This is a genomic window from Sphingobium fluminis (assembly GCF_037723805.1).
Lineage (GTDB): Bacteria > Pseudomonadota > Alphaproteobacteria > Sphingomonadales > Sphingomonadaceae > Sphingobium.
Genome location: NZ_JBBJUK010000005.1, coordinates 1 through 56,183, shown reverse-complemented (window position 1 = coordinate 56,183; position 56,183 = coordinate 1). Strand labels below are relative to the sequence as shown.

The window sequence follows — 56,183 nt, the reverse complement described above, 5'->3', positions numbered from 1 at the left end:
GGCGGGCGGGTGGTCGTCATCGACCCGCGCCGCACCGAAACGGCGCAGATCGCCGACGACTATGTCGCGGTGCGCCCCGGCACCGACGCCTATCTGTTGTTCGCGATGGTCGATATATTGGCAAAGGAAGGCCTGATCGCGCTTCGTCATCTCGCCCCCCATGTCAAAAATCTCGATGCGCTGGTCGAGGCGGCGAGCCATTATCCGGCCGAGCGGGTGGCGAAGATCACCGGCGTCCCCGCGCAAACCATCCGCCGCATCGCGCGCGCGTTCGCGGCGGCCGATGGCGCGGCGATCTATGGCCGCACCGGCACCTGCACGCAGCGGTTCGGCACCCTGACCTCGTGGCTGATCGATGCACTCAATGCCATCACCGGCAATATCGACCGGGAAGGGGGCAATCTCTTTTCGGGCGGCGGCATCCCCATGGGGACATTGTGGGAGGATGATTGCACGCCCGAAGGCGTGTTCCCGGTGGGACGCTGGCATTCGCGCGTCAACCGGCTGCCCGAAGCGATCGGCATGCTGCCCTGCGCCGCGCTCGCCGACGAGATGCTCGAGCCGGGCGACGGGCAGGTGCGCGGGCTGGTAACGCAGGCGGGCAATATCATCCTGTCCAATCCCAATGCGGCCAAGCTGCAACGCGCGTTCGACGGGCTGGACTTCATGCTCTCGCTCGACATTTATGTGAACGAGACGACGCGCCATGCCGACATCATCATTCCCGGTCCCTCCTATGTCGAACATAGCGATTTTGCGGCAGTCACCGCCTATGAGACGATCCATAAATTCATCAAATGGGCGCCGCCCGTCTTCGCGCCGGAGGGCGATACGCCGCATGACTGGCAGATATTCGGCGGCATCGCCGCGCGCGTCCGTGGCATCAGCCTCGCCGACATAGAGGAGGAATATGTTCGCGAGACGCTGGCTACCGCGATCGCCCGAGGGCGGCCCGAATGCCGGGACGTGTCGATCGACGAAGCGCGCGCGATCATTGGTGACCAGCCGGGGCAGGACCGGCTGTTCGACATATTGATCCGCGGCGGGCCGATGGGCGACGCCTTTGGCCGGGTGCCCGATGGCCTTACCCTCGACAAGGTCCGCGCCCATCCGCACGGGCTGGACTTCGGACCGCTCGACGCCGGCATGGTGCCCGCCGTGCTGCGGACGCCCGACGCGAAGATCGATCTCGCACCGTCGCAGCTGCTCGCCGACCTGCCCCGGCTCGAAGCCTTCCTCATGGAAATGGAACAGCCCGACAGGATGTTGATGATCGGGCGGCGGGACATTCGTTCCAAAAATGCGTGGATGCATAATGTGGAATTGCTGGCGAAGGGCAAGAACCGTTGCACCCTGCTGGTCCATCCCGACGACGCCCAGCGGCTGGGGCTCGCTACCGGCGCGCAGGCGCGGGTCGCCACGCATATCGGCGAAGTCATCGCCCCCGTAGTCGTCAGCGACGAGATCATGCCGGGCGTCGTCAGCCTGCCGCATGGTTGGGGGCATAGCATGGGCGATACGCGGCAACGGGTCGCGAACCGGACGATCGGGGTCAATGCCAATTCCATCATCGATGAAAGCGATCTCGACATGCCGTCCGCGACGACGATCCTCAACGGTGTGCCGGTGGTTGTGACCGCCTTTGTCGACCAGCTGGCGGAGGCCTGACGATGGCTGACAACCGCGTCATCCATGTGCTGCTGATCGTCGGCGGCGGCTTTCACGACTTCGATCTGGTGCGGCTGGAACTGCTGACGCTGCTGCGCGAAAATCCGCGTATCCGCACGACCTGCACCAACGACTGGCGCGACATCGCCGCGCTGGAGCAGGCGGACATGGTCATCGCCTACACGACCAACATCTTTCCCGATGCGGACGGGCTGGCGGCGTTGCGGCGCTTTCTCGACCGGGGCGGGCGCTGGCTCGCGATCCATGGGGCCTCGGCCTATATCGAATTCAAGGGGCCACAGGTCGAGATTGGCGGCATCAAGCTGCCGGGGCTGACAGACACGCCCGACAGGCAGCCCGACTATATGGACCTGCTCGGCTGCCGCTTCGTCTCGCATCTCGCGCCGCAGGAAATCGTCGTCGAAAGCGTTTCGGACCATGAGATCGTGCGCGGGCTTGAACCCTTCGCGGTGGTCGACGAGCCCTATATCCTGGAAATCCGGGGCGATTGCGAAGTGCTTTTATCCTCCCGCTACACCGGCGAAGCGCCCGGCTATGTCAAAGGGCCGTGGCTGGAGGATCTGCCCCGCCCGCAAGCGCTGCTGCATCGGCAGGGCAAGGGCGAGGCGTTGTTCCTCGCGCCGGGCCACTGCATCGGACCCTATGATCTGCGGCCCTTCATCGACGAACTGCCCGCTCATCCGGGGCCCTGGGCCAATCCGACCTATCGCGAACTGCTGCGCCGTGCGATCCGCTGGGGCACGGGAGCGCCGGTCCTTGCCTGAGACGGACGAGGCCCCGATCCTTCGACTGGCGACCGAGCTGGACCAGTCGGTCGACCGGAAGGACTGGCCCACGCTCCGATCCTTTTTCGTCGACCGGCTGGCAGTGGAGGTCGGCATCGTCGCTGGCGACGGCGCGAGCATGATGGACGCCGACGCCTTCGTCGCCGAGGTCGCGGCCTTCAACCCGCCCCGGAAGATCGCGTGCCACAGTTTCCTCAACCCGCTGGTGCACGTCACGGGGGATCGGGCGCAATTCACCGCCAACCGCTATGGCTGGAACCTGTGCGATGGGTTCGACCCGCCGCTGTTCGAAACATGGGGCCGGATCGCTTATGGCCTGATCCGCACCGGCGACGGCTGGCTGATCGATCGCTTCCGGCTGGAGGTGCTGCGCGAGGCCGGCAATCGCGATGTGAGCCGGTTGCGCGAAGGCTAACCCCGGTCGGCATAGCCCAGTGACGCGACTTTCGCGGCGAGCCAGCCCGCCAGCGCCTCGATGCGGGCAAGCGAGCGGAGGTCGGCATGGGTGACGAGCCAGAAGCTGCGCGTGATCGCCACCTCGTCGGGCATCAGCGGGACCAGCCTTGGGTCGTTGGTCCCGATGAAATCGGGCAGCACGCCGATGCCCGCGCCCTCGCTCAGCATCCGGTGCTGTACATTGATGCTGGTGCTGCGCAGATGCGCCTTGAGGCCGGCTTCGACTTCGCCCAGATAATCCAGCTCGGGCGAGAATATGAACTCGGGCACATAGCCGACCAATATATGATTCCGCAGTTCGCCGGGATGGCGCGGGCGACCGGCGCGATCGAGATAGGTCTTCGCCGCATAGAGCCGCAGCCGATAATTGCCGAGCCGCTTGACCACCAGCCGCCCGCGCTGGGGCCGGGCCAGCATGACCGCCATGTCCGCCTCCCGCTTCGAGGGGTTGAGGAAGCCCGAGGCGGTGACCAGATCGAGCTGGATACCCGGATATTGCATGTTGAATTCCGCGACGGCAGGGGCCAGCACCCAGGTGCCAAAGCCCTCCGCGACCGACAGCCTCACCTGCCCGGTCGGGCCGCCGGGGCTGCCGCCGCCATCGTCCATCGCCGCCAGCGCCGCGCTTTCGATGGCTTCGGCATGCTGGAGCAGGCTCTGTCCGCGCTCGGTCAGCCGGCGTTCGCCGCCCGCGATTTCGAACAGGGTGGAATCCAGCGACTGGCTGAGCCGCGCCAGCCGCCGCCCGATCGTGGTGGCGTCGATCCCGAGCGCGCGCGCGGCAGGCGCGATTCTGCCCGCCCGCGCCACGGCAAGAAAGGTGCGAAGGTCGTCCCAGTCGAACATTAGCCGTCCTTATCCTGCAAAAATGCAGCATCGGTCTGCATTTTTGTCCGATTGCCTGCGCAATCACAATATATCACTAGGGCGGCAAGACTATTTTAGGAAGAGGATGCAGGTCCATGCGCGACATTGGTCATAAGCTCGCCACCGGCGTGACGGCCGCCGCCGCCCGCCGCTTCAGCGACGTGTTCGATCCCAACAATGGCGGTGTTCAGGCGCGCGTCGGGCTGGGCGATGCCGCTTTGCTCGATCTGGCCGTCGCCGCCGCCAAGAAGGCGCAGCCCGCCTGGGCCGCCACCAACCCCCAGCGCCGCGCCCGCGTCATGTTCAACTTCAAGGCGCTGGTCGAAAAGCATATGGACGAACTGGCGCATCTGCTCAGTTCCGAACATGGCAAGGTCATCGCCGACGCCAGGGGCGACATTCAGCGCGGTCTGGAAGTCATCGAATTCTGCTGCGGCATTCCCCATGTGCTCAAGGGCGAATATACGCAGGGCGCAGGGCCGGGCATCGACGTCTATTCCTTTCGTCAGCCGCTCGGCATCGGCGCTGGCATCACGCCGTTCAACTTCCCCGGCATGATTCCGCTGTGGATGTCGGGCGTGGCGATCGCGACCGGCAACGCCTTCATCCTCAAGCCGTCGGAGCGCGATCCTTCGGTGCCGGTGCGCCTGGCTGAACTGTTCAGCGAAGCGGGCCTGCCCGACGGCATTTTGCAGGTGGTGCAGGGCGACAAGGAAATGGTCGACGCGATCCTCGACCATCCCGATATCAAGGCGGTCAGCTTCGTCGGCTCCTCCGACATCGCCCATTATGTCTACAGGCGTGGCGTCGATGCCGGCAAGCGCGTGCAGGCGATGGGCGGGGCCAAGAATCACGGCATCGTCCTGCCCGACGCCGATCTCGATCAGGTGGTGAACGACCTGTCCGGCGCGGCCTTCGGCTCTGCCGGCGAACGCTGCATGGCGCTGCCCGTCGTGACGCCGGTGGGCGAAAAGACCGCGATCGCGCTGCGCGAAAAATTGATCCCGGCGATCAACGCGCTGCGCGTCGGCATTTCGACCGACAGCGAGGCGCATTATGGCCCGGTCGTGACCGCCGCGCACAAGGCGAAGGTCGAGGCATGGATCAGCAAGGGCGTCGAGGAAGGCGCGGAACTGGTGATCGACGGGCGCGGCTTCACGCTCCAGGGGCATGAGGAGGGCTTTTTCGTCGGCCCGACCCTGTTCGATCATGTGAAGCCGACAATGGAAGCCTATAAAGAGGAGATTTTCGGCCCGGTGCTCCAAATCGTCCGCGCCGACAGTTTTGAAGAGGCGCTCGCGCTGCCCAGTCAGCATCAATATGGCAATGGCGTCGCAATCTTCACGCGCAACGGCCATGCCGCGCGCGAATTCGCCTCGCGCGTCGATGTCGGCATGGTCGGCATCAACGTGCCGATCCCGGTGCCGGTCGCCTATCATACGTTCGGCGGCTGGAAACGGTCCGCCTTTGGCGACACCAACCAGCACGGCATGGAAGGCGTCAAATTCTGGACCAAGGTCAAGACCGTTACGCAGCGCTGGCCCGACGGCAGCGCCGATGGCAGTAATGCCTTCGTCATTCCGACCATGGGGTGATAGGTCACTATTATCCTGCCACCTCAACTCGGAACGGAAAAGCATAGATGAACGGCCAGTTCGACCTTAATGACGACCAGCGCGAAATCCAGGACCTTGCGCGACGCTTTACGGCCGACGCGATCACGCCGCATGCGGCGGAATGGGACGAAAAGCATATCTTCCCGCGCGACACGATCAAAGCGGCGGCAGAACTGGGTTTCGGGTCGATCTATGTGTCCGAAGAATCGGGCGGTATCGGCCTTGGACGGCTGGAATCGGCGCTGATCATGGAAGCCATGGCCTATGGCTGCCCCGCCACCAGCGCGTTCATCTCGATCCACAATATGGCCGCCTGGATGATCGACCGTTTCGGCGGGCAGGTGGTGAAGGACACATATCTGCCCTCGATGATCGCGATGGACAGGCTTGGCAGCTATTGTCTTACCGAAGCGGGATCGGGCTCGGATGCGGCCGCGCTCAAGACCAAAGCGGTGCGGGACGGCGACCATTATGTCGTGACCGGATCGAAGCAGTTCATCTCCGGCGGCGGCGAGAATGACATCTATGTCGTGATGGTCCGCACCGGCGAGGAAGGCCCCAAGGGCATTTCCTGTCTGGTGATCGAAAAGGATATGGCGGGCGTCAGCTTCGGCGCGCCCGAGCGCAAGCTGGGATGGCATGCGCAGCCGACCGCGCAGGTCAATTTCGATGGCGTCCGCGTGCCGGTCGAAAATCTGGTCGGCGGCGAGGGCGAGGGCTTTCGGATCGCGATGATGGGACTGGACGGCGGGCGGCTCAATATCGGGGCCTGCTCGCTGGGCGGGGCGCAGCGCTGCCTCGACGAGGCGATCGGCTATACCAAAGACCGCAAGCAATTCGGTCAGGCCATTGCCGATTTTCAGAATACGCAGTTCACGCTGGCCGATATGGAAACCGAGCTTCAGGCGGCGCGGACGCTGCTCTATGCCGCCGCCGTCAAGGTCACCGAAAACGCGCCCGACAAGACCCGCTTCGCCGCCATGGCCAAGCGGCTGGCGACCGACACCGGATCGTCGGTGGTCGACCGGGCGCTGCAATTGCATGGCGGCTACGGCTATCTGATGGACTATCCGATCGAACGCTTCTGGCGCGACCTGCGCGTCCATTCGATACTGGAGGGCACCAATCAGGTGATGCGGATGATCATCGGTCGCGAACTGGTGCGGCAATGAGCGACATGGAGGCCTCGCACGTCCTGATCTCCGTCGAAGGCGGGGTCGGACGGATCAGGCTGAACCGGCCCAGGGCGATCCATGCCCTGACCCCCGCCATGGTGGAGATCATCACGCAGGCTTTGCTGGCGTGGCGCAGCGACGATGCGGTCCTCGCGGTGATGATCGACCATGCGCCGGCGCCGGATGGCGACCCGAAACTGTCGCGCGGCTTTTGCGCGGGCGGCGACATCGCGCTGATCGCCAACAGCGCGAAGGCGGATTGCGTCGAGGCCGAGCGGTTTTTCTTCCACGAATATCGGATGAACCATCTGCTGTTCGTTTACGACAAACCGATCGTCGCCTTCATGGACGGCATCACGATGGGCGGCGGTGTGGGGATCGCCGCGCCCTCGCGCTACCGCGTCGCGACTGAACGGACGATGTTCGCCATGCCCGAAACCGGCATCGGCCTGTTCCCCGATGTGGGCGGCGGCTGGTTCCTGCCGAGGCTTCCGGGGCGCGTGGGCGCATGGCTCGCGGTGACGGGCGCGCGGATCGACGGGGCGGATGCGCTGTCTATCGGCATGGCGTCGCATTATATCGAAAGCGAGCGGCTGGAAGGCGTCAAGGCGCAGATCATCGCTGACCCGGTCCGTCTTCCGGCGATCCTCGACCCCGCGTCTACACAACCGCCGCCAGCCAAGCTGGATGCGCTGCGCGGGGACATCGACCGGTTGTTCGCATCCGATCGCTATGAGGATATTTTGGCGGCGCTGCGGGCGGACGGCTCGGACTGGGCGCAAAAGCAGCTCGATCTGCTCGCCACCAAATCGCCGCAGACGCTGAAGGTCGCCCTGCGCCAGCTCGCCGAGGGCGCGATCTTCACCGATTTCGCCGACAATATGCGCAACGAATATCGCATCGCCCATCACGTCATCCGCCGGCCCGATTTCGTCGAAGGCGTTCGCGCGGTGATCTTCGACAAGGACAATGCGCCGCAATGGAGCCCAGCCACGGCGGAAGCGGTGACGGACGATCTGGTCCAGTCGCTGTTCGCGCCCCTGCCGCCCGAGCAGGAATGGACCCCACTGCCCGCATTAGGAGAGAGACCATGACCGGATCAGTCGCCATCATCGGATTGGGCAATATGGGCGGCGGCATGGCCGCCAACCTCGTTAAAAATGGGTATGCGGTGCGCGCCTTCGACTTGTCGGACGAGGCGCTGGCCAGGGCGGAGGCAGCAGGCTGTACGCGAGCCGCCAGCGCGGCGGCGGCGGTGAGCGGGGCGCACGCGGTCGTAACGATGCTGCCGGCGGGCAAGCATGTCGAGGCGGTCTATACGGACGAAGTCTTTGCCGCGGCGGCGGCGGGCACCCTGTTCCTCGACTGTTCGACCATCGATGTCGCGACGGCGCGCCGCGTCAGCGAGGCCGCCACCGCGCAGGGCTTCGACATGGTCGATGCGCCGGTATCGGGCGGCATCGCGGCGGCGGCGGGCGGCACGCTCACCTTCATGGTGGGCGGCAGCGACGCCGCCTTCGAACGCGCGAGGCCCATCCTGTCGGCCATGGGCAAGGCGGTGATCCATGCCGGCGGCGCGGGCACCGGGCAGGGCGCGAAAATCTGCAACAATATGCTGCTCGGCGCGACGATGATCGCGACGTGCGAAGCCTTTGCCATGGCGCAGAAGCTCGGCCTCGATCCGCAGACCTTCTATGACATTTCCAGTGTCTCTTCGGGGCAGAGCTGGTCGATGACGAGCTACTGTCCGCTGCCCGGCGTCGGCCCGGCCACGCCCGCCGACAATGATTATCAGGGCGGCTTCGCGGTCGCACTGATGCTCAAGGATCTCAAGCTTGCGACACAGGCGGCGCAATCCGTCGACGCCAGCGTGCCGATGGGGAACGCCGCCGAGGCCCTGTATCAGGCGTTCGCCAGTTCGGGGCAGGGGAGCCGCGACTTCTCCGCCATCATCAAGATGTTGGGATAGGCAAACTGCGTTCGGCGAGTCGGGTCCTCCGCTTCCGCGAACGGCGATTTCATCAGCGCATCGTGCGTAAAATCGAGATCACATATCCTCCGTTCGGGCTGAGCGAAGTCGAAGCCTTCCACTGACCCCGGACTTGATCCGGGGGAAGTGCGCTTCGCCTCCGCTCAGGAGGGCCCCCTTCGACTGCCAGCCTGCGGCAGGCGCTCAGGACAGGCTTCGACCCCGCTCAGGGCGAACGGCTCACATTTCACGCACGATGCTCTAAAGCTATCGGTTTTCAGGAACAGGCGCGACCGCTGGCGATGGTCGCGCGGTGTCGACACACGTGCGTGCCCGAGGCGACGACTGAACGCACGATAAGTATCTTGCATAAGATACTATAGCGCACTATATCGGTCGCAGGGCGTGGACGCGCCCGGCGTGGCGTGGCGGGGCGGGTCCAGCATGCTCCCACGCGTTCAGAACGATGAAGTTTCGCGATATTGCTGGTTTTCCAGCCTCCATCAGGTGACGTACATGACGGATCTCGGTATTTCGCGCTTTGGCGCCTATGTTCCCCGGCTGCGACTGGACCGATCGGTCATCGCCGCCGCGCATGAGTGGATGGCGCCAGCGCTTCGCGGTCAGGCCAAGGGCAGTCGCGCCTTCACCAGCTGGGACGAGGACGCGATCACCATGGCGGTGGAGGCGGCGCGCGATGCCCTTGGCGGGTCCGCCGGCAACATCCGCTCGGTGCGCCTCGCCTCGACCAACCTGCCCTATGCCGATCTTCAGAATGCGGCGATCGTCGCGCGCGCCGTCGGGGCCGGTGGCGATGTGGCCACGTCAGATGCTGCGGGGTCCCAGCGCGCCGGCACCTCGGCCCTGCTTCAGGCACTCAGGGGCAATGAGGCCAGCCTCGTGATCGCCTCCGACAATCCATTCGCCAAGCCCGCCAGCGCGCAGGAAATGGGCTTTGGCGCGGGCGCGGCGGCGTTTGTCGTGTCGAGCGAGGATGTCGTGGCCCGGCTGGTCGGATCGGCCAGCGTTTCCAACGTGTTCGTCGATCACTTCCGGTCCGCCGATGCCGCCAGCGACTATGTCTGGGAAGAACGCTGGGTCCGCGACGAGGGCTATGCCAAGATCGTACCCGCCGCCGTCAATGCGGCGCTGGCGGATGCGCAGCTCGCCATCGGCGATATCGCGCATTTCGTCATGCCCTCCTACCTCAAGGGCGCTGCGGATGCGGTGGCCAGGAAACTCAAATTCGCAGGCGCGGTCGCGAGCGGGCTGGAGGACGGCGTCGGCTATGCCGGCGCTGCCCATGCGCTGTTGATGCTGGCGGCGACGCTGGAACAGGCGCAGCCGGGCGAGCGCATCCTGCTCATCGGCTTTGGCCAGGGTGCGGACGTGCTCGTCCTTCAGGTGACCGACGCGATCGCCGCCGCCCGGCCGGCGCGCGGTGTCGCCGGGTCGATCGCCGACGCCGTGCCGACCAATAATTATCTGCGCATGCTGTCCTTCTACAACAGGTTCGACGCCGAATGGGGCATGCGATCGGAAAAGAGCGCCAAGACCGCGCTCACCGAACAATATCGCTCCGCCGCGCAGCTCGAAGGTTTCAATGCCGGCAAGTGCAGCCAGTGCGGCACCGTGCAGTTCCCCCAGCTGCAATATTGCGTGAACTGCCAGGCATCGAGCGACGCGTTCGAGGATTTGCCGCTGCGCGACGAGCAGGCGCAGGTCCTGACCTCCACCGCCGACTGGCTGTCCTATTATCCCGCGCCGCCGCTGTGGGTCGGCTTCGTCCGGTTCGATTCGGGCGCCCGCGTGCTGATGGAGATGGTCGATATCGGCAAGGACGGCGTCGATACCGGCGCGAAGCTGCGCATGGTCTACCGCATCAAGGAAAAAGACCGGCAGCGCGGCTATAATCGCTATTTCTGGAAAGCAACGCCGCTTAGCCCGGCTTGAGGAGTCTGCACCATGGCATCGGGCATCAAGGATAAGGTCGCCATCATCGGCATGGGCTGTTCCAAATTCGGGGAGCGGTGGGACGCCGGCTCGCCCGAATTGATGAAGGAATCGTTCGAGGAGGCGCTGGCCGACGCGGGCATCGAGCGCGAACGGATCGAGGCGGCATGGTTCGGCTGCTGGGGCGACAGCATCAATGTCGGCAATTCCTCCATCCCGGCGGCGATGGCGCTGCGCCTGGAGGGAATCCCCGTCAGCCGCGTCGAAAATATGTGCGCGACCGGCACCGAGGCGCTGCGCAGCGCGGTCTATGCCGTCGCGTCGGGCGCGGTCGATATCGCGCTCGCGATCGGTTCGGAAAAGCTCAAGGATACGGGCTTTGGCGGGCTGCCGCCGCCCTTCAAGGGCACGTTCAACGATATGTGGATGCCGATGGGGTCCGCCCCGGCCGGCTTCGCGCAGCTCGCGCCTTATTATCGCGCCAAATATGGCACGACCAAAGAGGATCTGAAGCGCGCGATCAGCCATGTGTCGTGGAAGAGCCATCAAAATGGCGTCCACAGCCCGAAGGCGCATTTCCAGAAGGCCGTTTCGATGGAAACGATCATGAATGCGCCGATGATCTCGGATCCGCTCGGCCTGTTCGACTGTTCGGGCGTGTCCGACGGGTCCGCCTGCGCCATCGTCGCCACGCCGGACATCGCCCGCGCGCTGGGCAAGACCGATCTGGTCACCGTCAAGGCGTTGCAGCTGTCCACCAGTTCGGGGCGCGAAACGCAGATGAACGATTGGGACGGCAGCTATGTCGCGACCACGCGGAACGCGGCGGCGCGGGCGTATAAGGAAGCGGGCATCACCGATCCCAGGACACAGGTGAACCTGTCCGAAGTCCATGACTGTTTTTCGATCACCGAACTGGTGACGATGGAGGATCTGGGCTTTTCCGAAGATGGCCGCGCCGTGTTCGACGTGCTCGACGGGCGGTACGACCGCGATGGCGCGATGCCCTGCCAGATCGACGGCGGCCTCAAATGTTTCGGCCATCCTATCGGCGCGTCGGGCCTGCGCATGGCATATGAAGTCTACAGCCAGTTGCTGGGCCGAGCCGGGGAGCGTCAGTTGCCCAGCCCTTCCATTGGCCTGACGCACAATCTTGGCGGCGTGCCCTATCAGGGGGTCGCGGCCATCTCTATCCTGGGGCTTGTATAATGGCTGGACTTTGGTTTGACGAACTTGAGGTCGGGCAGGTGTTCAACCACCCGATCCGCCGGACTCTCACGGAAACCGACAATCTGCTGATGTCGACGCTGACGCATAATCCGGCGCAGCTTCACCTCGACGCGGAATATATGAAGGGCACGCCCTTTGGCCGTCCGCTCATGAATTCGGCCTTCACGCTGGGCCTGATGGTCGGCATTTCGGTCGGCGACACGACGCTCGGCACGGCGGTCGCCAATCTGGGCTGGGACGAGGTGCGCTTCCCCAATCCCCTGTTCGCGGGCGACACGATCCATGTCGTGACCGAAGTGATCGAACTGCGTGAATCGAAATCGCGGCCGGAAGCGGGCATCGTCACCTTCCTGCATACGGCCTATAATCAGAAGGATGAGCTTGTCGCGTCCTGCAAGCGCTCGGGCCTCCAGCTGCGAAAGCCAGCGGCATGAGCCTGCCGCTGCGCTCCTTCCTGTTCATTCCGGGCGACAGCGAAAAGAAGCTGGGCAAGGTGGACGGCGTCGATGCCGACGCCTTCATCTTCGACCTGGAGGATGCCGTCGCGCCCGCGCGCAAGCCGGTAGCGCGGCAGATGGTGCCCGCCTTCATCAAGGATCGCCCGCGCGGGACCCGCAAGTCGCAGCTGTGGGTGCGGGTCAATCCGCTCGACACGCCCTGGACGCTGGAGGATCTGGCCGCGATCGTGCCCGCCGCGCCCGACGGCATCATGCTGCCCAAGGTGAACGGGCCGCAGGATGTAGCGCAGGTAAGCCATTATCTGGACGCGCTGGAAACCGCATCGGGCATCGAGCGCGGGTCGATCAGGATCCTGCCCGTGGCGACCGAAACCGCAGTCTCCCCCTTTCGCCTGGGCGATTATGCCGGCGCTGGCCTCGATCGCCTCTATGGCCTCACCTGGGGCGCGGAGGATCTGAGCAGCGCGATCGGCGCGAGCGGCAACACCGATGCCTCGGGAGAATGGACGCACACCTACAAGATGGTGCGTTCGCTCTGCCTGCTCGGCGCGCATGCCGCCGGCGGCGAAGCGGTCGATACGCTGTTCGTGGACTTCCGCGATCCCGAGGGCTTGCGGGCATCGTGCAAGGCCGCGCGCGCGGAAGGTTTTTCAGGCCGCGTCGCGATCCACCCCGCGCAGGTCGACATCATCAACGAGAGCTTTTCGCCCTCGGAAGACGAAGTCGCCTTCGCCCGGCGCGTGGTGGCGCTGTTCGCCGCCAACCCGGATTCGGGCACATTGGGCCTCGACGGCAAGATGCTCGACATCCCCCATCTCAAGCAGGCGCAAAAGACGCTCGCCATGCATGAGGCGCGCAATGGCTGACGCCTATCTGCGAAACGATGGCGGGCGGGGCATATTCTCCGCCGAGCATGAACAGTTTCGGGACAGCGTCGCGCGTTTCGTCGACGATGAACTGGTCCCCCACCATCATCAGTGGGAAAAGGACGAGGTCGTCCCCCGCGCCATCTGGAAGCGCGCGGGCGAGGTCGGCATATTATGCCCGAATGTGCCGGAGGCCTATGGCGGCTTCGGCGCGGACTGGCTGTATAATGTCGTCGTGATCGAGGAACTGGCGAAGAAGGGCATCACCGGCCCCGGCTTCACCGTCCATTCCGAGATGGTCGCGCCCTATATTCTTCAGGCGGGCACCGAGGACCTCAAGCGGGACATCCTGCCCAAGATGGTGTCGGGCGAGGCCATCGGCGCGCTGGGGCTGACTGAGCCGGGCGCGGGATCGGACGTCAAGGAAATCCGCACCCGCGCGGTGAAGGACGGCGACGATTATGTGCTGAACGGCCAGAAAGTCTATATCTCCAACGGCCAGCTTGCCGATGTGATGGTCACGGCCTGCAAGACCGATCCCAATGCGGGGGCGAAGGGCGTCAGCCTGATCGCGGTCGACACCCATCAGGCGGGGTTCAAGCGCGGTCGCAATCTGGAAAAGATCGGCCTCAAGGCGCAGGACACATCCGAAATCTTTCTGGAGGACGTGCGCGCGCCCGCCCATCACCTGCTCGGGCGTGAAGGCGGGGGCTTTGGCATTATGATGGGCAAGCTGGCGCAGGAACGGCTGACCCAGGCCGTCCGCTCGATCTGCGTGGCGGAGGCCGCGATCCAGTGGACCGTCGATTACACGGCCGAACGCAAGATGTTCGGCGGCACGCTCGCCGATTTCCAGAATACCCAGTTCGTGCTGGCCGGCCTGTCCGCCGAAGTCCTGTCGGCGCGCGTCTTCACCGACTGGTGCATCAAGCGGTTCATGGCGGGGGAACTGACCGGGGTCGAAGCGGCCAAGGTCAAGCTGCTCGTCACCGACCTGCATGTGAAGACGGTCAACGAGTGCCTGCAATTTTTCGGCGGCTATGGCTATATGACCGAATATCCGATCGCCCGCGCCTATATCGACGCGCGCATCGTGCGGATCGCGGGCGGCGCGGCGGAAGTGATGAAACAGATTATCGGGCGCGACCTGTTCGGCAAATAAGCGCCTGCCCGATACGGACGGAGAGGGCATGATGGACGATCTGTTGCTGGTCCTGTCCAATCCGCGCGACGGGCGGCATGAAGATTTCAACGACTGGTACAGCCATGTCCATATTCGCGACGTGATGCGCCTGCCGGGGTCCTCGGCGGTGCAGCGGCTGCGGCTCGCGCCCGACCGGCAGTTCGCCTATCTCGCCGTTTATGAATGCCACGACATCGAACGCGTCAGCGCAGGACATGGCGCGGTGTTCACGCCGATGATGCTGATCAGCGACAGTTTCGACTTCACCATGCGCGAGGCCTATTATAGCCCCCATGTCCACCGTCAGACACATGGAGTCGCGCGCCATGACGGCGACTATATCCTCGAACGCATCGATCGTTCGGCCGGACCGGACTTCGTCGCATGGTATGATCGCGAACGCATGCCGGCGCTGATGGCGTTGCCGGGCGTCACGGCCGGCACATTCGCCTCGGTTGCGGCGCATCAGATGCTGGAGCCGCATGCCGACAGCGTCTTTGTCGGCCTGTATCGGACGCAGGATCGTGCCGCATCTTTAGCTGGCTGGGGCTGAGCGCCTTGCTGCCCCGGCGGGCAGGTCGTGCGGGTCGCCTGTTACAGCCCGCTGATGGCGCGCCTCACCGCGCGGGAAGTCGTGCATCCCATGCGCGAGGGGCGCTTGGTCGAGGCGCAGGCGCGTGTGGCGCTGGGCGACAGGGTTTATGCGGGCTTCCCGGAGGGCGTGACGGACTGAAAGGATCGCTCGCCCGCCATAGGCGGGATAATCGGTATAGCCCTTATGCTCGCCATAGCCATCCTGCCGGCGGTTGGTCTTCGATTGCAGGAACTGGTCGATGATATAGCCGTTCGCGCCATGGATTTCCCCGCCTTCGAAACCCACAGCCTTCGCATTGGCCGCGCCCCTTCAACAGATTATCGGCGCTGGGTGCCGATCATGGATCGAGCCATTCGCCCGGATTGATGCCGGCATTGCTGCGCGCGAACTTCAGGATCTTCCTGACGCGTTCGCCCAGTTCGGTCGGGTCCTTGGATGCTTCGCATGTCGGCCCATGCTGCCAGCTTTCGGAAACGGTGATGCCATAGCCCCATACTTCGAACACGCGGCCGCTGACGTCCTTGGCTTCCGGGCTTGCCAGCCAGGCGACGAATCCGGCGATCCATTCGGGATCGCGGCGTTCGAGCTGTTCGGGCGTCCATTCGCGAAGGCCAGCGGTCATGCGGGTTTCGGCGCGGGGAGCGATGGCGTTCACGGTGACCCCGATGCGCTGGAGTTCGCGCGCCGCCACCTGGCTGAAGCTGGCGATGCCGCCCTTGGCGGCGGCATAATTGGCCTGGCCGATATTGGCGTAGAGCGCCGAATGCGAGGTCGTGTTGATGACCCGCGCGTCGGGCTGGCGACCGGCCTTGCTTTCCATGCGCCAGAAATTGGCGGCGTGATGCGTCGGCGCGAACGTGCCCTTCAAATGGACCTTGATGACGATGTCCCATTCGTCCTCGGTCATGTTGACCAGCATGCGGTCGCGCAGGATGCCCGCATTGTTGATCAATATGTCGAGGCCGCCGAACGTATCGATCGCCTGTTGCACCATCTCCTTTGCGCTGTTCCAGTCGGACACGTCGCCGCCGTTGACGATGGCTTCGCCGCCCCTGGACTTGATCTCGTTGACCACTTCCTGCGCGGGCGTCAGGTCGGTGCCGCCGCCTGCCGTATCGCCGCCCAGATCGTTCACGACGACCTTGGCGCCATATTCGGCGAGCTTCAGGGCGTAGGTACGGCCGACGCCGCGACCGCTGCCGGTCACGATCGCCACCTTGCCTTCAAGCAGACTCATATGTTTCTTCCTTGCTATTGCGGATGGGTAAAGGGTTTGGACGCGTCAAAACGTCACGCGTTGGCCGGTCGCCGCCGACCGCTCGATCGCGTCGATCAGGCGGTGGCGGCGAACCGCGTCGTCGAAGTTGCGGCATTTATGGGTGCCGTCGCGCAGATCGTCGGCGAGCCAGGCATAGGCCTGCGCGACATTTTCGGCCGGTGGCGACACGTCCGGGACCCAATGATAGGAATCGGGAACGGGCAGGGGGGCGAGCGCCTGTTCTTCGCCGCGCGCACCGGTCAGCGTCAGGGGATAGATCTGGCCATGGCCGCCATCGGCGGTGGCGACGATGTCGCCCTGCGTCCCGTTGATTTCCCAGCGGAAATTGGTGCCGCGCGACACGCCGCCGCGATAATGGACGGTGGCGACCGCGCCACCCTCCAGCAAACCGGTCACCGCCAGCTGATCATGCGCGGTCATCGGTTTTTCGATGCCGTCCGGGATCAGGGTGAAGCTGGTGCGGCGGTTGGCGAGCAGCGCGTTCAGGCTGGTGAATTCGCCCAGGCACGCCACCACCGCGTCGATGGTGTGGCCGAACGGGATGGTCAGCAAGGTTGCGCCATTGGCATTGTCGGCGGTGTAGGCATTGGGCTGGTCGATGACCGCGCCCCAGTTCATGCCCGACCCGACCAGCGTGGTCGAAAGAACCTCGCCGACATAGCCATCGGCGATCAGATCACGGACATAGTTGAAGGCGGGTGCGGCCCCCGCCTGCATGCCGACCGCGCCGATCACGCCCTTGTCCTTCGCCAGCGCCGCCATCTGCTCGGCCTGCGCGAGGTTATTGCCCAGCGGCCATTCGCAATAGACATGCTTGCCGGCGTTCAGCGCCGCGGTGACGAGTTCGAGATGATGGGGAACCTTTACCGTCACCACCACCAGATCGACGGCCGGATCGTTCACCAGCGCCTGATGATTGTCATAGGCCGCAGGAACGCCGAACTCGGCTGCTGCCGCGGTCGCGCTTTCCTGCCGGGTCGTGCTGAGCGCGACGATGTCATAGGCGGGCAAGGCGCGCAGGGCCGGGATATGTGCTATCGCCGCCCAGCTACGTCCCGGCGCGACGCCGATAATGCCTACCCCTGTCGTCATTCATTCGACTCCGATTAGTCCGCTATCGTTTGATCCGTAAGCGTACTATAATCTTTGTCGATGTTCCGCAATGCTCCTGATGCCATTGCGACGCTGCCAACGCCGCTCTGAAGTGCGCGCGCCGGGCGACGGCGCGCCTTACGCGCTTATGCGACCGCCGCCATCGCCGTCTGAACCTGCGCCGAATCGAAATAATCGCGCCAGTGGGTGATCAGTCCGTCTTTCAGTTCGAAAATGCCCATGACGGGGAATTCCATCCACTGGCCCTTGATCAGGAACCGGTCCAGCCGTTCGGTCATGACCGCGCCATCGCCCCCTTGCGCAATATGGTAGACCCGCCAGTCGATCTCGGCCGCGTCGCCGACGAACATCGCCAGCCCCTGCCGGATCGCGTCATGGCCGACCAGCGGCTCCCAGGGCATGTTATGATAGACGCAATCGGGCGCCATCGCCGCCAGTATCGCCTCCAGATCGCGCGCATTCCACAGCGCGATAAAGTCGCGGACGGTATCGATATTCGTGGGCATCTGAGGCTCTCCTGCTCTTATGTTCCGGTCCAGCGGGGCGCGCGCCGTTCGACGAAGGCGCGCTTGCCTTCCACGGCGTCGCTGCTCTCCATGACCGTCCGGGAAACGGGAAAATTGTCCATGTCGAGCGCGGACGCGAGGTCGGGTAGGTCGAAGGCGGCATAGGCCACTTGCTTGGACGCGCGGATCGCGATCGGCGCGCAGGCGACGATCTCGTCCGCCCAGCGCCTTGCGACCGCCATCAGCTCCGCGCCGGGGACGACCTCGCTCACCAGCCCGATCGCCAGGGCTTCGCTGGCCGGCACCGTCCGTCCGGTCAGGATGATGTCCATCGCCCGCTTCATGCCCACCGCGCGCGGCAGGCGCTGGATGCCGCCGCCCAGCGCCGCCCAGCCGACCCTGGGTTCGGGCAGCGCGAACGTCGCCGTGTCGGCCGCGATGATGAAGTCGCAGGCGAGCGCCAGTTCGAAGCCGCCGCCCAGCGCCATGCCGTTCACCGCCGCGATAACGGGAAGCGGGTATGCGGTTCGCGCATTGAACCCGGCAAACCCCGTGAGCGCGATCTCCATCACGCCGGTTTCCAGATTGTCCTTGAGGTCATAGCCGGCGCAAAAGGCGCGGTGGCCGCTGCCGGTGACGATGACCACCCGCACATCCGCCCGGGTCGGCAGATCGTCGAACAGGTCCGATAATGCATGATGCGCGGCCGGATGAAGCGCGTTCATCCGGTCGGGGCGATCGATGATCACCGTTGCGACGCCGCGATCGATGTCCAATCGGTAATATCGGCCTTGAGGCACGGATTTCCTTTCGATCGGCGCGGCCAGCGCCGGTTTATTCCTCCAGCAACAACTGCCGGATATTGGCCTTGACCGTCGCCAATGCATTTTCGGTGATGCGCATATGTTCGGCCGACACGCCCTTGAGGATCGACTTGTTGAGCTTGGTCCCTGCCTTCTGCATTTCGGCGATCACCTCATACCCCTTGTCGGTGATGAACACGCGGCGCGCGCGGCGATCATTGGCGTCGAGTCGCCTTTCCACCAGGCCGGCGCTTTCGAGCCGGTCGATCAGGCCGCCGATCGTCACCTTGCCGACATCCATGATGCGGGACAGGTCGACCTGCATCATGCCGTCATTACGTTCGGCGCGCGTCAGGTTCGCCAGCACGGACCATTGCGACCGCGTGACGCCGCGCGATTTCATCACTTCATCGAACAGGGTTCGCCGCATTCTCGATACGTCATGGACCAGAAATCCAAAGCGAAAAGGCTTCACGACCGGCCGGTTTACCTGCTCGTCACTATCTTCACTCTTCTTGCGCGCCATGTTCGTTCCTACCATTTTGGCGCATCTTAAGGGATTTCGATACTGGACGGCAAGCCGCCATGAAGGTTGCATTCGCATCGTATGCTAGTATACCTAAATGCTATAACGACGACAGGTCAGGAGAGCAAGCCAATGCTGCTGCACGAGGATTATCCCCATACCGTCCCGACGCGCGCCTGGCTGCGCTGGAAGGAAAATTATTTCTGGGTTTTCATGGACCCGGATCGGGATATCTGCTGCCTCGCCCATTGCACCGCCGAGCCGACCTACGACCGCGCGTTCATGTCGTTCGTCGTGCTGCACAAGGGGCAAAAACTGATCGCGGGCAAGGAAGTGCCGCTGCCATCGCCGTTCGAACATCAAAAGGTTCTGAACTATGGCGGCCTGACGCTCAACTTCCTCAAACCCCAGGCGGAATTCCGCATCGAATATGAGGATGAGCATGTCTCGGCGGTGCTCAACTTCAGCCGCCGTATGCATTTGTTCGACTTTCAGGCATGCGCCGACGTCAATCCCGACTGGTTTTCGGTGTCGGAAAACACCGCGTTCGAACGCAACAGCTTTCGTCATCAGGGCCAGTGCATGAACGCGACCGGCAATGTCAGCTTCAAGTCCGGCGACTGGGCCGGCACATCCATCGATGTCGACGGTTCGGGTTATCGCGACCATAGTTGGGGCATGCGCAACGATCATATGACGCTGGACCATAATTGGTCCTTCTTCAACTTCCCGACCAAGGGCTTTCACCTGTTCCGCGTGCGCAATATATTACGGCCCGGCAGCATGACGGCGGAAGGCTATATCGCGCTGCCCGAGGGTAATGAGGCGATTCGCACGCTGGAGATCGAAAATGTCGGGGAGGGGCCGGAGGGCATGCCCGACAAGGTCATCTTCCGCACCACGACCTTCAGCAACGAGCGTTTCACGCTGGTCGCCGATGTCGGCAACGCCTTTGCCCGCCTGCCGTTGCAATCGCAAAAGCCCGGCGCGCAAACCTATCTCAATGTCGAAAATATGTGCCATGTGCGCTGCGAGGAGACGGGCGAGGAGGGCCTCGCCAATGTCGAGATCGGCAAGCTGCTGGACGCCTGAAACATGACCGACGCAGCCGACGGCTTTCGCTATGAGATCGATGGCGCGGCCGCGGTCATCACCTTCGACCGTCCCGACAGGCTGAACGCCTTTTCGCGTCCCATGGCGGCCGATCTCGTCGCTTTGCTCGATGCGGCGGACCCGGATGACGCCGTGCGGGCGATCATCCTGACGGGGGCCGGGCGCGCTTTCTGCGCCGGTGCGGATCTGTCGCCGGGACAATCGTCTCTGTCGGGCGGCGCACCACGCGGTGCGGAGGAAGGCCCGGTCGACTGGTCCGACCCGCAGACGCGCGACTTCGGCGGGCTGATCACCTTGCGCCTGTTCGAAAGCCGCAAGCCGGTGATCGTCGCGTTCAACGGCCCGGCGGCGGGGATGGGGGTCACCATGGCGCTGGCGGCGGATTTCCGGCTGGCCTCGACCGCCGCGAAATTCGTCCTGCCGTTCACGCGGCGCGGCATCGTCCCCGAATCGGCGTCGAGCTGGTTCCTACCGCGCCTCGTCGGCATCGCCCGTGCGCTCGAATGGACGATCACCGGCGCGACCGTGTCCGCGCAGGAGGCGCTGGAGGCGGGGCTGGTGCGCAGCCTGCACGCACCCGATGACCTGTTGCCCGCCGCGCATGAACTGGTGCGCGGGATCGCCCTCAATACGGCGCCCGTGTCCGTGGCGATGACGCGCCAGATGCTCTGGCGCGGGCTTGGCATGGCGCATCCTGTGGACGCGCATCGCGTCGAAAGCCGGGGCATTTACACGCGCAGCCGCGCGGCGGACATGGGCGAAGGGGTCAGCAGTTTCCTCGAAAAGCGCGCGCCCGACTTCCCCGACTCGATCAGCAGGGACCTGCCGGATCTGCCCGGCTGGTGGCTGGACATATTGGGCAGGGCGTGACGCCGCCATCATGTGCGGCATTTCAGCCACTCTACCGAAATTTTATCTCATTTCAGCTATGATTCCGATGACACCATTGACCGACTAAACCATCGGATATAAGTGTGCATGCATACGGTAACGTGCACGCCTATATTCATGCATATGGTAGGCATAGTTTCTGTCGTCACGACAGGCGAACGCGGCCAGTCCGGTCACCGGCCCGGCCTTATTCGCCCGATAATAAAAGCGCCCTCAAGTGCGTGTCCTGTTTACCCGATCACAGGGGAGGAAAAATGTCTCATATGTTCCAGCTTCAGCATCGTCGCGGATTCCGCGCAGCTCTTTTGTCATGCGCCGCGCTGGCGGGCGTGACCAGCGTCGCCCCGGCGCTCGCCCAGAATGTCGGCCTCGAAGACATCGTCGTCACTGCGCAGAAGCGCGCTGAAAATGTTCAGGATACCCCGCTCAGCGTGACCGCCATCTCCGGCGAGAAACTGGCGGCCCAGGGCATCGGGACGGTTCAAGAGCTCAACCGCGTCGATCCCGCGCTTCAGATCGGTCAGTCGACCGGCACGGTCACGACCTTCATCCGGGGCATCGGCAACCCGGTGACCACCGCAGGCAACGAAGCCAGCGTTCCCGTCTATATCGACGACGTCTATTTCGTCCGCGCGGCTTTCCCTTTCTTCGATCTGGCAAGCATTTCGCGCGTCGAGGTTCTCAAAGGCCCGCAAGGCACGCTGTTCGGCCGTAACGCGAGCGGCGGCGTTATTTCGATCTACACCAGGGATCCCGAATTCACGCCCGCGATGGAAGCGCGCCTCGGCTACGGCAATTTCCAGACCATGGATGGCAAATTCTATGGCAACCTGCCGATCAGCGACACATTGGCCGCCAATATATCGGTCAGCTATCATAACCAGGATCAGGGATGGGGCCGCAACAAGCGCCTCGTCGACCCACTCGACACGTCGAAGGGCTATAAGCCGGGGGGCGAGGATTATTGGAAAGGCCGCAGCTTCAGCACGCGTGGCAAGATCCTGTGGGAGCCGACCGACACGCTGTCGCTCAAGCTGATAGGCTATTATGAAAAGAGCCATAGCGAGATCGGCATCTACAGCCGGCCCTTCCCCGGCACCGTCGGCGGCACGCCCGATGGCGCGCATAATGGTTTCGCCAATCTGCCCGGCGTCTTCCCGATCCCGTCGCAGGTTCTGCCGCCGCTCGGCTTTTACGACGTCCCGCTGGGCGATACGCAGAAAATGTATGACGCTTCGGAAGGCTATGGCTTCTCGGGTCGCGTCGATTATGAAATGGGCTTCGCCGACATCGTCAGCATCACGGCCTATCGCAAAGCCGACGAGCTTTATGCATCCGCCGGCAATTATTCGCCCTATAATTGGGCGCGCTACGACCTGAACGTCATCGACAAGCAGATCTCGCAGGAGTTCCAGCTGAAATCGAAGGCCAGTTCCAAGGTGAACTGGATTGCCGGTCTCTATTATCTGAATGCCGATGGCGGCTTCAACCCGACGACGATCTACGGACCGGCCGTCGAGGGCCTCGGCATTCGGCAGATCGACATCATCGGCAAGCAGAAGGTCATTTCGCACGCCGCCTTCGGTCAGTTGACTTATCCCGTGACCGAAACGACCAACATCACCCTTGGCGCGCGCTATACGATCGACAAGGTGCGGGGCGATGGCCAGACCAACGTCACCTTCCTGCCGGGGGTATTCGGTCCCGGCGCGGTTACGCTGAACACCCAGAAGTTCGATGCGACCAATGATTTTGGCGGAGCGCGGGGCCTGACCATCGTCAACGGCGTCAATCCCGACCATGAGAAGAAGTTCAAGAAATTCACCTTCAAGGGCACCATCGACCAGAAGCTCGGCGAAGACGCGATGGTCTATGCGAACATCAGCCGTGGTTACAAGGCGGGTACGTTCAACACGCTGCCGCTGGACAATGCGGCGCTTCAGCCCGAAGTCATCGATGCCTATGAAGTCGGCATCAAGTCGGAACTGTTCGATCGCCTCGTTCGCCTGAACGTCGCCCTGTTCTGGAACGATATTTCCAACCCTCAGGTGCAGGCGCAACGCAACGGCCTCGTCTTCCTGACGAACGCGGGTTCGGCACGGACGAGGGGCGCGGAATTCGACCTGACCGTGGCACCGGCGCAGGGCCTGACCCTTCGGCTCGCGGGCAGCTATCTCGACGCGCGCTTCCGCGATTTCCAGGGATGCCCGACCTATGCCTATTCCACGACCGCGCCGGGCAATCTCGACCAGCTCGTCACCAACTGCTCGGGCAACCGCATGCCTTACGCATCGAAGTGGAAAGGCACCGCTGCGGTCAACTATACGCATGAGGTCGACGGCACGGGAACCTTCGATTTCGACGCGTCCGTCAACTATTCGAGCAAATTCAACTGGGATGCCGACAATCTGATCAAGGAACCGGTCCGTATTCTCGTCGACGGCGCGATCGGCTTCACGCCTGCCTCGCTTGAGCATGTGACGCTGCGCGCCTGGGTCAAGAACCTGACGAACCGCAAATATAACCTCAACTATTATGCCCAGGCTTCGGGTTCGGCCTTCTCCTCCGCTCCGGGCGCGCCTCGCACCTATGGCGGCGAACTGGTCTTCAAATTCTGAAAGCTCAAATCCGTATGAAACGCGATGGGGGCGGTCAGTTGCTGGCCGCCCCCTTTTTTATGGAAAGACGGGCATGAACTATTGGCTGCACATTCATAATACGCCGCCCGAACAGGGGCTGGAACTGGCCGTCATGGCCGAACGGCTCGGGTTCGAGGGCGTGTTGGGCGACGACCACTGGTTCATGCCGGCGGGTTCGGGCCATCAGGACCCCAATGAGCGCGCGCCGCTACCGATGGACTATGTCTTCCCGGATCTCTTCGCATTCGGCGGCGCGGTGCTGGCGCGCACCGGCCGGTTGCGCTTTGGCAGCTGCATCATGGTCCTCGCCAACCGCACCAACCCCTTTCTGGTCGCGAAAGCGGCGGGCACGCTGGCGCGGATCAGCGGCGACCGCTTCGTCATGGGGGTGGGCAGCGGCTGGATGCGCGATGAATATGACATGGCGGGCGTGCCATGGGAAACGCGGGTCCCGCGCACCGTCGAGATGATCGATATATTGCGCAAGCTCTGGGGGCCGGGGCCGGTCGACTATCATGGCCGCTTCTTCGACTTCCCCGCCACCTTTGCCGAGCCGCGGCCCGCAAAACCGATCCCGGTCTATATGGGGTCGGTCGCCCCGGCGGCGCTGCGGCGCACGGGTGAGATCGCTGACGGCTGGATGGGCATGACGTCGAAGCTCGCCGACCTGCCCGGCCAGATCGCGCTCATCGACGAAGGACGGGCCGAAGCGGGGCGCCAGGCCATGCCGTTCGACTATATGGTCGGCCTCGCGCGCAACGAGGACGGCTCGCTACCCTCGCTCGACGATTACCGGCGCGCCGCTGATCTTGGCGTGACGCAGCATCATGTCGGGCCGATCGATCACGCGCTGGGCGTGCTGCGCTCGTCCTTCGACGACAAGAAAAAATATGTCGAGGATTTCGCCCGCCGCATCATGCGCTGACACAGAAAGGGGCGCGGGAGGATATCCCGCGCCCCATTTGCTCGTACCCGCGCGATCAGCGCGCGATGTCGCGATCGATCAGTTCATGCCAGGTCTGGATCAGCCCTTCCTGATAGGCGCCGAGCCGTGAATGCGGCGCTGCCGGGTCGGCGGCCTTCAGGCCGCGCTGCACCAGCGGCAGGTTGCTCATATCCTGATCGAAGATCATCCCCAGGAAACTATAAGCGGGCGCCATCTGCGCGATGCTTTCATGCTCGCCGATCTCGATCGCTTCGGCCGCCGGGGGCCGGGGCTGCCCTTCGGCATAGGGCATCAGCAGGCGAACGTCGAAATAGCAATAATCGGGGTCCGTCTCGTGCGGCAGGAACTGGTAGACGAACGGCACCGCTTCCGACAACCACAGGGTGAAGTGCGGATAGAGGAAGTAGAGCGAGCTGTCGACCATCACCGCATCGGGCTGGCGGGTGGGCCGGCCATAGGTGTTTTCATAAACATCGCGCGCCCACTGGCCCGCCTGTGCCCGGACATCGCCTTGGGGATCGATCTGCGGCAATGTGGCGTCGGGATAATGCCACATCTGTTGCACCTGCGCGAAGGCGAGGCCGGCGGCGACCGCAGTGGCGGAGGCATCCGCATGCATGCTCGGCACCGCGGATGGCACCGCCTCGCGGCCCACCGCGCCCATCGGCGTCGTGAAAATATCATATTGCGACTGGCTGTCGCCGGTGAACGGCACGCCTTCGGGATGGGTGGCGTAAAGATGGTAGGATTCCTGAAAGGCCTCCTGCGTCGTTTTCCAGTTGGCGTGCACCAGCTTGCGGAACCGCGCCTTGGTATAGCGCTGCTCGGGCGCGAACGCCTTGAAATGCTCCGGCATCGGGCCAAGCGCGTCAGCCAGCGGGCGCGCGTCTTTGTCCGCATTGATGAAGATGAACCCGCCCCAGCACTCCAGCTTCACCTCCGGCAGCGATCCGTTCAGGCGCGTAATGTCGGGAAAGTCCCAATGGCTCGGGATGCGCTTCAGGCGCCCGTCGATATTCCATTCCCATGCATGATAGGGACAGCGGATCGTTTCGGCCGACTCCTTCTTCGCGCACAGCATCGTGCCGCGATGCAGGCAGCTGTTATGGAAAGCGCGAAACGCGTCCGGCGCGGACCGCACGATGAAATAGCCGTGCGGCCCGACCTGAAGCGGCACGCGATCGCCGACCTGCGGAATATCCTCCTCGCGGCAGGCGAACAGCCATTGTTTCGACCAGATCTTGTCCAGCTCCAGCTTGAAGAAAGCAGGATCATGATAGCGGCTATAGTCGATCTGCCGGTTGTCGGGCTCATAATCGCCACGCTCGCCCATCGCGGTGTTGGCGCCGACCGAATCGCGTTCCCATAATTCGCTCAGCAGCGGCCGCTCAGCGCTGCCATATCCGCGCAATCTGTCCCGCGATCCGGTTGCCATGATGCTCTCCTCGACGCCTATTCGTATGCTAGGATACGTTACGCCTGTCGGCTGGCGGTTTCAAGAGGGTCAGTTTGAGAAGGGCCAGTCCGAAAACTGTGTCGTGCCGATCGGACGGACGGTGGCTATCATCACAATCTGCTAGCATATCATGTGCGAGCATCCTATAATCGCATCCAGAAAAATACGATATGCAGGATGGAGAAGCGGATGTCGGATACCGACTGGAACAGCAATCTGGGCTTGGGTTTTGGCCAGCACCAGCCGGGCGACGAGTTTTTCCACGGCACCGGCGAGCCGGTCGATTCGCTCACCGAAACCTGGTTCTGGAACTTCCACGTCGCCGAGGCCGCGATCAACTGCTTCGCCTATTGCTGGGTCCACCCGACGCTCAAGGTCGTGTCGTCGGGGCTGTTCATCTATCAGGGGCTCAAGGCCAGCCATCTGGAATGCGAGCTGTTCGAATATCGCGACTATATGTCGATGGGCGTCGTCGGCGATGGCAGCGACATCCGGTTGCCCAACGGTTTCCGCGCACAGGCCATCGACCCGCTCAATCATGTCCGCCTGACCTTCGACGATCCGCAGCGCGAAACCAGCGTGCATGTCGATCTGCGCGCGGTCGGCGTGCCGATCATGCGCGCGAACAACAAGCATTTCGAACAGGTGATGCACGCCACCGGCGAACTGACCCTGCGCGGCAAGAGCTACAAGGTCGACAGCCTGCCCGTCCGCGACCGCAGCTGGGCCGAACCGCGCCCGGAAAATCATAATCCCGCGCCCCCCTATACCTGGGTCACCGGCACGTTCGGGGAAGATTTCGCGTTCAACGTCGGGTCGCATGACGACCCCGATCGCAACCCCGACTGGATCGACATGATGCCGGTCCCGGCGCGCATCTTCAACGATGGCTGGGTCGTGGTGAACGGCGAGCAGCGGCGCGTGGTCAAATCGTCGAAGCTCACGACCCGGCGCGGCGAACGGAACAGCCCGGTCACCCACGACTATAGGTTCGAGGACGACAGGGGCGACGCCTATCGTATCACCGGCGAACTGATCGCACAGACGGAATGGGGCGGCTGGTCGAACACCAGCTGTCACCTGGGCCTTGTGAAATGGGACTGGAATGGCCGGGCCGGCTTTGGCGAAAGCCAGGAAGTCCATTGGAACGACTATGTCTGGCGGATGGGACAAGCCCGCAAATAGGCGCGCACAGTATCGGAAGGGGGTGAGACATGACGGCACCGCGTCTATTGGGCTGGCTCGTGATCGCGATCATGAGCGTGCTGATGGCCAATATCCTTATCCATGACGGCATGGATCATGGCGTCGGCTTTGACACGTTCGCCGCCGGGGCCTCGAACCCGTGGCAGTTGTTCATCAACAATGACCTCGTCACCGGCCTGCTTTTCATGTGCGGGTGGATCATCCTGCGCGAACGGGGCGGACGGGTGATCGACACCATCGCCTGGGTGTGGATGGTGATGTGGTGGGGAAATATCATCGTCGGCGTCTATGTGCTGCGCGCCGCCTGGCAGGCTGGAGCAGGGCAGGCGGGTACAGGGCAGTCGGGTGGCGACTGGCACCGCTTCTTCCTCGGCCGGCATGCAGGCAGCCTGCCGCCGGTGACGATCGCCGCACCGCTGCGGATGCTGGCGGCCCTCGCCGCACTGGCGGTAGCGATATGGACCATATGGACGATCAGGGCGACGGGTTTCGCCCCGATCCCCACGATGGGCCTCACATTGGGCTTTGCACCGATCGTCCTGACCTTCGCGCTGCTCGCGCTTCCCGCGCGGCCCGCTCCAGCCCGATAACTTCTAGCAACAGGATCAGCCAGACCCATGTCCGTACCCACATTCAACGACATTCCGACCGACATCAACCGGATCATCGCCGCGCATATCAAATTGCACCTGACCGATCCGGCGGCGGCCCATATGTGGGACGCGACACCGGTCGGCACGCCCAGGCTCGTTCCCACGCTGCTGCTGACGACCATCGGCCGCAAGAGCGGCGAGCCGCGTCATGTGCCGTTGCGCTATCTGGACGATGGCGACGGCTATCTGGTGATCGCGTCCAAGGGTGGCCATGCCGAACATCCGGTCTGGTTCCTGAACCTGATTGAGGACCCCGACTGCGAAATTCGTGTGGGCGCGCCGCCGGTACGGGCGTTCGCCCGCATCCTCGATGGCGACGACTATGCCGGTGCGTGGGCCAAAGTCGTCGCCGAGGATATCGTTTATGCCAAATATCAGAAGCGTGCCGAGCGGCGCATTCCGGTCGTCCGCCTCGAACCGGTCAGGGGTTGAGATATCGTGCCCGCTTATCTGGTCGTCGACGTCCGCTATGACGATAAGGGCTGGACGCAGGCCTATCGCCGCGACGTGCCCGCGATGATAACCGCCTGGGGCGGGCGCTATCTGGCGAAGTCGCTTTCGCCCGAGCGGCTGGAGGGCGAGGGCGAGGGCCCCGACACGCTGGCCATACTCGAATTCCCGTCCGCCGACATCGTGCGGCAGTTCCTGGCCAGCCCCGAATATGCGCCTTATGCGAAGGCGCGGCAGGCAGGCGCGCGCACGACCACCTATCTGCTCGAAGGCTGAAGCGCTCTTCGCCGGCCCGATCAGCGCGTCGAGGGAAAGTCGGGCGCGCGCTTTTCCATGAAAGCGGTGACGCCCTCGGCAAAATCATCGTCACCGACACAGGCGACGATGCCGTCCGTCTCGCTGTCGAGAATTTCGCTCAAGGTGAGGGCGGGCGAGGCGTTGACCATCATCTTGGCCCGGCGGATCGCGGTCTGCGGCGCGCGGGCGAGCCGCTTGGCCATCTTCAGCGCCTCATCCTCCAGCGCGTCGGCCGCGACGATGCGGTGCAATATGCCAAGGCGCAAGGCTTCGCTCGCATCGACCCTGGCCGCCGTCATCAGCAACATGCGCGCCATGCGGACCCCGACCACCTGCGGCAGCACCGCCGTCACGCCGCCATCGGGGGTCAGGCCGACCCGCTGGTGCGCGAATATGAAAGCCGCCGTCTCGTCGCCGATCGCATAGTCGGCCGCCAGCGGATAGAAGAGGCCGGCCCCCGCCGCCGCGCCGCGCACCGATGCGACGATCGGCCGGTCGAACGCGGCGATCGCTTCGATCAGGCCCCGTGCGAGCGGCAGGCGGCGCGCGAAATCGGCCTGCCGCGTTGCGACATCCTGCTTGATCGATTCGGAAAAGCTGGCGACGTCGCCACCGGCCGAAAATATCTTGCCCTCGCCACGCACCAGCAGGCAGCGCACCTGTGGCGTCGCCTGCGCGACCCGGAACAGGTCGGTCAGGCCCGGCACCGCCGTCTTGGGGATGGCATTGCCAAATTGCGGGCGGTTGAAGGACAGGCGCAGCACGCCATCGGCCAATTCGACCAGATAGCTGCCGTCTTCGGCCGATTCGATCATGTGTATGTCCTCATCCGGTTCAGGCGAGAGCGGCCCTGACGGCAGCGACGATCGACGCCGCATTGGGCGCGAACGCCTGTTCCAGCGGCTTAGCGAAAGGCACCGGGGAATAGGCGCCGCCGACGCGCTGCACCGGGCCCTTGAGGTCGCTCCATAATTGTTCGTGGATCACCGACGAGATTTCCGCGCCGACGCCATATTCCTTCACCGCTTCGTGGACGACGACCGCGCGGCCCGTCTTCTTCACCGAGGCCAGAACCGTTTCGCGATCCCAGGGGGAAACCGTGCGCAGGTCGATGACCTCGGCGGCGATGCCCTCCTTGGCCAGTTCCACTGCGGCGGCGGCACTGTGCACCGCGCCGATCGAATAGGAGATGATCGTGACATCCGCGCCTTCCTGCACGATGCGCGCCTTGCCGAGCGGCACCGGCTGAAAGTCGACCTCGCCCGGCGTCCAGTAGAGCGCCATCGGCTCGACGAACATCACCGGGTCGTCATCCCGGATCGCCGACAACAGCAAGCCATAGGCGTCGGACGGGTTGGATGGCATCACCACCTTGATCCCCGGCGTATGGGCGAACCAGGCCTCCAGAAAGTCGCTATGCTGCCCGCCTTGCGAAAAGCCGCTGCCGGTCATCGTGCGGATGACGATCGGAACGCTCGTCTGCCCGCCGGACATGAAGCGCAGCTTGGCGGCATGGTTGGTGATCATGTCCATCGCGACGGTGACGAAGTTCATCAGCATGATTTCGGCGACCGGGCGAAAGCCGATCAGCGACGCGCCGATCGCCGCGCCCATGATCGCCTGTTCGGAAATCGGGGTCGATTTGACGCGGTCGTCGCCGAATTTGGTCGACAGGCCGCGGGTGACGCCGACGACGCCGCCTTCTTCACGATCCGCGACATCTTCGCCCAGCACCAGCACATTGGCATCGGCCTCGCACGCGGCATGCAGCGCCGCGTTGACGGCCTCGATCATGTTCATTTTCTTGGGGTTCGTCATGGCGGGCCTCAGGCGAGTTCATACGCGAAAACGTCGCGTTTCAGTTCGGCGATATCGGGCAGGGCACCGGCATAGCCGGCGGCCACCGCCGTTTCGATCGCGGCCTTGATCTCCGCCTCGATCCCGGCCAGGTCGGCCTCATTGGCGATGCCGTCGGCGATCAGGCGCGTGCGCAGGGCGGGCACCGGGTCCTTTTCCCTGCAATCGGCCAGTTCGTCGCGTGGGATATAGCCCGCCGCATCGCCGACCAGATGGCCGTTGAAACGGAAAGTCATCGCCTCGATCAGGGTCGGGCCGTCGCCGGCGCGGGCGCGCTCGACCGCGATCCTGACCGCGCCATAGATTTCGTCGGGATCGTTGCCGTTCACCGTCACGCCTTCCATGCCATAGCCGGCGGCGCGCATGGAGATGTTCTTGACCCTGGTCGAATTGGCGAAGCTGGTATGTTCGGCGTAGCGGTTATTCTGGCACAGGAAGATCACCGGCAGGTCCCAAAGCGCGGCCAGGTTCAGCGATTCATGGAACGCGCCGATATTGGCCGCGCCGTCCCCGAAATTGGCGACCGACACCTGCCCCTTGCCCTTGAGCTTCGCCCCCCAGCCAAGGCCCACCGCGATCGGCATGGACGATCCGACGATGCCCGTCGTGACCATCATCCCCTTTTGCGGGTAGGTCAGATGCATCGGGCCGCCCTTGCCCTTGCACGATCCGTTCACGCGCCCCGCGAGTTCGCCCCACAGGGCTTCCAGCGGAAACCCCTTGGCCAGCATGTCGTGGGTGCCGCGATAGATGGTGCAGATATAATCCTCGTCGGTCAGGTTCGCTGCGACCGCCGAGGGAATGATTTCCTGACCCTGCGTGGAATAAAAGGGCATCATCAGCCGCCCGGCGGTCATTTCCTTGATGACGCGCTCGTCGTTCAGCCGAATGAGCGCGGCACTCTTGTACATGGCCAGAAGCGTCGCCGCATCTGGCTTGGGATAATTGGACACAAGTGCCTCCTTCGAAGGGGGATCAGTATGATTTGGGGAGGTCGAGCACCTTTTCGGCGATGAAGCTCAGGATGAGCTGCTCGGTGATCGGCGCGATGCGCAGAAGGATGGATTCGCGGAACAGGCGCTCGACCTGATATTCGGTCGAATAGCCCATGCCGCCATGCGTCATGACCGCGCGGGTACAGGCGTCGAATGCGGCGCGTCCGCCCAGGAACTTGCCGGCATTGGCCTCCGCGCCGCAGGGCAGGCCGCTGTCATACAGGTTGGCGGCGCGCATGATCATCCAGAAGGCGCTTTCCAGATAGGCCCAGTTTTCCGCGAGCGGATGCTGGATGCCCTGATTCTCGCCGATGAAGCGGCCGAACACCTTGCGTTCGCGCGCATATTGCGACGCGCGCGCCAATGCGCCACGGCCAAGCCCGACCGCCTCGATGCCGACGAGAATGCGTTCGGGGTTCAGGCTGTGCAGGATATAGTGGAATCCCTTGCCTTCCTCGCCGATCCGGTCCTCCTCGGGTACGAAATAATCGTCGATGAAGGTGGCGTTGGAATCCACCGCGTTGCGGCCCATCTTGTTGATACGGCGCACCTCGATCTGCGATTTGTCGAGATCGGTGTAGAACAGCGTCATGCCGTCGGTCGGCTTCTTGCACTGATCCTTGGGCGTGGTGCGGGTCAGCAGCAGGATCTTGTTGGCGACCTGCCCCGAAGAGGTCCAGATCTTGCGGCCGGTGACCCGGTATCCGCCGTCCACCTTCGTCGCGAAAGTCGTGATGCTGGTGGTGTCGAGGCCCGCATCGGGTTCGGTCACGCCGAAACAGGCGCGATCGGTGCCGGCGATCAGGGGCTTTAACATCCGCTCCTTCTGCTCTGGCGTACCGTTCACGACGACGGCGTGCGGGCCGAAAATGTTGAGGTGAAGCGTGGACGCGGCGGAATAGCCGCCCGCGCTGCACGACACTTCATGCATCATGATCGCGGCTTCGGTCACGCCCAGATTGGCGCCGCCCAGTTCTTCGGGCATGGTGATGCCCAGCCATCCGGCGTCGGCCATGGCCTTGTGAAATTCGAACGGAAAGCTTTTTTCCTGATCCAGTTTCGACCAATATTCGTCGGTAAACTGGTCGCACACCCGCTTAACGCCCTCGCGAATGGCTTCCTGCTCTTCGGTAAATTTGATGTCCATGGGACCTCCGCTTGGGTCATGCATGATCGCGCCTGAACGCCGGCAATCTTGGTACGCATTCTTACTATATGCTAAGTTTTTTTAGTCAAGGCCGCGACGGGAAAAGCTGACGCGGCATCAATGCGGGGTCACGCCGCCGTCCACGAACATTTCCGCGCCCGTGACATAGGATGCCGCGTCGGAAGCGAGGAAGGCGACGACCGCCCCCACTTCCTCCGCATGGCCCATCCGGCCCATCGGGATGAGGTCGCAAAGCGCCTTCACTTCGGGCAGATCGGCCTTTCCATCGTCGCCGAGCAGCATTTCGGTCGCATGGGGACCGGGATGAACGGAATTGACGCGGATGTTGGCGCCGGTCTGGGCCAGATGAATGGCGGCGGATTTGGTGATGTTCGCCAGCGCCGCCTTGGTCGCGGCATAGCTGGCGGTGATGGCGCTGACCCGCCGGGTCGAATTGGACGCGATATTGACGATCGCGCCGCCGCCGGCCGCCTTCATCGCCGGGATGGCCGCCTGCATGCCCCGAAAGGGACCCAGCAGGTTGATGTCGAGGATCGCCTGAAAATCCGCGACGGTCAGGCTTTCGATCGTGGCTGCGGTCGCGATGCCGGCATTGTTGACGAGGATGGTGAGCGATCCGAATGCATCGACCGTCGCGGCGACGGCTGCCGCCCAATCCCCTTCGTCGCGCACGTCGAGCCGCACGAACCGCGCCGCATGCCCGGCCTCGCGTAATTCGGCCGCCGTCTGTTCGCCCCGGTCGACCAATATGTCGGCCAGCATCGCCGCGCCGCCGGCTTCGCATATCGCCCACGCCGCCGCTGCCCCCAGGCCGCGCGCACCGCCGGTGATCAACGCGACCTTGCCGCCAAGGTCGGGACTGTTGGTCCTGCGAATCGCCATATTCTCTCCTGCCAATATCGATCGCCCGCGCGATTCTGGTTGCATAGATAGGATGCTAGCATATGGTTGTGATCATAACCAGTGCGCGGCAAGCGTGAAAAGCAGGAGCGGAAACATGGCCAAGGCCCCCTATGGAGCATTTAATCAGGTCGCCTATATGGTGCCCGATCTGGACGAGGCGATCGACTGGTGGACGCAGGTAATGGGCGTCGGCCCCTTCTTCGTCTTTCCCGCCTTCGACGTGGCGGCGGGCGATTATCGGGGCCAGGCCCATGTCGCGCAGTTCGGCGCGGCGATCGCCTATTCGGGCGAGATCATGGTCGAACTGATCGAACCGCGCGGGCCCTCCATCTTTCAGGAGTTTCTGGCCGACGGACGCAAGGGCGTCCACCATCTGTGCACCTTCACCGAAGATCTGGCGACAACCGAGGCATGGATCTTATCGAAGGGCGGCGCCCGGTTGCAGGGCGCCCGCTTTGGCGACGGTTCGGAACTTGCTTATTACGACATGGCGGGCGACGAGAGCATCATCCTCGAAGTCGCGGCGCTCAAGCCCGAAGTGCTGGGGCTGTTCGCGGCGATCAAGGCGGCGGGCGCGGCATGGGATGGGAAAAGCAGGTTGTTCGATCCCACCGCCGGATAGAGCGCGCGCTTCACAGAGATGGTTTGGAGCGCAATATGACGATAAGCATGCGTAATTAAATGGAGAGGTGAGTCATCGTGTCGAATGCCCGCTATATATGGAGCGTCGCGACCGCGATGCGCAGCCGCGTCCGTCCCCATGTGACCGATAATGCGGCGCGCGATGCGCTCGACAATGGCATTCGCGTGCTGACCACCATGGCGAACGCACTGGAGCAAGGCCCCGACGTGCCCACGGCTTTCGCGACCGACGGGGCGGTCGCCGATACCGACCGGCTCGGCGGGCCACCGGAAAATGTCGCCGCCTGGCGCTCGACCGGCGCGGCCATCGCCCGTCTTGCGGGCGAGCTGGACCAGGGCGCCAGACCTTGCGCGCTGCTCGACGCCGTGCGCTGGGAAAAGTCGTTGCTCGACCAGGCGATCGCCCGGATCGATGCGGCCGAACGCGCCGGGCCGGTCGAGGAGGGGTCGGGCGGCAGCAATATCGATCCGCTGCGATTGCAGGCTTATCTGCGCCAGCGCCCCGGATGCGCCGATGTCGAAGTCACCGCCTTTCGCCTGATCGTCGGCGGCCGGTCGCGCCAGACCGCGCTCTTTTCCATAACGGGCGGGCAGGATCTGCCGGCCGACATGGTCATCCAGCGCGGCATTCCGGGACAGGTCGTCGCGTCGGTCTTTCTAGACGAGGTCAGGCAGTTCGACCTGCTCGAACAATTATTCGCGGTCGGCATGCAGGTGCCGCGACCGATATTGGTCGAACGGGACGCGCAGTGGCTCGACGCTGCCTTCATGCTGGTGGAGCAGGCCCCCGGATCGCCGGTGCAGCCCGATTACTGGTTGCCCGCGACCAGCGAACCGGTCGTGCTCGACCTTGCCCGGCAGATGGCGCTGTTGCACGCCCAGCCGGTGGAAACGGTAGGTCGAAGCCTGCCGCAGGCGCGCGAGCGCTACGACACGCAAAGCTGGCGCGACGAGATCGAGGGGTTCGCCGCGGCCTGGCACGACCGCGCCCACTGGCCCTCGATCAACATTTCCGCCGCCATCGCCTGGCTTCGCGACAATGTCGAATGTATCGACGATCGCCGAACTATCGTCCACAACGATATGATATTTCACAATATATTGGCGCAGGATGATCGCATCACCGCGGTGCTCGACTGGGAGCAGAGCGCGATCGGCCATCCCGGCGAGGATTTGGGCTATTGCTTCCCCGTCGTGATCGCGGTCACCGACTGGAACAGGTTCATGGATGCCTATCGCGCTGCGGGCGGCGCGGATGTGACGCAGCGGCAGATCCAGTTTTTCGCGCTGCGGGCGGGTCTGCGCCTCATGGGTCTGGTGTTGACCGGCGGGCGCGATTCCTTTGAAGGCGGGCTGAGCGACGATGTGCTGGTGGCGAGCGCGGGCGCGCATTTCAGCCAGCGCCTGATGCATCGCATCGCGGTCATACTCGATTCGATCCTGAAGGACGCGGCATGACTGACATCCGGCCCTTCACCCTGACGATCGACCAGGCCGAGCTGGACGACCTTAACCGGCGGATCGACCGGACGCGCTGGCCCGAGCGCGAGACGGTCGACGGCTGGGAACAGGGCGTGCCGACCGACCGGCTGCGTCGCCTCGTGGATTATTGGCGCAACGGCTATGACTGGCGGCGATGCGAGGCGATGCTGAACGGCTTTGGCCAGTATAAGACGCTGATCGACGAAATCGACGTGCATTTCCTGCATATCCGATCGCCTCATGCCAACGCCATGCCGCTGTTGCTGACGCATGGCTGGCCGGGGTCGGTCATCGAATTTCACAAGGTCATCGGTCCCTTAAGCGATCCGGTGGCGCATGGCGGCGATGCGGCGGACGCCTTTCACCTCGTCGTGCCGTCGTTGCCGGGCTTTGGTTTTTCGGGCAAGCCCGCGCATAGCGACATCGGCGTCGAGACCATCGCGCGGATGTGGGCGACCCTCATGCAACGGCTCGGCTATGACCGCTATGTCGCGCAGGGCGGCGACTGGGGCTCGGCGGTCACGGTGTCGCTCGGCGTGCAGGCCCCGCCCGGCCTTGCCGGTGTCCATCTCAACATGATGACCGTGATGCCGCCCGATCTGGGCAGCGACCTCGACGCGGCGGAACAGGCCGCTGTCGCCAAGGCGAAGCATTTCGCCGATGTGGAATCCGCCTATGCCCGGCTTCAGGCGACGCGCCCGCAGACGATCGGCTATCTGCTCGCGGACTCGCCCGTGGGACAGGCCGGCTGGATCTATGAAAAGCTGCGGACATGGTCCGATTGCGACGGCGAGGTGGAAACGATCTTCACCGACGACGAGATGCTCGACACTATCATGCTCTACTGGCTGACCAACAGCGGCGCGTCGTCGGCGCGGCTTTATTGGGAAAGCATGGGCAGCTTTCGCCCGCACAGGATCGACCTGCCGCTGGGCTACAGCCAGTTTCCGGCCGAAATCATGGCACCGCCGCGCAAATGGGCGGAAGTCGTTTTCAGCAACATCATCCACTGGAACAGCCTCGACAAGGGCGGGCACTTCGCGGCGTTCGAGCAGCCTGCGCTGTTCGTCGACGAAATCAGGACCTGTTTCCGCCAACTTCGCCGATCGGGCGCTTAGTAAGCTTATATATCATATATTGGCGTATATTCTTGATTCAATGTCGATTCGGGTGCCAAATGTTCATCTACCCTATCTCAGCTTCATGAAAATGGATGAAAGGGACCGATCATGACCGACATCGCTGCTCCGTCGCCCCCGCCCGATTTAGCCCCGGACCTGCCGTCCGCACAGAAATTCACCTTCGGCTATATCGTCCACGACGTATCGCGCATCCGCCGCACCGTCATGGATCTGATCATGCGGCCCTATGGCATCACCCGATCGCAATGGTCGGTGCTCAGCGCATTGTCGCGCGGCGGCAATAACGGCATGACCCAGGTCGACCTCGCGCGCCTGATGGAAGTGGGCAAGGTGACGGTCGGCGGGCTCGTCGATCGCCTCGAAGCGTCGGGCCAGGTCGAGCGGCGGGCGGACGCCACCGACCGGCGGGCCAAACGCGTCTTCATCACCGATCAGGGTTATGAGGTGATCCGCCTGATGATCGAGGTGTCGGCGGAGGTGAACCAGCGCATCCTGTCCGATTGCACCGCCGAGGAGATCGAAGCGTGCGAGCGGGTTCTGGGCCGCGCCAAAAGGCAGCTCAAGACTATATTGGCCGAGCGTGCGACACATCATAATCCGGTTGACGATCCGCTGGCCTGACCGCACATTTTCCGTCCCCACCTGATAAAGGCAGTTACGTATGTTTTTTCTGGTCCTCGCTCCCGACAAGCCCGGCATGCTCGACCGGCGGCTGGACCATCGCCAGCGGCATGTCGATTATTGGGTGGGACAGGGGGATGCGGTCAAGGTCGCGGGCGCGATGCTCAGCGACGATAGCGCGGACGCCACGCCCGTCGGCAGTTCTTTCCTGATCGAGGCCCAAGATGAAGCGACAGTCCGAGCGCTGCTCGCCGCCGATCCGTTCATGACCGAAGACGTGTTTTCCGGCGACTTTCAGGTTCAGCCGGTGCGGCCTGCAATCGGCGTGTGGCGCCGGGACTGATCTCCCAGCCTGTCCGGGCGCTTCAATCCTCGCCGATATAGGTCAGCGTCTTGCCGCTGTTCGCTCCGGTGAACAGCGCCTCCAGCGCGCCCACGACATGGGGCAGTCCGGCCTCGACCGTTTCGTCGCGGTCGAGCTGGCCCGCGACCAGCATGTCGGTCAGCCTGTCGACCGCTTCACCGAAGCGATGCGCATGGTCGAAAATGAAGAAGCCGGTCCAGCTCAACACGCGCATCAACACTTCGCGTTCGTTGCGCAGGCCGGTGGGCGGCGGTGTCCAGCTCGGCGTGGCGGCGGTTCCGCACTGGATGATCCGCCCGTGGCGCGCCATGGCGCGGATGGCGGTGTCCAATATCCATCCGCCGGTATTGTCGAAATAGGTATTGAAGCCCTCAGGCCGCGCCCTGGCGAGTGTTTCGGCGAGGTCGCCCGTCTTGTAATTATAAGCTTCATGATAACCGAAGCGATCGATACAGGCGGCGACCTTCTGGTCGCTGCCGGTCAGCCCGACGACATGTGCGCCCGCCTGCCGCGCGATCTGGCCGACGACGCTGCCGACGGTTCCGGCGGCGGTCGACACCAGCACGGATTGCCCGGCGGACGGCGGCGCGATGTCGTGGAGCGCGAGCCAGGCGGTGACGCCCGGCATGCCGAGCACGCCCGCATAGGTGGACAGCGGCGCACGGGGGTTCGGGATGAGCGAGAGCAGGTCGGCGCGCGTGGCGACCGCATAATCCTGCCACCCGAAAAAGCCGTAGACGACTTCGCCAGCCCTGATCGAGGGGTCTTTGCTGTCGACCACGACGCCTACCGCGAGCGCCCGCATCGGCGCGCCGATCGGGGTAAGCGCGGGGTTGGCGGCCCAGCCGCGCTGCACCGGATCGGCGGACAGATAGAGATTGCGAACGAGGAATGTCCCGTCGCCGGGCGAGGGGACGGGGGCGTTCTGGGACGCGAAATCGTCGCGGCCGGGAGTCCCGGCGGGGCGGCGGGCCAGGACGATCTGGCGATTGGTTGAGGGAGAAGCAAAAGGAGGGATAAAATGTGTCATGACGCCGCTTCCAGTTAGTATGCTATATTACCAAATGCTAGGCAGGCTTCGGTCCGGCGTCAATCCTCAAAGAAACACGGCCCGTTCGCGCGCGTCTGCGGGATGGACCCTGGACGCGCCCGCGGGATAGATATCGAAGATCGACCGTTCGCCTTCCAGTCCGCTCAGCAATTCCATCGTCATCGGCGCGCTGGAACAGTCGAGCATGGCGCGGACGGCGCTGCGGAAGCCCTCATCCTTGCGCAACTGCGCCACGACGGCTTCGTCGCGATAGGATTCGATCGCGACGAACTGGTTCGGGTCGCGCGCCCAGCCATAATAGACGAAATGCGTCATCACCTCGATCGCGTCGACATGCGCCCGCCACAGGCCATCCCAAATTTCCAGAAACCGGCCGCGATGCACGGGATCGATCGTCCAGCGCGAAATGAACAGGTTCGGACGGGTGTGGATGCGGCTTTCGGTCATGCCTGCGCTCGCCCCGGAGTATCAGCAGGATCGTCGCTCAGATAGCGGGCGAGCGTCTGGTGCAGATGGCGGATGCGCACTTCCTGATAGGCGGAATAGAGGATGTCCCTGTCGCCCCCGTCGCGCATGCCGGCCTGGCACTGGCGCAGGCCGTAAACGTCCTGATCGTAGATTTCGCCATGCCATGGCGGCAGTACCCCGGCACTGGCGAATGTGTCATCTTCACCAAGGTCTACGACGTTCACCTCGGGCACCATCCCGCCATCCTTCGGCTTGGGCTTGAAGATCAGAAATTCGAACGTCGCGCGATTGACGTCGCCGCGCACCGGCAGGAACCGGTAGACATAGGGATAGCCGAGCGACCGGAAGATGATCATATTGGGAAAGACCGAATATTGCACCGCATCGGCGGCTTCCGCGTCGGACATGGCCGAATAATCGACGCCGTCCGCATCGCTCATCGCCGCGCGCATGCCCGCCGCCATATAGTGCCGCGCCTTCATGCCGTCTTCGAGCTGTGGCGGTTCCGTGCCCGCGAATACCACCGACAGCGCCGCGTTCAGTATCTCCTGTTCCGACAGGGCGCGCGGCAACTGGTCGCTCATCACCCCTGTCGGTTCGAGGAAGCGGGTGACATGCGGATCGTCCGCCCAGACATCATATTGGGTGCTGGCGTCGCCGCCGAAGGGCAGCGCCTGCGCATGGATGCCGGCCAGATGATAGGATTCGAGGAACGCCTCGACCGCGGTTTTCCAGTTCGCATCGACCGTCTTTTTGATGACCGTGGCCAGATATTTATCCGCATAGGACCAGTCGGCGAAATGGCCCGGCAAATGGCCGAGATAGTCTTCCAGTGGCGGCGCGTCATGGTCGCGGTTGATGAAGACGAAACCCTGCCAGCGTCCCACACGGGCTTGCGGCAGGTTCATGTCCGCATCCTTGAGGCCGGGGAAATCCCAGCGTGAGGGCACATGGGCCAGCGTCCCGTCGAGATTCCAGGTAAAGCCATGGAAAGGACAGGATAATTTGGTCACGCTGGTATCGCCGGCGCATAATTTCATGCCGCGATGCAGGCAGCTATTATAATAAGCGCGTATATCGTCTTCCGCGCTGCGCATGATGATGAAGGATGCGCCGGGGCTTTCGTATACGACGCAGTCGCCAACCTCGGGAATCTGTTCCTCGCGGCAGGCGAATTGCCAGACGCGCGGCCACATCCGCTCCTCTTCGAGCGCAGCAAAGGCGGGGCTGCGATATTCGTCGCGCGACACGCGGGCGACGGGCACGTCGATCTCGGAATATTCGCGCAGCAGGGCCGGTGCCGGAACGGGGTCGCCAGCGATTACTTCCTGATAGAGCGGCAGATGGCTGTCGCGATATGCGGGCGCGATTTTCAGTTCCGTTCCCATCGTCCTTCTCCTCGGATCGCCTGCCCCGTCATTGCGGGGCATCTTTGCTGCGACGGATCATAAAGCACTCGCCCCCCGAGTCAATATCGTATGCTAGCATAGTATTGCCGTCGGGCTTGCATAAAGGAAGATTGCTAGCGTATCATGTGATATCTAACTATTAATCGACGATGCGCCGGCGGGGGAAATGACAGGCAATGGATATCGACAAAATCCGTAATATGGCGATCGCGCCGATCATCCAGGCCTATGACAAGCGCGATACGATCCTTCACGCGCTGGGGCTTGGCTATGGGGCCGATCCGCTGGACGAAGCGGAACTGCCGTTCGTCTATGAAAAGGACCTGCGCTGCGTGCCGGCCTTCGCCAATATCCTGTGCCATCCCGGCTTCTGGGCGCAGGACCCGCAATATGGCATCGACTGGGTCAAGATATTGCACGCCGAACAATATCTGACGATGCACCGGCCGCTGCCGGCGACGGGAACCGTACGCGGCGAATATCGCGTGGCGGCGATCGAGGACAAGGGTGAAGGGCGCGGCGCGCTGCTCCATCAGGAAAAGGACCTGTTCGACGATGCGACCGGCGATCATCTCGCCACCGTGCGCTCGACCCTGTTCATGCGCGGCAATGGCGGCGAGGGCGGCTTTGGCGATCCCATGACGCCCGCGCAGCCGATCGAGGAGCGGACGCCGGACAAGGTGGTCGAGATCGCGACCCTGCCGCGCCAGGCGCTGATCTATCGGCTGAGCGGCGACTGGAACCCGCTGCACGCCGAACCGGCGATCGCGACGCGGGCGGGGTTCGCCAAGCCGATCCTGCACGGGCTATGCACCAAGGGCATCGCCAACCGCGCGATCTTGTCGGCCTATTGCGACAATGACGTGGCGCGCTTCAAATCGATGTTCGTGCGCTTCAGCAAGCCCGTCATGCCCGGCGAGACCATACGCGTCGAATTTTTCGAGGAAGGCGAGGGCAGGATGCGGTTCCGCGCGATCGCCGTCGAGCGTGGCGAGGTCGTGCTCGACCGCTGTTCCGCTACCGTGGCCTAGCGGCTAAGGACGGGCGCATAGCATAGCAGGGGTATCGAGCATGACGGACGTGAATCATGATTTCCAGCGGGTCGTCCCGATGGAGGGCGGTCATAATTTCCGCGATATCGGTGGCTATCCGACGCGGGATGGCCGGCGGGTCGCCACCGGGCTGGTGTTCCGGTCGGGCACCATGTCGGAACTCAACGACAGCGATCATGCGCTGCTCGACGCGATCGGCTTGCAGGTCATCTGTGACCTGCGGGCGAATAATGAACGGGATCGGCGGCCGTCGCGCTTTTCGCAAGCGGCGACGTTCGAAATCTGGTCGCGCGATTATGAGATGAGCGCGGGCGATCTGGTCGAGGTCATGCAGCGGCCTGGTGCGACGGCGCAGCAGTTGCGCGACCATGTGATCGAGGCCTATCGCACGCTCGCCTATGAACAGGCGCCCTCCTATCGCGAACTGTTCCTGCGCCTTGCCCACGGGCCGCTGCCGCTGGTATTTCATTGCGCGGCGGGCAAGGATCGTACCGGCATCGCCGCCGCGCTGTTGCTCGACCTGCTGGGCGTGCCGCGTGAACGAGTGATCGACGATTATGCGCTGACCGATCAGTTTTTTTCGCGGGGATGCGAGCTGGTGGCGAAAGACCCGATCGGCGATCGCTTCGCGGGCGTCGACCCCAAGGTCTGGGAACCGATGATGCGCGCCGACCCCGCCTATCTGGAGATCATGTTCGACACGATCGAAACCCGCCACGGATCGGGCGAGGGATTTCTGCGCGACGAGCTGGGGCTGGATGAGGCGGCCCTTGGGCGCATTCGCGAGCGACTGCTGGTATAAGCACCGCGCGTCAAATGTGAGCCGTTCGCCCTGAGCGGAGTCGAAGCCTGTCCTGAGCGGCTGCTGCAAGCAGGCAGTCGAAGGGGGCCCTGCTAAGCGGAGGCGAAGCTCACTTCCCCCGGATCAAGTCCGGGGTCAGTGGAAGGCTTCGACTTCGCTCAGCCCGAACGGAGGATATGTGATCCTGATTTGACGCGCGATGCCCTAAAGCGCCATTTTCCCGCTCACCCGCGCGCGGGATGGGCGAAGGACACGACGGTCAGCCCGCCATCGGTGAACAGCTCCGCCGCGGTCATATAGCTGGAATCTTCCGACGCGAGGAAGACCACGACCTTGCCGAATTCGGCGGGCAGCCCCATCCGCCCCATCGGGATCGCGTCGACCAGCGCGCGCACTTGCGGCATGGCCTGCACCTGCGGATTTTCCAGCATTTCGGTGAGATGCGCGCCGGGATGGATCGAATTGACGCGGATATTATCGCCCCTGAGCGCGCAATGCACCGCCGTCGTCTTGGTGAGGTTTGCGATGCCCGCCTTGCTCGCGCCGTAGAGCGAGGTCGTCGGCAGCGCCATCTTGGTCGAATTGGACGCGACGTTGATGATCGAACCGCCGCCGCCCTTCCGCATGGCGGGCAGCACGGCCTTGATGCCCAGAAATGGACCGATCAGATTGACGTCGAGGATCGCCTGGAACTGTTCGACGGTCGCTTCCTCGATATCGATCGGGATGTTGATGCCGGCATTGTTGACGAGGCCGTCGATCCGGCCCTCGGTCGCCATGACGCCATCGACCAGCGCGGCCCAGGATTGCGCCTCGCGCACGTCCAGATGGACATAGCGCGCCCGATGTCCGGCCGCCCGTAAATCGCTTGCCCGCGCCTGACCCGCATCGTCCAGCACATCGGCGATGACGACGCTCGCGCCCTCCGCGCACAGCGCATCGGCGGCTCCGCCACCCAGTCCGCGCGATCCGCCGGTCACGATCGCGACCTTGTCGTTCAGCCTGCCCATCGGCATCCTCCTATAGCGTCGTTATCGGGTCAGCCACGCGCCGGCGCATAGGGCGCGTCCGAAGCGAAGGAGAGGGTTTCGTTGACGACGGACCTTGCCAGCGCCGCGACGATCTCCGGGAAATCGGGGTCGGCCTTGAGCGCTTCGACCGCCGCGAAATAGCTGTTGGCGTCGGGCACCTCCCATATGTGGGTGACGGTGTTCAGCCGGTCGATCTCGCTGATCATCGCGTGCAGCATCGTGCAGCCGCGCGCCTCCATCTTTTGCCGGACCTTGGGCGCGATCGCGAGGAAATCCAGGACGCCGGCATAGGATAGTTCGAGTCGGGCGATCAGATACATGGGGTCGTCTCCTGTGGTGACGAAGGCCCGGGGCCGATGAGTCAGCCCTGGTCCCGTTCCACGAAATGCTTGCGGATCAGCGCGCGCTGCACCTTGCCGGATGCGGTGCGGGGCAGGGGGACGCCGGTTTCGATCCGCCGGGGAATCTTGTACGCCGCCAGCGATTTGCGCGCGAAGGCGATGACATCGTCCGGGTCGACGCTGTGGCCGGGCCGGATTTCCAGCGCGGCGGTGACGCCTTCGCCCCATTTGGGATGGGGCAGGCCGAACACGGCGCAATCGAGGATGGCGGGATGATCGCGCAGCACCGCCTCCACCTCGGCGGGGTAGACATTCTCGCCGCCCGAAACGATCATGTCCTTGATGCGGTCGGTCAGGAACAGATAGCCTTCCGCGTTCAGCCGCCCGCCATCGCCCGACCGATACCAGCCGTCGATCAGCGCCTCGGCGGTGGCCTGGGGCTTTTTCCAATATTCGATCAGCAGGCTGGGACCCTTCACCCAGATTTCGCCGGGGGTATCGACCGGCAGCAATTCCCCTTGTGAATCGCGGATCGCGATCTCGAAGCCGGGCAGGGGGCTCCCGACCGAACGCAGCAGCGCGGGATGGCTCGCATCATGCTGGTGCGGCCCCAATATGGTCATCGTGCCCGAAATCTCGGTCATGCCATAATATTGCAGGAAGCGGCAGCCGAGCCGGTCGACCGATCGCTCCAGCAGCGCCGGGTCCATCGACGCTGCGCCATAATGGATGCCGCGCAGGCTGGGGGCACGCACGCCGCGCGCATCCATCTCGCCGATCAGCGCGCGCACCAGCGTGGGCACGATGAAGGTGCGGGTGATGCCATGGTCCAGGCAATTGTCGAGAATGACGGCGGGGTTGGTGTCCGCGATCACATGCGCGGTGCCGCCCCGGACCAGCGCGGTGCAGACCCACGACATGCCGCCGATATGAAAGGATGGCAGCGGCGAGAGCAAAATCTCGTCATCGCCCCAGTCGTCGAAATGGCCCGACATGATTTCGATATGGCGGTGAATGCCGAAATTATATTGCGATGTGACGACGCCCTTGGGCCGGCCGGTCGTGCCGCTGGTGTAGAGTTGCAGGCAGGGTGCATGCGGATCGAGCGGTTCGCGCGGGGCCGGGGGTGCGGCGGCGATCCGGGGGCGCAGCCCTTGCGGCCCGTCATCGTCCACCACCAGACGCGGCAGGTTCCGGCAATCGGCTTCGTCGAGCAGGCCGGTAAATTCGGCATCGGCGACGATCAGCGAGACATCGCCGTCCTCCAGCACATAGGCTGTTTCGGGCGCGGTGTTGCGCCAGTTGACCGGCACCATCACCGCGCCGGCGCGCATGCCGCCAAGCAGCATGAGGAAGTATAGATCGCTATTCTTGCCGATATAGGCAAAGCGCCCGCCGACGCCGATGCCATGGTCGCGCAGCAGGGTGACGACGGCGTTGCAGCCGCGATCGAGCTGCGCATAGGTCCAGCGGTGCGCCCCGAAGACGAGCGCGATCTTGTCGGGCGACTGCGCGGCAAAGACATTGGCATATTCAGACGGCAGTATGAGGCCGCTATCGTCGAGCGGCAGCCCCCGGGCGAGGGCCAAGCCTTCGGCCACCGCCGACGAAGCGCCGGTTTCAGAAGGCGACATTATCGCCGCCCTTGGTCTGCATCATCGCCCGCGCATCTTCGGGCGTGGCGACGGTCAGACTCAGTTCCTCCAGGATGCGCCGGATCTTGGCGACCTGAACCGCGTTGGAGGTCGCCATCTGCCCCTTGCCCGCATAGAGGCTGTCCTCCAGCCCGACGCGAACCGACCCGCCGAGCAGCGCCGACAAGGTCGTCAGCCGCATCTGATGCCTGCCCGCCGCGAGCAGCGAAAAAATGAAATCCTCGCCGAACAGCCGGTCGGCGGTGGTCTTCATGTGCATCACATTTTCAGGATCGGGTCCGATGCCGCCCAATATGCCGAACACGCCCTGAATGAAGAAGGGCGGCTCGACCAGCTTGCGGTCGACGAAATGGGCGAGATTATAGAGATGGGCCATGTCATAGCATTCAAATTCGAACCGCGTACCCTGGTCCGACAATTGCGTCATCGCTTCTTCGATCTGGGCGAAGGTATTGGACAGGATGAAATCCTTCGTCATGTCCAGATAGGGTTTTTCCCAGTCATGCTGCCATTGCGTGATCTTGGCGCCCGCGCCCGAGATGTTGAAATTAACCGACCCCATGTTCATCGAACAGACTTCGGGTTTGAACATTTTGGCAGGGGCCAGCCGGTCGTCCAGGCTCATGCCAAGCCCGCCGCCGGTCGTGATGTTGAGAATGGCGTCGGTCGACTGTTTGATGCGCGGCAAAAAGGCGCGGAACAGTTCTGGGTCCTGCGATGGCTGCCCCGTTTCTGGATTGCGCGCATGCAGGTGCAGCATGGCCGCGCCGGCTTCCGCCGCCTCGATGGCGTTCGTTGCGATCTGGTCCGCCGTGATCGGCAGATGCGGCGACATGGTGGGTGTGTGGATCGACCCGGTGATGGCGCAGGTGATGATGACCTTGTCAGTACGCTTCATAGTGTTCCGGCGCCTGTCACGCCCCTCCTGTTCGTCGATATGGGCGATATGCGCCTTGTTGGGTGGCTGCTGGCGTCAGACGATCTCTGCTAGGATGGTCCCGACCTCATAGGTTTCGCCGGCGGGTTTGAGGATTTTCAGCGTCCCCGATGCAGGCGCTTCGACCTCTTGAGTCGACTTGTCGCTTTCCAGCGCGAACAGCGGTTCGCCTTCCTTCACCGGGCCGCCATCGGCCACCATCCATTCGGCCAGATTGCCTTCGTTCATCGAAAATCCAAGCTTTGGCAGGATGACTTCCGTCGCCATATTTCCATCCTCTGATTCCGGGTGCCCATAACTGCCGGGCTTTTCTTGCAAGCATATGGTAATCATGCATACCTCTTACGTCCAGCAAATTACGCATGGGAGCGAAGCGCCATGGCGCAGGAGCAGGCGTCGCCCGGACCGGCATCGACAATGCGCCGGTCGCGATCCTGGACGGTATGAGAGGACGTCGGCTCTAAAAGGCATCCAGCGAATCATAATCGTCGATGGCCGATCCCATGCGACGCAGGAATTCCAGCGTCGTATGTTCGGGCTGCATCGCGGGCATGTCTGCGGTCGGGCGCATGGTGATGGTCCAGAAGGCGAAAGCGGTGAACATCTGTTGCCGCACATTGCGCAAGGCGTCGTTAAAATCGATCTTCGGCGCGCCCTTTGCCGCCATCAGGTCGAGATAGAGGCGCAAGAGATCCTCCAGCCAGTCGCGCCGCTGCTCGACGGTAAGCGCGGTCAGCGTCGAGAAAATGAAATCGCGGCTCCAGTGGCCGATCGTCGTCAACTGCCAGTCGGCCAGCCCCATGCGATCGTCGGCGGTTATATACCAGTTTTTGAGGTGCACATCGCTGTGGATCAGCGTGCGGGGCAGGTCCAGATGGCGGGCGACGGATTTTTCGGTCGCGTCCCATATCTCGGTGCGCCGGCGGACCAGCCGATCGGGCAGCACCGATGACGACGCCGCCACGCCCTTGTCGCAAAAGGCCGGAAAATCGGGCGCGCCGCGCATCATGTCGCGCCACCAGTCGGGCCAGTGCTTGAACGGCAGCGCTGCCGTCCCGAGTTCCGGGCTGTCATAGAAGCGCGAATGGAGATCCGACAGCGTCGTCACCAGCGACTCCGCCTGAACGCGGGTCAGCGTGGTGCGCTCGTCGGGGAAATGCACCTGCCCCGCCATATCATCCATCATGATGAAATAGGCATAATTGTTGGGATCGAAACGGGCGAAGCGCTTCGAAATCGAGCCGGGGGCGCACCAGATTGTAGAAGTCCGCCTCCGCTTGCGCCGTATCCGACACGCCGAGCACGATACGGTTTTCGAGCGTCTCCGCCGCCTTGCAGAATACCGTCGCGGGCAGGCCCGCCGCTTGTCCGGCCTCATTATAATGGAGGAAGATGCGGCGGCGGTTGGACGATCCGTCATCGCGCTCATCGAAACGGAAGTCCGTGACCGCCGCGCCGGGCGCATTGCCGCACAGTACCGCGGCCAGCCATTCGCGCGTAATCGCCTTATAGGATGTCGGCACGTCATCCGCGGCGAACACTGGCCGGTCATGATCGGTTTCGGCTTCGAAAGCGGCTCTTATGGCTTCGATCGACGCGCCCATGAAAATCTCTCCTTTTGGTACTATGGCATATGATATATTGGCTAACGAATAAGACAAGGCGGAGAATCGGCATGGGCGGTATGGAGGAAAGCGACAGGCCGGACATTCTCATCGAGTCCGATCCGGTCGCGCCCGCCATTCGCCACCTTCGCCTGAACCGCCCCTCGGCGCGCAACGCCATGTCAGCGCGGCTGGTGCAGGATTGCATCGACTGGTTCGAGGCCGCCCGGCATGATCCATCGATCGGCGCGGTCATCCTGTCCGGGGCGGGCAAGGGTTTCTGCGCCGGCAGCGATCTGGCGGGTCTTGCCGCCATGGACGATATGGAGCGATCCGCCTTCGAGGAAGCGTCGGGCCGTCTGGCGCGGATGATCCCGGCTTTCCCGCGGCCGGTGATCGCCGCCGTGCATGGCTTTGCGATCGGTGGCGGACTGACGCTGGCGGCGGCCTGCGACATCGTCATCACCGCGCCGGATGCCCGCTGGAGCCTGCCCGAAGTGCCGATCGGCCTGTTTCCGGCCTGGGGGCTGGACGCGGTGGAGCAGCGCGTGGGCCGCCCGGCCGCGCGCCGCCTGAGCTGGGGCATCGACTCGCTGGACGGTCAGGCGGCGGCGGCGATGGGCCTTGCCGATCAGGTGGCGCAGGATGTGGCGGGGGAAGCCACCGCGCTGGCGCGGCGACTGGCGGCGCTGCCCCGTGCGCAGGTGGCCGCCGTGAAAGACTATTTCGCGGCGCACCGGATCGGCGCGGCAGCCGATCAGGCCGCCAATGCGCTGTTCATGGCCGCTTGCGCCACCGATACGGCGCAGGCGAGCTTCGCGCGGTTCGGCGCAAAAAGCGAAACGGGCGGGCTATAAGTTGATCTGATTTGGAAAGGAGCATGACATGACGCAATCCTATGGTTTCGCGGCGCTGGAGGCCAAGGCCCGGCTGACCCCCTTTACTTTCGAGCGACGCGAGCCGGGGCCAAGGGATGTCGTCATGGACATTCTCTATTGCGGCATTTGCCATTCGGACCTGTTTTTCGTCGACAATGATTGGGGCTTCAGCGTCTATCCCATGGTGCCGGGGCATGAGATCGTCGGCCAAGTGACGTCGGTAGGCTCTGCCGTCACCAAATTCCGCCCGGGCGATATCGGCGCGATCGGCTGCATCGTCGACAGTTGCCGCCAATGCGAGCCATGTACCCAGGATCTAGAAAATATGTGCGTGGAGCATCCGACACCGACCTATTCGGGCTTCGAGCGGGATGGCGAGACGCCGACCTTCGGCGGCTATTCCAATAATTATGTCTGCGACGAAGATTATATGATGCGCGTGCCCGGCAATCTGAACCCTGCGGGCGCGGCGCCTTTATTATGCGCGGGGATCACCACCTATTCGCCGTTGCGGCACTGGAAGGTCGGGGAGGGGACCAAGGTCGGCATTACCGGGCTGGGGGGCCTTGGCCATGTCGCGATCAAACTGGCTCGCGCCATGGGGGCCGAGGTCACGGTCTTCACCACCTCGCCCGGCAAGGTCGACGACGCGCTGGCGCTGGGCGCGCATCACGTCGTGCTGTCGACCGACGCGGTGCAGATGACGGCCCAGGCGGGCCGGCTCGACTTCATCCTGGATACGATTTCGGCGAAACATGATCTCGACGCCTATCTCGCCCTGCTGCGGCGGGAAGGCACGCTCTGCCTCGTCGGCGCGCCGGCAGAACCGCTCGCCGTCAACGCCTTTTCACTGATCGGCGGGCGCAAGAGCGTCAGCGGCTCACCGATCGGCGGCATGGCCGAAACGCAGGAGATGCTCGATTTCTGCGGGCTGCATAATATCTTGGCCGACATCGAGCTGATCTCCATGGCGGATATCCATGCGGCCTATGACCGGCTGCACCGCAGCGATGTCAAATATCGCTTCGTCATCGACATGAGCACGCTACCCGCCCCCCACAAATGAGAGGAAGAGAATGGCCAGACTGACAATCGTCGATCGCTCGGGCGTCGGCAAATCGATTATCGGCGACCATGGCCTGTCGGTCATGGAGTTGATCCGCGACAATGGTTTCGACGAGCTGCTGGCGCTGTGCGGCGGCTGCTGCGCCTGCGCGACCTGCCACGTCTATGTCGACGCCGCCTATGCGGACCGCCTGCCGGCCATGTCCGACGACGAGAATGATCTGCTCGACAGTAGCGATCACCGCCATGCGCAGTCGCGTCTGTCCTGCCAGATACCTTTCAGCCATGCGCTCGACGGGCTGATCGTGACGATCGCGCCGGAGGACTGACTGCGCATCCTCCCTATGCGCGGTGACGGGACGGGCCTGCACGCTTCGCAGTTTGCGCTTCGGAATTTCGAGAAATCATCATTAGTCAGCCCGACCCATCCAGACATGGGAGATCTTGCGGCAAATCCGAGAGAGCGAATGATGACGCTCCGCAGCCGCCCGGCGCGTGCCGATTTTTGAACGAGAGAGGGATATCCCACCGGCCAAACGGGTCTATTCATATAATCTGTTACAAGCCTTCATCGCGGCGCCAGATGCGGATGATGGTCCGAGACTGACGCTCATAATTCCCGCAATGGTCAACGATATCGAAAGGCCATTCAATGAGGAGCGCCCCTCTGCCTGAAGCGGCAACCAAAGGGGATACTCGATAAGAGCCGACTGCTGCGCTCTGGCTGCGCCTGTAGTGATCGATATTTTAATTTCACCGTTGAGCCGTTCTGATGCCGTTCAGGTGGCAGCAGTGCTCGTCTGACGGGATGTAGCGGCGTGATATGGTTTCCATGCGAGGAAGAACAGCAGCCACGCGACTGGTCCTACCGCACAGACGATGGCCAGCAAGGAACTTCCAAGAGATCCCGGTCCGCTGAAGACTGTGTCGGCGAGAAAGCCTACCAGAAAGACACCCAAGCCAAGACCAATGACATTGTTAGCGAACGCCATAACGGCCATCAGCCTTCCTCGAAAGGCCGGTGGTGCGATCACGGGTAACGCGACTTGAGGAAATGCGCCAACCGAAGAAATGATGCTGAAACCCACTGCCATGAAGATCGATGCAAAAAGAATGGAGGATTGTAACAGCGCCAGAATGAAACAGCCCAGTCCTATCGGGATCAGCACCAATGGAATAAACAGCAACAAATCCCTGCGCCCGACACGGGCAATCCGCTCGGCCAAGACGGGAACCGAAAGTATCAGGACCGCTGTCATCACAAGTGCGGTGGAGAAGATATAGCCTGCGGCGGACGCGCTGACCCCTTGGGTACGGATCAGATGGGTAGGATACCACGCCACTGCGCCGTTCGAGACAGCATATAGCAGGGCAGGGCCGGACACTGCAGGAACGTAAAAATGGAAGGATTCACGCAGTGAAGCGAAAATGCCGAAGCGTTCCGGGTCCTGCAACGCTTTATCGGGAGCAGGCGATGCGTGGGTGCGCGGCGGCTCGCGCGTCGTGAAAACGATGATTGTCGCGAGAAGCAGGCCGGGAAGACCCACCAGCACCAGCGAAAGGCGCCAGGAAGCCAGCGGCGCCAGCCCTAACGCGCCGGCCAGCCAAGTCTGACTCGCCAGTTGGATGACTGCGCCGCCTATGACATAGGCCAGTACGATACCAACGGGGGCCGACGATAGAAAAACGGCACTGGGTGTCGCACGTTCGTTTGGCTTGAACAGATCGCCGATCATCGACAGCGCCACGGGCGACAGCACGGCTTCTCCGACTGCGAGTCCCATGCGCAAACCAAAGAGCATGGGAAACGAGGTGGCGAAACCGGAGAGCGTGGTGCAGATGCTCCACAGGGCCACCCCCAGTACGAGATATCTCTTGCGGTTTCCGCGATCGACCAACCACGCCACGGGCAGCGCCGCCAGCGCAAAGATAAATGCAAAGGACGGCCCCATGAGCAGCCCCATTTGCGTATCACTCAGGTGGAAATCGGATTTGAGGGGCTCCACCATCAAAGAGATGGTGACCCGATCGATATAGGACAGGACATACAGCGTCGCGAGCAGGCCGACCATGTACCAGCGATGACGAAACATAGGGCTCTCTACCTCCCGGATATAGGCTCAGACGTCGGCAGGTGAACTATTTTCGACCGATCCCAGAAAGGACGTAACGGCAGCGATACATTCGTCGAACTTCTCATAATATATTTCATGGCCGGTCCCTTCGATCACCTTGATGCGGGAATCAGGGATCAGATCGTTCATTTTCTGCTGGTCGCCAAGCGGCGCGGTATTGCTGTTTGCCGGGGCGAGAATGAGAGTGGGCATTTTGAGGGTCGAAACCATCGGTGTCAAATCTATACTGGGGAACAGCCGCGCGAACGCGGCCAGGCTCTCGGCGCGGTTCTTGCCCCATTCGCCTCGCAACCACTTTTCATGTGCGGGCCCGGTGGGGACCACACCCCTTCCCTTGATGTTCATGTCAAGGAACTCGTTCATCGGTGTCGTCGCGATCATTCCAGCGAGATCGCTATAGCCATAACGTTCCGAATTACGGGTCGGGTCTGATAGCGGCGCCGAGATCAATGTAAGGGAGCCTACTCTGTCCGGATATCGAGCGGCGAAGGCCACGCCCAGGACGCCCCCGGCGGACTCGCCGATATAATGGACCCGGTCGACCCCCAGTTCGTCGAGAAATTCAGCCATGTCTTCGACCAGCCGATCGACCGACCATTCGAATCCCGGCAACGGATCATCGGACAGCCCGTGGCCACGCATGTCGCGGCGCAGGACGCGATACTTCCCGACCAGCGGCGGCACAAAATGGTAAAAGAAATTCGAGCTTTTACCCCATCCGTGCTGGATGAAAACCACCTCTGGATCGCGCCATGGATCAGTGAAATTATCATCGTTGTAATAAAATGAGACGCCATTCAATTTCACATACGGCATTCTATTCTCCCGGCGATCAATTTCCCGATCAGATCATGGCACGATCCATAGAAGCGTGACGCTAGCCGCTTATTTCTGCCCGAAGGCGACGGTGACGCGAAGCATGATTTCGCGTCCGCGGTTCGGCACGGCGTAAGCATCGGATGACGTGTTGGCGATTAAGGTGCGCGAGGCTCCACCTGTGAATGACAATTGTCGCGAGCCCGTGGCGGCCCGATGCCTTAATACTAGTCCAGATATGGGGCGGTGTCAGCGTCTCCTTTAGTAAAGGGAAATCGGTTAAACGACGTTCAATTAATTCGCTAGACCGCGGAAGCACTGCGTCTCATGCTGGCTGTGAATGAAACCCCGCTACTGAACGGGATTAATGGTGAGGTCGACGCCGTCGGATCATGGTGGGAGCCTCGTGTCCGATGAACCAGGTTCCGGTTAGTTTGACACGACCAGTGACGGCACGATTGATATGACCTTCCGCCCGGCTATGGCAGCATTGTTCTACAATTTTACGGAAAGTCATTCGCGCCCCGGAAGCGGGCGATCGACGGGAGAGTTGCATGAACAAAGTTCAGGTGTTGATGGGCGGATTATTTGTCGGTCTCATGGGCGTGGCTTGGCCCGGCATTGCCGCCAAGCCGACCGGGGATACATGTCCCTCCTCAGGCAATCTCAAGTTCTTATGCGGGATACAAAGCCCGGAAGATCTCGCGGTTCTACCGGGCGGACGCTGGATTATCGCAAGTGGGATGAGTCTTGGAAGCGGGCTTCACCTTATCGACGGGACGACGAAAAAATGGGCGCGGTGGATCGCACCGGCGGGTGCCAGGCCTCGAGCACCTTTTGACCAATGCAAGGTTCAGCCAGCGCCTGATGATTTGGCAATTCACGGCATCGCGCTTCACCAGCGTGGACGCGGACGCGCGACTCTTTATGCGGTCAATCACGGCGGAGCCCACCCAGGCGTCGGAGAAAGAATCGAAGTCTTCGATATCGACACGACGCGCGGCAAGCCATCTTTGAGCTGGGCCGGGTGCCTCCCCTGGGCCGGCAAGCTGGAGGCCAATGCCGTTGTAGCAGCATCCGACGGGACCGTTTACGCGACGGTGATGAACCATCCGGGCTATACCATAAAAGATTGGTGGACAGGCGTGCCCAAGCTGACCGGAGCGGTTTACAAATGGACCATCGGCAGCCCCGCGTTCGAACGCATGGCGGGAACCGACCTCGTCGGCAATAACGGCATCGAAGTATCGGCCGACGGCAAGAGGATTTATGTCAACAGCAAGAGTGCGACTGTCATCGGAGACGGCACCATCACGTCCTTTACCACCACCAACCCCGCGAAAAAGCTGAGAAGCGTCGAGATCAAGGGCGGTCTTCCCGATAATATCCACTGGGTGAATGGGCGCCTGGTCGCCGCCGGAGCGAGGACCGATACCTGCCCCGTAAAGGCGAACGGCTTCCCTTGCATGAATGGCTATCACGTCGAGACGGTGGATCCCGAGACACTGGCCGTGACCTTCCTGGACCGAGCTCCTGCCGATCCGCAATTTTCGGGCGTCTCCGTTGCCGTTCCTGTCGGGAAGACTCTCTGGGTCGGCTCGTTTAGCGCGAGCAAGCTCGGCTATCGGCTGATGCCGTGACGCGGGTTGTTCAAGGCTGACCGGCGTCGAAGATCTGGATGCGCATAAAATAAATTGGAGGTTAAAGGTTCGAAGTTGGCCCGCTCTGAAGTCCGTGCATCCGGCCGGTTCATGGTATGAACGTTTGTTCGTGCGGGAAAGTCATGGACCTGCGTTGATGAACAGATGGTTGATCTATAAATCACTCAACCATTAATCCGGCGATAGATGCCTCACATGACCCGAGGGGACGAAGACTGATGACAGCGCGCAAATTGGTGGTGAGATATGGTGCCTGGGCAACATGCGCCGCTATATCGGGCTGGCTGCTGCTTGGTGGACGAGATGCCCTGACGGCAGAGACAGGAAAGGGAGGCGCCGCTGTTTCGGCAGCCGTCGCCTCCGAACCACTGTCGCAACCTTATTCGCCGCCCGTACGCTTCGCCAATGAGGATATGAATCTTTACTGGGGCAATACGCATCTTCACACCAACAATTCCATGGACGCCATCAGCTTGGGCGGGGCGACGACCACGCCGGAGGAAGCTTTTCGATTTGCGATGGGTGAGCAGATCGTGGCCGCGAGCGGCGTGCCCGCCAAGCTCCGCCACCCCCTCGATTTTCTGGTCGTGTCCGATCATGGCGAATATCTGGGCGTACTGCCCAAACTCGCCAAGGCCGATAGCGCGAAGGTCGACTGGCAGCCGGGCAGGCAGTGGAGCGAATTCCTGCAGTCGGGCGATCCCAAGAAGCTGGCGGCGATTTACACGCAATTTCATGAAAGGGTCAATGTTCCTGCCCAATTCACCCAGTCTATATGGCAGGATGTTGCAAGGACCGCCGATCGCTTCAACAATCCCGGCCACTTCACGGCCTTTATCGGCTATGAATGGTCGTCGACGCCCAATGGCGACAATCTGCATCGCAACGTGATCTTTCGCGACGGCGCGGCCAGGGCCACGCAGGTCGTGCCTTTTTCCGGGATCGACAGCACGGATCCGGAAAAGCTCTGGGCGTATCTGAGGGCCTATGAGGTTAAAACCGGTGGCCAGGTGCTGGCGATCCCCCATAATGGCAATATCAGCAATGGCCGCATGTTCGCGCCCGAGACCTTTACCGGCCAGCCGCTGACAGCGGCCTATGCCCGCGAACGCGCGCGGTGGGAGCCGGTGGTCGAGGTCACCCAGATGAAGGGGACGAGCGAGGCGCATTCCACCCTCTCCCCGACAGACGAATTCGCCGACTTCGAAATCTGGGATCTCGGCAACTTCCAGCAAAGTGTCAAGCAGCCCTGGATGCTGCCCTTTGAATATGCCCGCCCGGCGCTCAAAGCGGGGTTGCAGTTCGCGCAGAAACTGGGCGTCAATCCGTTCAAGTTCGGTATGGTCGGCGGCACCGACCAGCATAATGGCCTGACGACCACCGC

General features: G+C 63.0%; 57 protein-coding genes and 1 pseudogene (1 of these 58 running past the window's edge). 33 read left to right on the top strand and 25 right to left on the bottom strand.

The genetic code is table 11. From position 1 onward, the window contains the following. The 3 genes in view from WG907_RS13815 to WG907_RS13805 are tightly spaced (at most 2 nt apart) and all read left to right on the top strand, a layout consistent with a single transcriptional unit that may run on beyond the window. Window positions 1–1,668, top strand: the 3' portion of a protein-coding gene (locus WG907_RS13815) for a molybdopterin-dependent oxidoreductase (protein ID WP_340233650.1). Its footprint begins 618 nt before the window's first position; 1,668 of the gene's 2,286 nt are visible here — the last part of the coding sequence; its start codon lies beyond the left edge, outside the window; the stop codon is at window positions 1,666–1,668. 2 nt (window positions 1,669–1,670) lie between these two features. Further along, complete coding sequence (locus WG907_RS13810; protein WP_340233648.1) at window positions 1,671–2,453, top strand: ThuA domain-containing protein; 783 nt, start codon at window positions 1,671–1,673, stop codon at window positions 2,451–2,453. After that, the gene (locus WG907_RS13805; RefSeq protein ID WP_340233646.1) at window positions 2,446–2,889 is read left to right on the top strand and encodes a nuclear transport factor 2 family protein; all 444 of its coding nucleotides are present in this window, start codon (window positions 2,446–2,448) and stop codon (window positions 2,887–2,889) included. Before WG907_RS13810 ends, WG907_RS13805 begins: the two co-directional genes overlap by 8 nt. Here the strand turns inward: WG907_RS13805 and WG907_RS13800 are convergent. Next, the gene (locus WG907_RS13800) at window positions 2,886–3,776 is read right to left on the bottom strand and encodes a LysR family transcriptional regulator (protein ID WP_340233645.1); all 891 of its coding nucleotides are present in this window, start codon (window positions 3,774–3,776) and stop codon (window positions 2,886–2,888) included. The genes WG907_RS13805 and WG907_RS13800 overlap by 4 nt on opposite strands. A gap of 116 nt (window positions 3,777–3,892) precedes the next feature. Between WG907_RS13800 and WG907_RS13795 the strand changes: the two genes are divergently transcribed. From WG907_RS13795 to WG907_RS13750, 10 genes are all read left to right on the top strand, one after another. Next, complete coding sequence (locus WG907_RS13795) at window positions 3,893–5,392, top strand: CoA-acylating methylmalonate-semialdehyde dehydrogenase (protein WP_340233644.1); 1,500 nt, start codon at window positions 3,893–3,895, stop codon at window positions 5,390–5,392. 47 nt (window positions 5,393–5,439) lie between these two features. Continuing rightward, window positions 5,440–6,585, top strand: a complete 1,146-nt coding sequence (locus WG907_RS13790) for an acyl-CoA dehydrogenase family protein (protein ID WP_340233642.1) — start codon at window positions 5,440–5,442, stop codon at window positions 6,583–6,585. After that, entirely contained in the window at window positions 6,582–7,682 is a 1,101-nt protein-coding gene (locus WG907_RS13785; protein ID WP_340233640.1) for an enoyl-CoA hydratase/isomerase family protein, read from the top strand. Before WG907_RS13790 ends, WG907_RS13785 begins: the two co-directional genes overlap by 4 nt. Further along, window positions 7,679–8,557, top strand: a complete 879-nt coding sequence (gene mmsB, locus WG907_RS13780; RefSeq protein ID WP_340233638.1) for a 3-hydroxyisobutyrate dehydrogenase — start codon at window positions 7,679–7,681, stop codon at window positions 8,555–8,557. Before WG907_RS13785 ends, mmsB begins: the two co-directional genes overlap by 4 nt. A gap of 516 nt (window positions 8,558–9,073) precedes the next feature. Further along, window positions 9,074–10,510: a 3-oxoacyl-[acyl-carrier-protein] synthase III C-terminal domain-containing protein gene (locus WG907_RS13775; protein ID WP_340233636.1), complete on the top strand. Its 1,437-nt coding sequence runs from the start codon at window positions 9,074–9,076 to the stop codon at window positions 10,508–10,510. 12 nt (window positions 10,511–10,522) lie between these two features. Next, entirely contained in the window at window positions 10,523–11,719 is a 1,197-nt protein-coding gene (locus WG907_RS13770; protein WP_340233635.1) for an acetyl-CoA acetyltransferase, read from the top strand. Beyond that, window positions 11,719–12,174: a MaoC family dehydratase gene (locus WG907_RS13765; RefSeq protein ID WP_340233633.1), complete on the top strand. Its 456-nt coding sequence runs from the start codon at window positions 11,719–11,721 to the stop codon at window positions 12,172–12,174. Before WG907_RS13770 ends, WG907_RS13765 begins: the two co-directional genes overlap by 1 nt. Then, complete coding sequence (locus WG907_RS13760; protein ID WP_340233631.1) at window positions 12,171–13,064, top strand: HpcH/HpaI aldolase/citrate lyase family protein; 894 nt, start codon at window positions 12,171–12,173, stop codon at window positions 13,062–13,064. Before WG907_RS13765 ends, WG907_RS13760 begins: the two co-directional genes overlap by 4 nt. Then, a complete protein-coding gene (locus WG907_RS13755) occupies window positions 13,057–14,226 on the top strand; it encodes an acyl-CoA dehydrogenase family protein (protein ID WP_340233629.1) in 1,170 nt (389 codons plus the stop codon). Before WG907_RS13760 ends, WG907_RS13755 begins: the two co-directional genes overlap by 8 nt. Window positions 14,227–14,254: 28 nt before the next feature. Next, window positions 14,255–14,800, top strand: a complete 546-nt coding sequence (locus tag WG907_RS13750; RefSeq protein ID WP_340233627.1) for a hypothetical protein — start codon at window positions 14,255–14,257, stop codon at window positions 14,798–14,800. Here WG907_RS13750 and WG907_RS13745 read toward each other — a convergent pair. From WG907_RS13745 to WG907_RS13720, 6 genes and pseudogenes are all read right to left on the bottom strand, one after another. Then, window positions 14,783–15,133, bottom strand: a pseudogene (locus WG907_RS13745) (oxidoreductase); the annotation flags it as partial. The gene WG907_RS13750 and the pseudogene WG907_RS13745 overlap by 18 nt on opposite strands. A gap of 46 nt (window positions 15,134–15,179) precedes the next feature. Continuing rightward, window positions 15,180–16,079 carry an SDR family NAD(P)-dependent oxidoreductase gene (locus tag WG907_RS13740; RefSeq protein WP_340233625.1) on the bottom strand — a complete coding sequence of 300 codons (900 nt, stop codon included), beginning with the start codon at window positions 16,077–16,079 and terminating at the stop codon, window positions 15,180–15,182. 45 nt (window positions 16,080–16,124) lie between these two features. After that, complete coding sequence (locus tag WG907_RS13735) at window positions 16,125–17,213, bottom strand: Gfo/Idh/MocA family protein (protein WP_340233623.1); 1,089 nt, start codon at window positions 17,211–17,213, stop codon at window positions 16,125–16,127. 146 nt (window positions 17,214–17,359) lie between these two features. Beyond that, a complete protein-coding gene (locus WG907_RS13730) occupies window positions 17,360–17,740 on the bottom strand; it encodes a limonene-1,2-epoxide hydrolase family protein (RefSeq protein WP_340233621.1) in 381 nt (126 codons plus the stop codon). Window positions 17,741–17,757: 17 nt separating this feature from the next. Continuing rightward, on the bottom strand, window positions 17,758–18,516 hold the full coding sequence (locus tag WG907_RS13725; protein WP_340233619.1) for an enoyl-CoA hydratase-related protein: 759 nt from the start codon (window positions 18,514–18,516) through the stop codon (window positions 17,758–17,760). A gap of 58 nt (window positions 18,517–18,574) precedes the next feature. Continuing rightward, window positions 18,575–19,084, bottom strand: a complete 510-nt coding sequence (locus tag WG907_RS13720; RefSeq protein WP_340233617.1) for a MarR family winged helix-turn-helix transcriptional regulator — start codon at window positions 19,082–19,084, stop codon at window positions 18,575–18,577. A 117-nt stretch (window positions 19,085–19,201) separates the two neighbouring features. Between WG907_RS13720 and WG907_RS13715 the strand changes: the two genes are divergently transcribed. From WG907_RS13715 to WG907_RS13700, 4 genes are all read left to right on the top strand, one after another. After that, on the top strand, window positions 19,202–20,161 hold the full coding sequence (locus WG907_RS13715; RefSeq protein WP_340233615.1) for a DUF7064 domain-containing protein: 960 nt from the start codon (window positions 19,202–19,204) through the stop codon (window positions 20,159–20,161). 3 nt (window positions 20,162–20,164) lie between these two features. Next, window positions 20,165–21,052 (top strand): enoyl-CoA hydratase-related protein, encoded by an 888-nt coding sequence (locus WG907_RS13710; protein ID WP_340233613.1) that lies wholly within the window; start codon window positions 20,165–20,167, stop codon window positions 21,050–21,052. Between the two features lie 275 nt (window positions 21,053–21,327). Further along, window positions 21,328–23,691 carry a TonB-dependent receptor gene (locus WG907_RS13705; protein ID WP_340233611.1) on the top strand — a complete coding sequence of 788 codons (2,364 nt, stop codon included), beginning with the start codon at window positions 21,328–21,330 and terminating at the stop codon, window positions 23,689–23,691. A gap of 73 nt (window positions 23,692–23,764) precedes the next feature. Next, window positions 23,765–24,637, top strand: a complete 873-nt coding sequence (locus WG907_RS13700) for a TIGR03619 family F420-dependent LLM class oxidoreductase (protein WP_340233609.1) — start codon at window positions 23,765–23,767, stop codon at window positions 24,635–24,637. Between the two features lie 55 nt (window positions 24,638–24,692). Here WG907_RS13700 and WG907_RS13695 read toward each other — a convergent pair whose 3' ends face one another. Beyond that, window positions 24,693–26,093, bottom strand: a complete 1,401-nt coding sequence (locus WG907_RS13695; RefSeq protein ID WP_340233607.1) for an aromatic ring-hydroxylating oxygenase subunit alpha — start codon at window positions 26,091–26,093, stop codon at window positions 24,693–24,695. A gap of 210 nt (window positions 26,094–26,303) precedes the next feature. On the opposite strand from WG907_RS13695, the gene WG907_RS13690 reads away from it, so the two are divergent. The 4 genes from WG907_RS13690 to WG907_RS13675 are packed head-to-tail and all read left to right on the top strand — an operon-like array spanning window position 26,304 to window position 28,699. Continuing rightward, window positions 26,304–27,299: a DUF7064 domain-containing protein gene (locus tag WG907_RS13690; protein ID WP_340233605.1), complete on the top strand. Its 996-nt coding sequence runs from the start codon at window positions 26,304–26,306 to the stop codon at window positions 27,297–27,299. Window positions 27,300–27,328: 29 nt separating this feature from the next. After that, window positions 27,329–27,910, top strand: coding sequence for a hypothetical protein (locus WG907_RS13685; protein ID WP_340233603.1), 582 nt, complete (start codon window positions 27,329–27,331; stop codon window positions 27,908–27,910). 27 nt (window positions 27,911–27,937) lie between these two features. Further along, a complete protein-coding gene (locus WG907_RS13680; protein ID WP_340233602.1) occupies window positions 27,938–28,405 on the top strand; it encodes a nitroreductase family deazaflavin-dependent oxidoreductase in 468 nt (155 codons plus the stop codon). A gap of 6 nt (window positions 28,406–28,411) precedes the next feature. Next, the gene (locus tag WG907_RS13675) at window positions 28,412–28,699 is read left to right on the top strand and encodes a DUF1330 domain-containing protein (RefSeq protein WP_340233601.1); all 288 of its coding nucleotides are present in this window, start codon (window positions 28,412–28,414) and stop codon (window positions 28,697–28,699) included. Window positions 28,700–28,719: 20 nt separating this feature from the next. Here WG907_RS13675 and WG907_RS13670 read toward each other — a convergent pair whose 3' ends face one another. From WG907_RS13670 to WG907_RS13650, 5 genes are all read right to left on the bottom strand, one after another. Beyond that, a complete protein-coding gene (locus tag WG907_RS13670) occupies window positions 28,720–29,535 on the bottom strand; it encodes an enoyl-CoA hydratase/isomerase family protein (protein WP_340233600.1) in 816 nt (271 codons plus the stop codon). 19 nt (window positions 29,536–29,554) lie between these two features. Further along, window positions 29,555–30,538, bottom strand: a complete 984-nt coding sequence (locus tag WG907_RS13665; RefSeq protein WP_340233598.1) for an alpha-ketoacid dehydrogenase subunit beta — start codon at window positions 30,536–30,538, stop codon at window positions 29,555–29,557. A gap of 8 nt (window positions 30,539–30,546) precedes the next feature. Beyond that, the gene (locus WG907_RS13660) at window positions 30,547–31,530 is read right to left on the bottom strand and encodes a thiamine pyrophosphate-dependent dehydrogenase E1 component subunit alpha (RefSeq protein ID WP_340233596.1); all 984 of its coding nucleotides are present in this window, start codon (window positions 31,528–31,530) and stop codon (window positions 30,547–30,549) included. A gap of 22 nt (window positions 31,531–31,552) precedes the next feature. After that, entirely contained in the window at window positions 31,553–32,719 is a 1,167-nt protein-coding gene (locus tag WG907_RS13655; RefSeq protein ID WP_340233595.1) for an acyl-CoA dehydrogenase family protein, read from the bottom strand. A gap of 117 nt (window positions 32,720–32,836) precedes the next feature. Further along, a complete protein-coding gene (locus WG907_RS13650) occupies window positions 32,837–33,622 on the bottom strand; it encodes a glucose 1-dehydrogenase (RefSeq protein WP_340233594.1) in 786 nt (261 codons plus the stop codon). 115 nt (window positions 33,623–33,737) lie between these two features. Here WG907_RS13650 and WG907_RS13645 point away from each other — a divergent pair, with 115 nt between their 5' ends. From WG907_RS13645 to WG907_RS13625, 5 genes are all read left to right on the top strand, one after another. Further along, entirely contained in the window at window positions 33,738–34,265 is a 528-nt protein-coding gene (locus tag WG907_RS13645) for a VOC family protein (protein ID WP_340233592.1), read from the top strand. 77 nt (window positions 34,266–34,342) lie between these two features. Beyond that, window positions 34,343–35,743: a phosphotransferase family protein gene (locus WG907_RS13640; RefSeq protein WP_340233590.1), complete on the top strand. Its 1,401-nt coding sequence runs from the start codon at window positions 34,343–34,345 to the stop codon at window positions 35,741–35,743. Then, window positions 35,740–36,885 (top strand): epoxide hydrolase family protein, encoded by a 1,146-nt coding sequence (locus WG907_RS13635; RefSeq protein ID WP_340233588.1) that lies wholly within the window; start codon window positions 35,740–35,742, stop codon window positions 36,883–36,885. The genes WG907_RS13640 and WG907_RS13635 overlap by 4 nt, the downstream gene beginning before the upstream one ends. Before the next feature lie 111 nt (window positions 36,886–36,996). Beyond that, complete coding sequence (locus WG907_RS13630) at window positions 36,997–37,530, top strand: MarR family winged helix-turn-helix transcriptional regulator (RefSeq protein ID WP_340233586.1); 534 nt, start codon at window positions 36,997–36,999, stop codon at window positions 37,528–37,530. A gap of 40 nt (window positions 37,531–37,570) precedes the next feature. Continuing rightward, window positions 37,571–37,873 (top strand): YciI family protein, encoded by a 303-nt coding sequence (locus WG907_RS13625; protein WP_340233584.1) that lies wholly within the window; start codon window positions 37,571–37,573, stop codon window positions 37,871–37,873. Window positions 37,874–37,895: 22 nt separating this feature from the next. Here WG907_RS13625 and WG907_RS13620 read toward each other — a convergent pair whose 3' ends face one another. The 3 genes from WG907_RS13620 to WG907_RS13610 form a co-directional block, all read right to left on the bottom strand. Next, the gene (locus tag WG907_RS13620; RefSeq protein ID WP_340233582.1) at window positions 37,896–38,924 is read right to left on the bottom strand and encodes an NADP-dependent oxidoreductase; all 1,029 of its coding nucleotides are present in this window, start codon (window positions 38,922–38,924) and stop codon (window positions 37,896–37,898) included. Window positions 38,925–38,990: 66 nt separating this feature from the next. After that, on the bottom strand, window positions 38,991–39,392 hold the full coding sequence (locus WG907_RS13615) for a putative quinol monooxygenase (protein ID WP_340233580.1): 402 nt from the start codon (window positions 39,390–39,392) through the stop codon (window positions 38,991–38,993). Next, complete coding sequence (locus tag WG907_RS13610; protein WP_340233578.1) at window positions 39,389–40,801, bottom strand: aromatic ring-hydroxylating oxygenase subunit alpha; 1,413 nt, start codon at window positions 40,799–40,801, stop codon at window positions 39,389–39,391. The genes WG907_RS13615 and WG907_RS13610 overlap by 4 nt, the downstream gene beginning before the upstream one ends. A gap of 197 nt (window positions 40,802–40,998) precedes the next feature. Here WG907_RS13610 and WG907_RS13605 point away from each other — a divergent pair, with 197 nt between their 5' ends. Both WG907_RS13605 and WG907_RS13600 read left to right on the top strand, forming a co-directional pair. Further along, complete coding sequence (locus WG907_RS13605) at window positions 40,999–41,853, top strand: MaoC/PaaZ C-terminal domain-containing protein (protein WP_340233576.1); 855 nt, start codon at window positions 40,999–41,001, stop codon at window positions 41,851–41,853. Between the two features lie 40 nt (window positions 41,854–41,893). Next, complete coding sequence (locus WG907_RS13600) at window positions 41,894–42,676, top strand: tyrosine-protein phosphatase (RefSeq protein ID WP_340233574.1); 783 nt, start codon at window positions 41,894–41,896, stop codon at window positions 42,674–42,676. A gap of 224 nt (window positions 42,677–42,900) precedes the next feature. Here WG907_RS13600 and WG907_RS13595 read toward each other — a convergent pair whose 3' ends face one another. The 7 genes from WG907_RS13595 to WG907_RS13565 all read right to left on the bottom strand — a co-directional run bounded on the left by WG907_RS13595 (window position 42,901) and on the right by WG907_RS13565 (window position 48,244). Next, window positions 42,901–43,686, bottom strand: coding sequence for an SDR family oxidoreductase (locus WG907_RS13595; RefSeq protein ID WP_340233573.1), 786 nt, complete (start codon window positions 43,684–43,686; stop codon window positions 42,901–42,903). A gap of 29 nt (window positions 43,687–43,715) precedes the next feature. Further along, window positions 43,716–44,027 carry an NIPSNAP family protein gene (locus WG907_RS13590; protein ID WP_340233572.1) on the bottom strand — a complete coding sequence of 104 codons (312 nt, stop codon included), beginning with the start codon at window positions 44,025–44,027 and terminating at the stop codon, window positions 43,716–43,718. Between the two features lie 41 nt (window positions 44,028–44,068). Beyond that, window positions 44,069–45,682: a class I adenylate-forming enzyme family protein gene (locus WG907_RS13585; protein WP_340233571.1), complete on the bottom strand. Its 1,614-nt coding sequence runs from the start codon at window positions 45,680–45,682 to the stop codon at window positions 44,069–44,071. Then, complete coding sequence (gene kce, locus WG907_RS13580; protein WP_340233569.1) at window positions 45,669–46,601, bottom strand: 3,5-dioxohexanoate:acetyl-CoA acetone transferase; 933 nt, start codon at window positions 46,599–46,601, stop codon at window positions 45,669–45,671. The genes WG907_RS13585 and kce overlap by 14 nt, the downstream gene beginning before the upstream one ends. Before the next feature lie 75 nt (window positions 46,602–46,676). After that, window positions 46,677–46,907 carry a biotin/lipoyl-containing protein gene (locus WG907_RS13575; protein WP_340233567.1) on the bottom strand — a complete coding sequence of 77 codons (231 nt, stop codon included), beginning with the start codon at window positions 46,905–46,907 and terminating at the stop codon, window positions 46,677–46,679. Window positions 46,908–47,100: 193 nt separating this feature from the next. Beyond that, window positions 47,101–47,826: an aminoglycoside phosphotransferase family protein gene (locus tag WG907_RS13570; RefSeq protein ID WP_340233565.1), complete on the bottom strand. Its 726-nt coding sequence runs from the start codon at window positions 47,824–47,826 to the stop codon at window positions 47,101–47,103. Beyond that, window positions 47,816–48,244: a hypothetical protein gene (locus WG907_RS13565; protein WP_340233563.1), complete on the bottom strand. Its 429-nt coding sequence runs from the start codon at window positions 48,242–48,244 to the stop codon at window positions 47,816–47,818. The genes WG907_RS13570 and WG907_RS13565 overlap by 11 nt, the downstream gene beginning before the upstream one ends. A 71-nt stretch (window positions 48,245–48,315) precedes the next feature. On the opposite strand from WG907_RS13565, the gene WG907_RS13560 reads away from it, so the two are divergent. The 3 genes from WG907_RS13560 to WG907_RS13550 are packed head-to-tail and all read left to right on the top strand — an operon-like array spanning window position 48,316 to window position 50,516. Continuing rightward, complete coding sequence (locus WG907_RS13560) at window positions 48,316–49,101, top strand: enoyl-CoA hydratase/isomerase family protein (protein WP_340233561.1); 786 nt, start codon at window positions 48,316–48,318, stop codon at window positions 49,099–49,101. Window positions 49,102–49,129: 28 nt separating this feature from the next. Beyond that, window positions 49,130–50,188 (top strand): NAD(P)-dependent alcohol dehydrogenase, encoded by a 1,059-nt coding sequence (locus WG907_RS13555; RefSeq protein ID WP_340233559.1) that lies wholly within the window; start codon window positions 49,130–49,132, stop codon window positions 50,186–50,188. 10 nt (window positions 50,189–50,198) lie between these two features. Continuing rightward, on the top strand, window positions 50,199–50,516 hold the full coding sequence (locus WG907_RS13550) for a 2Fe-2S iron-sulfur cluster-binding protein (RefSeq protein WP_340233557.1): 318 nt from the start codon (window positions 50,199–50,201) through the stop codon (window positions 50,514–50,516). Between the two features lie 450 nt (window positions 50,517–50,966). On the opposite strand, the gene WG907_RS13545 is transcribed toward WG907_RS13550, so the two are convergent. Next, window positions 50,967–52,280, bottom strand: a complete 1,314-nt coding sequence (locus tag WG907_RS13545) for an MFS transporter (protein ID WP_340233555.1) — start codon at window positions 52,278–52,280, stop codon at window positions 50,967–50,969. Window positions 52,281–52,307: 27 nt separating this feature from the next. Next, window positions 52,308–53,129 carry an alpha/beta fold hydrolase gene (locus WG907_RS13540; protein WP_340233553.1) on the bottom strand — a complete coding sequence of 274 codons (822 nt, stop codon included), beginning with the start codon at window positions 53,127–53,129 and terminating at the stop codon, window positions 52,308–52,310. 563 nt (window positions 53,130–53,692) lie between these two features. On the opposite strand from WG907_RS13540, the gene WG907_RS13535 reads away from it, so the two are divergent. Beyond that, window positions 53,693–54,778, top strand: a complete 1,086-nt coding sequence (locus WG907_RS13535; protein ID WP_340233551.1) for an SMP-30/gluconolactonase/LRE family protein — start codon at window positions 53,693–53,695, stop codon at window positions 54,776–54,778. A gap of 239 nt (window positions 54,779–55,017) precedes the next feature. Next, window positions 55,018–56,183, top strand: a 1,166-nt coding sequence (locus tag WG907_RS13530) for a DUF3604 domain-containing protein (RefSeq protein WP_340233549.1), incomplete at its 3' end; no start/stop codon positions are given.

Coding starts and splice junctions, on each gene's coding strand:
- WG907_RS13810 (WP_340233648.1), top strand. CDS start 1,671: ATGGCTGACAACCGCGTCATCCATGTGCTGCTGATCGTCGGCGGCGGC.
- WG907_RS13800 (WP_340233645.1), bottom strand. CDS start 3,776: ATGTTCGACTGGGACGACCTTCGCACCTTTCTTGCCGTGGCGCGGGCG.
- WG907_RS13795 (WP_340233644.1), top strand. CDS start 3,893: ATGCGCGACATTGGTCATAAGCTCGCCACCGGCGTGACGGCCGCCGCC.
- WG907_RS13790 (WP_340233642.1), top strand. CDS start 5,440: ATGAACGGCCAGTTCGACCTTAATGACGACCAGCGCGAAATCCAGGAC.
- WG907_RS13785 (WP_340233640.1), top strand. CDS start 6,582: ATGAGCGACATGGAGGCCTCGCACGTCCTGATCTCCGTCGAAGGCGGG.
- mmsB (WP_340233638.1), top strand. CDS start 7,679: ATGACCGGATCAGTCGCCATCATCGGATTGGGCAATATGGGCGGCGGC.
- WG907_RS13775 (WP_340233636.1), top strand. CDS start 9,074: ATGACGGATCTCGGTATTTCGCGCTTTGGCGCCTATGTTCCCCGGCTG.
- WG907_RS13770 (WP_340233635.1), top strand. CDS start 10,523: ATGGCATCGGGCATCAAGGATAAGGTCGCCATCATCGGCATGGGCTGT.
- WG907_RS13765 (WP_340233633.1), top strand. CDS start 11,719: ATGGCTGGACTTTGGTTTGACGAACTTGAGGTCGGGCAGGTGTTCAAC.
- WG907_RS13760 (WP_340233631.1), top strand. CDS start 12,171: ATGAGCCTGCCGCTGCGCTCCTTCCTGTTCATTCCGGGCGACAGCGAA.
- WG907_RS13755 (WP_340233629.1), top strand. CDS start 13,057: ATGGCTGACGCCTATCTGCGAAACGATGGCGGGCGGGGCATATTCTCC.
- WG907_RS13750 (WP_340233627.1), top strand. CDS start 14,255: ATGATGGACGATCTGTTGCTGGTCCTGTCCAATCCGCGCGACGGGCGG.
- WG907_RS13740 (WP_340233625.1), bottom strand. CDS start 16,079: ATGAGTCTGCTTGAAGGCAAGGTGGCGATCGTGACCGGCAGCGGTCGC.
- WG907_RS13735 (WP_340233623.1), bottom strand. CDS start 17,213: ATGACGACAGGGGTAGGCATTATCGGCGTCGCGCCGGGACGTAGCTGG.
- WG907_RS13730 (WP_340233621.1), bottom strand. CDS start 17,740: ATGCCCACGAATATCGATACCGTCCGCGACTTTATCGCGCTGTGGAAT.
- WG907_RS13720 (WP_340233617.1), bottom strand. CDS start 19,084: ATGGTAGGAACGAACATGGCGCGCAAGAAGAGTGAAGATAGTGACGAG.
- WG907_RS13715 (WP_340233615.1), top strand. CDS start 19,202: ATGCTGCTGCACGAGGATTATCCCCATACCGTCCCGACGCGCGCCTGG.
- WG907_RS13710 (WP_340233613.1), top strand. CDS start 20,165: ATGACCGACGCAGCCGACGGCTTTCGCTATGAGATCGATGGCGCGGCC.
- WG907_RS13705 (WP_340233611.1), top strand. CDS start 21,328: ATGTCTCATATGTTCCAGCTTCAGCATCGTCGCGGATTCCGCGCAGCT.
- WG907_RS13700 (WP_340233609.1), top strand. CDS start 23,765: ATGAACTATTGGCTGCACATTCATAATACGCCGCCCGAACAGGGGCTG.
- WG907_RS13695 (WP_340233607.1), bottom strand. CDS start 26,093: ATGGCAACCGGATCGCGGGACAGATTGCGCGGATATGGCAGCGCTGAG.
- WG907_RS13690 (WP_340233605.1), top strand. CDS start 26,304: ATGTCGGATACCGACTGGAACAGCAATCTGGGCTTGGGTTTTGGCCAG.
- WG907_RS13685 (WP_340233603.1), top strand. CDS start 27,329: ATGACGGCACCGCGTCTATTGGGCTGGCTCGTGATCGCGATCATGAGC.
- WG907_RS13680 (WP_340233602.1), top strand. CDS start 27,938: ATGTCCGTACCCACATTCAACGACATTCCGACCGACATCAACCGGATC.
- WG907_RS13670 (WP_340233600.1), bottom strand. CDS start 29,535: ATGATCGAATCGGCCGAAGACGGCAGCTATCTGGTCGAATTGGCCGAT.
- WG907_RS13665 (WP_340233598.1), bottom strand. CDS start 30,538: ATGACGAACCCCAAGAAAATGAACATGATCGAGGCCGTCAACGCGGCG.
- WG907_RS13655 (WP_340233595.1), bottom strand. CDS start 32,719: ATGGACATCAAATTTACCGAAGAGCAGGAAGCCATTCGCGAGGGCGTT.
- WG907_RS13650 (WP_340233594.1), bottom strand. CDS start 33,622: ATGGCGATTCGCAGGACCAACAGTCCCGACCTTGGCGGCAAGGTCGCG.
- WG907_RS13645 (WP_340233592.1), top strand. CDS start 33,738: ATGGCCAAGGCCCCCTATGGAGCATTTAATCAGGTCGCCTATATGGTG.
- WG907_RS13635 (WP_340233588.1), top strand. CDS start 35,740: ATGACTGACATCCGGCCCTTCACCCTGACGATCGACCAGGCCGAGCTG.
- WG907_RS13630 (WP_340233586.1), top strand. CDS start 36,997: ATGACCGACATCGCTGCTCCGTCGCCCCCGCCCGATTTAGCCCCGGAC.
- WG907_RS13625 (WP_340233584.1), top strand. CDS start 37,571: ATGTTTTTTCTGGTCCTCGCTCCCGACAAGCCCGGCATGCTCGACCGG.
- WG907_RS13620 (WP_340233582.1), bottom strand. CDS start 38,924: ATGACACATTTTATCCCTCCTTTTGCTTCTCCCTCAACCAATCGCCAG.
- WG907_RS13615 (WP_340233580.1), bottom strand. CDS start 39,392: ATGACCGAAAGCCGCATCCACACCCGTCCGAACCTGTTCATTTCGCGC.
- WG907_RS13610 (WP_340233578.1), bottom strand. CDS start 40,801: ATGGGAACGGAACTGAAAATCGCGCCCGCATATCGCGACAGCCATCTG.
- WG907_RS13605 (WP_340233576.1), top strand. CDS start 40,999: ATGGATATCGACAAAATCCGTAATATGGCGATCGCGCCGATCATCCAG.
- WG907_RS13600 (WP_340233574.1), top strand. CDS start 41,894: ATGACGGACGTGAATCATGATTTCCAGCGGGTCGTCCCGATGGAGGGC.
- WG907_RS13595 (WP_340233573.1), bottom strand. CDS start 43,686: ATGGGCAGGCTGAACGACAAGGTCGCGATCGTGACCGGCGGATCGCGC.
- WG907_RS13590 (WP_340233572.1), bottom strand. CDS start 44,027: ATGTATCTGATCGCCCGACTCGAACTATCCTATGCCGGCGTCCTGGAT.
- WG907_RS13585 (WP_340233571.1), bottom strand. CDS start 45,682: ATGTCGCCTTCTGAAACCGGCGCTTCGTCGGCGGTGGCCGAAGGCTTG.
- kce (WP_340233569.1), bottom strand. CDS start 46,601: ATGAAGCGTACTGACAAGGTCATCATCACCTGCGCCATCACCGGGTCG.
- WG907_RS13575 (WP_340233567.1), bottom strand. CDS start 46,907: ATGGCGACGGAAGTCATCCTGCCAAAGCTTGGATTTTCGATGAACGAA.
- WG907_RS13570 (WP_340233565.1), bottom strand. CDS start 47,826: ATGATGGATGATATGGCGGGGCAGGTGCATTTCCCCGACGAGCGCACC.
- WG907_RS13565 (WP_340233563.1), bottom strand. CDS start 48,244: ATGGGCGCGTCGATCGAAGCCATAAGAGCCGCTTTCGAAGCCGAAACC.
- WG907_RS13560 (WP_340233561.1), top strand. CDS start 48,316: ATGGGCGGTATGGAGGAAAGCGACAGGCCGGACATTCTCATCGAGTCC.
- WG907_RS13555 (WP_340233559.1), top strand. CDS start 49,130: ATGACGCAATCCTATGGTTTCGCGGCGCTGGAGGCCAAGGCCCGGCTG.
- WG907_RS13550 (WP_340233557.1), top strand. CDS start 50,199: ATGGCCAGACTGACAATCGTCGATCGCTCGGGCGTCGGCAAATCGATT.
- WG907_RS13545 (WP_340233555.1), bottom strand. CDS start 52,280: ATGTTTCGTCATCGCTGGTACATGGTCGGCCTGCTCGCGACGCTGTAT.
- WG907_RS13535 (WP_340233551.1), top strand. CDS start 53,693: ATGAACAAAGTTCAGGTGTTGATGGGCGGATTATTTGTCGGTCTCATG.